This window comes from Blautia sp. HCP3S3_B11 (genome assembly GCF_052064435.1).
Classification (GTDB): domain Bacteria; phylum Bacillota; class Clostridia; order Lachnospirales; family Lachnospiraceae; genus Blautia_A.
This window is the reverse complement of sequence record NZ_JBQHVP010000010.1, coordinates 1-57671: the sequence shown is the minus strand read 5'-3', so window position 1 is coordinate 57671 and position 57671 is coordinate 1. Positions and strand designations below refer to the sequence as shown.

Here is a 57671-nt window from a genome sequence, read left to right as displayed (position 1 = left end):
CAGGTAACAAGTGCAAGCGCAAATCCCCACACGATACTGAAAGGTCTCCATACAAGACTGCTTCTGCTCATCCAGTATCCCATCGTGATCCGGCAGAAAACTGTTTCGATAATATCAACCAAAATTGCACTGATGATAAAAAGCAGCATCAGTTTATAAAATCCACAGCCTTGCGCAAAAATGTTCTCAGATGTAACAGATTCCGCTGCCTGCATCTTTTTTACCTTTGGATAAGCCTTCTGAATTCTGCGTTCGATCAGTCCGGTGATCCACATGCTAAGCTGGCCACTTACTTTATCAAACTGCTCATTCGCAGCCGCCCACTGTTCCAGATAAGGACCTTTCTTTATCAGCAAAAGGTACGAAGCTGTGATATCCACAAGAAGCACGATAACCAGAACTAATAATATAATATGTAACAGTACAGATGGAAAAACAGATAACAACTTCCATGTCAGATTATTTCCCCATCTGACCATGACATATCCCAGGACACCCCACAGAGCAGAGGCCGGAAGACAGATATATCCATCCAGATTCCATTTCACCTCAGAATAATCCCACCAGCGTTCTTTGAAAGCCATCTCGATAAGATGACCTCTGATCCACTCGATTACTGTGGCATAGATCATAGAATACCAGAACAACCAGAATCCTGTCAGTTCCTGCAATCCAACGGAAATCAACACTGCTGTGATTCCGTACATAACGCAGAACGGTCCGTTCACAAGGCCTCGGTTAGAAAACTTTCTCTGTCTCAAGGTAGCTGTCACAGTTTCCAGAACCCATCCCAGAAACGAATATGCAAAAAACAGCCACAATAGTTCATAACCTGAAAAAATATTTATTTGTGTCTTCTCATAATTTTCTCCATTTCTTTACGATCTTTATTATATTACTATTTTCCCTCTCATCAATCAACAATTATTTATAACATTGTAAGCGATGAATAGCTTACCTTCTTTCTTAAAGAAACTTTTAAATTTTTCCAGTAAAAGAGCATCCCAGACCTTTCGTTCCAGGATGCTTCTGATTATTTCTAACATTTGTTTCTTTATTGGATGTAAAAATAATGTTCATTAATATTCCTTTCTCCTTAAAATTTTACTCTTCTCAGCAGCACGTTATCCTGCCTTGTATCTCCCCTGTACATAATCTCCGTCAAAACAGTTTTGTAACCAACCCCAATGCTTTATTAGCCAAATTGACATCAATTCCTGCAGTTTCTCATTTTCATTGGAATAATTATAAGATAGAATTCATTACTTTAGAGTTTTATTGATACAATTATAACTCTGTTTATCCCAAATTCACATAAACGATATAATACAAAACATGCACAAAATGTTATATCTTTTACAAGGAACAGCAAATTTTCTATTTTCTGCAGTTTTATCTTTTTATATCACCCAACCAGCATTGCAATCTGTCCGATATGCTTAATCTTACGCTTACACAATGAAAAAGGGTGCTGCGGTGTAAAAAATATCTGCGAAGCCTGAAGCATCTTTTTTGCTGCGTAACTATAAAATTTTTTTGCGGAAAGGTTCGTAGCCACACCTGTTAAGTGCCTGAAATTGGCAGCTTTATAAAGCACCTCAATATATCTGCCTTCAAATACATATAGAAATCTTTTACCTACTAGATGCTTCCTGTACAGATCGGCAGCTATTTTAATCTCCTGTACGATTTTCTCTCTATCCTGTTGTTTTCCCATCTATCTTTTCCCAATCATCACTATAATATAAAAACAGCACCGGACAACTTTTTTGTTATCCGGTGCCCATAATCTTAAAAAGCGGTTTTATGCTGGCTGTCAGCCGCGACATCCTTCCGAACGCCTAAAATGTCGCCGGTATCATTAAGTCCCCGGCGCGGACTCACCGTATCTCCCTGGTGTGGGCGTAATACCCTTCCGAGTATCAGATAGTCCCGGTCATTACCCTGCCCAGGCACAGTACAGCTTTTACGTGCCGCTACACGAAACCTTTTTGGTTTAACTATATTATATGCGATACCCTAAGAAATATCAATAGTTTCCGTTAAAAATCACGTCCTCTGTCCCATCAGGTTTTAAAAATACTGTTTTTGAAACCCCATTACATTCCAGCGTTAATTTCTGCTCATGGGGAGAAGAAAGACGAACCCTGTGTATCCTGCAATCTCTCCATTCGAAATCAACTGTGATGTCACCCTGCGCCTTCATTCCCCGGACTTTTCCGTCCTTCCATTCATCCGGAAGTGCCGGAAGTAACAGGATATGCCCTTTCCTGCTCTGGACGAGCATCTCTGCAACCGCAGCTGCAAAGCCAAAATTCCCATCGATCTGGAACGGCGGATGTGCACACAGCATGTTGGGATATAGTCTTTTCCTTTGTAAATAACCATATATACCCTTCTGAACGTTTGGCGACCCTGTGCCAGACAGATTCATCACTGAATTTGATACCATTTAATCTCATTTGGTTCCATATGAAGTTCAAAACTGCTTCCATCTCCGATGTATACCGTTGTATCCTGCGGTTCATAAGTATTATTCACAACACAGTATTTCTTATTTTTTACATATGCATGAACCTCAACATTATAATTTGAAGAATACCAGCGATAAAGTTCCTTCTCAGCAGATGCTGACCAGAGAACTGCCCTGTAAAGTACACGGCTATTCTCGAAGCTATATGGAAGACCACTGATATAAACACCTCTTCCTTTTCCAAAGGTCTTTACAGCCATCTGTACTTCCTGATTTTTATGAATCAGAATTTCTGTTTCAGGCAATGCAAAAATATTTTTCTTGCCTTCACCAAAATCAACATCGCCCTCTGTATCCTGAAGGATAAAGTGATCTCTATGCTCATCCCAGTTATATTTGTCAGTATTTAAGTTGAATCCTCGTTCTTCTTCTACACCAAGGATATCATCCAACTGGAAGAATTTACCCTGCCACTGATGAGCAGCTGGTTCCCCTACTCCTATAAATCCTCCACCATTATAGACAAATTCTCTGATGGCAGTACTAATTGTTTCATCAATCCAGTTTTCGCCACCTGTCTGTGCAGTATCTGCATCTCCTACGTTAATGATCACATCGAAGTTTTTCAACAGTTCCCTGTTTTCACGGATATCATCAAAGCTAATAAAGGATACATCAAACGGTGCACCACTTAATGCCTCTATAATTCCAAAATAAGAATAATTCTGCTTGTAATAAATCGCATGATGTACCATGTGATTTCCCCGGGAACGCATTTTACCCCAGCAGTTCAGAACTGCTACACGTTTCACACAATACAGGGTAGTTCTCTGTATATTATCATATAAAGTACGGAATTCATCGCAAACCTCCTGGATATACTGCACAAAATCCGGAAATTCCAGGGCGAGCTTTAGATATCCGCCATATCCGATTCTCTGAATCGGGCTTCTCAGAATGGCTCTCCTTGCTGTTACCCAGTTCACTTTTGCTTCCTTTACCGGGTCCCCACCTTCATGGAATGTATCTGGAAAAAAATATGGAAGAAATCTTCCCTCTGTATATTTAACATTCTTGATATCGCTGAACAAACGAAGGGTTGCTCCATTCCCCACACTTCCTACAACTGCATCCAGTCCAATTGATGCAAATTCATCCATAAATGGTTCCATGCCGATCCAGTGATCACCCATAAACATCATAGCTTCTTTTCCATACTCATGAACAATATCAACCATCTCTTTTGTCTCACCGGTAGTACGATCAATTACTTCCTACCATCTCTGAATGTTATCTCTTGTGTTCACAACAAGCATGTCCGGATAGAGATGATCCATGAGATGTATCTCAAGTGTACCTGAAACAGCTGTATGGAATGATGTCATAATATACATCTGCTGTATTTCATCTGGATTTTCTTTTGCCCATCTATTATCTTTTCGGGTTGTATAAGAGGTTCGCATATTCCCAGCTGACCTTTATGGATGTTTTCTTTGACAGCAACATTTCCTCTCCTCCATCGTATCAGTACGCTTTGCTCTGATGTTCGATATACCTGCGGATATTTTCTTCCGATACAGATCCGACCGTTTCCACATAATAGGAATGGTTCCACAGCTCCCCTTTCCAAAGCTGGTTTCTTATTTCCGGAAAACGTTCGAAAAGTTTTCTGCCGGAGATCCCCTTTAGGTATTTTACGATTGCAGTTATGGATAACTTCGGAGGGGCTGACACAAAACAGTGTACATGGTCTCCTTCCCCACATTCAAACAGATAAACCGTAAAGCCCTTATCTTCTGCGATTTCCTGCACCAGTTCCTGCAGATATGCCTCGACCTCCACATTTAATATCTTCCGCCGGTATTTTACCGTCCATACCATATGGTAATTAATATTGCACACACAAGTGCGGTAATGTATAAGATTTTCTTTCATGCATATAGTATACCATGATATCAAAAATTCCGCCACAAAAATCGAACATATTTTCTTTTTATAATTCTGGATACAGCTTTTTATAGAAAGCTTTTATAGAAAAAAATTGAACGAAAACCGTTTTGTTATTTCTATTTATTATGAGTGCAGATATGCACAGTTTACGCTTTCATCTCCGTAATTGACATTGCCGAGGATTCCCGCTTTTTATCCTAAACGATTTGACGATTTCAGTGATGCCTGAAGATAATTTAGACTTTTTAGAAAAAAATAGAGAAAAAAGCCCTGAAAATCTTATAATCACTTCTAAAACGTAGTGTTTATAAGACTCTCAGGGCCTATAAATACTTAAATTTAAATAGAAAATTAATCTTTACAGATTATTTACCCATCTGTTTTGCAACTTCTTCTGCGAAGTTCTCTTCTTTCTTTTCGATACCATCACCAGTCTCGTAACGTACGAAACCTTTGATTGCAATTTTAGCGCCGTTTTCTTTAGCAACCTGCTCTACATATTTAGCTACAGACTGTTTTCCATCTTCAGCTTTAACGTATGTCTGGTCAAGAAGGCAGATTTCTTTAAGTTCTTTTTTGATACGACCTGTAATCATTCCTTCGATAACCTTAGCCGGTTTCTGGGATTCTTTCGGATCGTTCTGAATCTGAGCCATAAGGATTTCTTTCTCATGCTCAATGTATTCTGCGCTTACTTCGCTATCGCTTGTGTACTGTGGTTTCAGAGCTGCAATCTGCATTGCTACGTTCTTAGCCATTTCTTTAACAGCATCGTTAACTACGTCTGTTTCAACGTCTACAAGAACACCGATCTTACCGCCCATATGTGTGTAGGAAGCAACGAAACCGTTCTCTTCTGTAACCTGAGCAAATCTTCTGATGTTCATGTTCTCGCCGATAACTGCGATCTGAGCTGCAAGAGCTTCTTTAACAGTCTTAGTTGTATCAAGTGCCCATGCTTCTGCAAGGAAAGCATCGATATCTGCTGCTGTTGTGTTCATAGCCTGAGCTGCAACATCTGCTACGTAATTCTGGAATTTCTCATTCTTAGCTACGAAGTCTGTCTCAGCGTTAACTTCTACAACAACTGCTTTCTTTCCGTCTTCGGAAACTAAAGTTTTGCAAAGACCTTCTGCTGCTACACGGCTTGCTTTCTTCTGTGCTGTAGCAAGACCTTTCTCGCGAAGGAATTCTACTGCTTTATCCATATCACCTTCTGTAGCTGTAAGAGCTTTCTTACAATCCATCATTCCGGCGCCGGTCATTTCTCTTAATTCTTTTACCTGTGCTGCTGTGATAGCCATTTCATTTTCCTCCTGAATAATATTCGTAAATCGCCCGGAGGGGCTTTTCCTTTTCAATGACAGGAAAGCCTGTCGGCTTTCCTGTACTGGTTCAAAAAATTATTCTTCTGTAGCTGCGAACTCTTCAGATTCAGCTTCGATTTCACCGTCTACATCTGTAGTACCCTGTTTTGCTTCGATAACAGCGTCTGCCATTTTGGAAACGATTAATTTTACTGCACGGATAGCGTCATCGTTACCTGGGATTACATAATCCAGTTCTTCTGGATCGCAGTTAGTATCACAGATACCGATAAGCGGGATTCCTAATGTATGAGCTTCCTGTACGCAGATTCTTTCTTTCTTAGGATCTACGATGAAGATTGCATCCGGAAGTCTCTTCATTTCTTTGATACCACCTAAGTTTTTCTGTAACTTAACAAGTTCTTTTTTCAGTTCGATAACTTCTTTTTTAGGAAGAACGTCAAATGTTCCATCAGCTTCCATAGCTTCGATCTGTTTCAGTCTTGCAATACGGCTCTGGATAGTTTTGAAGTTTGTAAGCATACCACCTAACCATCTCTCGTTTACATAGAACTGTCCGCAACGCTCTGCTTCTGTTTTGATAGCATCCTGAGCCTGTTTCTTTGTTCCTACGAATAAGATGCTTCCGCCGTCTGCTACGATATCAGCGATTGCATTGTAAGCATCGTCAACCATACCTACAGACTGCTGTAAGTCGATGATGTAGATACCGTTTCTCTCTGTGTAGATGTATGGAGCCATTTTAGGGTTCCATCTTCTTGTCTGATGTCCGAAATGTACGCCTGCTTCTAAAAGCTGTTTCATTGAAATAACGCTCATGTTTGTTCTCCTTTTTGGTTAATTTCTTCCGCCCGGTTCTTTTTCCTGGGGACCCAGCCTCACACCGCAGGGCACCATCCGCGGGAATCTCCGAACGTGTATATTTTGCACACGCAATAGATGCGCATGACTCGCAACTTCTGTAGTATAGCATACAAAAACCCTCCATGTAAAGAGGGTTTTTTGCAAATTTTCTATTATTTTGCCGCAACACTGTCTTTTAGTTTTTTCTCTTCTTCGGCTGTTAACTGGCGGCATTCGCCTATGTCCAAGTCATCCGGCAGGCTCAAAACACCCATGGAAATTCTTTTCAGATAAGTAACTTTCTTTCCCACTGCCTCAGTCATTCGTTTAACCTGATGGAACTTACCCTCTTTGATAGTAAGCTGGATTTCCGAAATCCAGCCGGACGGATATTGTTCCAATTCTGTATCTTCAGTTTTTCTTGTGCTGAGGATTTCAAGTTTTGCGGGCATAGTTGGATTTTTTTCTCCAATTTCAAGTCCCTGTGCAAATTGCTGTACATCCTCATCTGTCATGCATCCGTCTGTGACAGCATAATAAGTTTTGTCCACGTGTTTCTTCGGAGAAAGAAGTTCATGTGCCAGTGCTCCGTCATCTGTGATCAGAAGCAGACCTTCTGTGTCTTTATCCAGTCTTCCTACCGGGAACAGACCTTTTCTGTCTGACGGGACCAGCTCCATTACTGTTCTGTCACACTTGTCTTCTGTTGCACTGACATAACCTGCGGGTTTATGCAGAAGATAGTAAACAAACTCCGGCGCTTTGGAGACTACCGTTCCATCCAGAATTACTTCGTCTGTTTCACTGACCTTTAGCTCTGGCTTCTTTGCTGTTATACCGTTGACCTGAACTTTTCCCTTTTGAATATATTTTTTTACTTCACTTCTTGTGCCGCTTCCTGCATCTGCAAGGAATTTGTCGAGACGTATCGCTTTCCCCATTCTTTTCTCCTGTCAATCCACATACTATTATTGTTCTATTTTCACTCTGTCGGCTGTAAAATCTATTTTTAAAGTGAAATCTCTCTCACGTCCGGTTAATACTCATATCATTCTCTTCTTTTCCCGTATGCTGCTCATTTTCTCAAAATGAATAAAGCAATATACTACGCTAAATAGCAGAATCAGATAAATCAGTATCAAAATCTGCATGCCATACTTTGTCGAAAACAAATCCAGTGCATACTCTGTAATCAGCAGCGACCAGATATTAGCTCCCATATGAAGCAGCATACTACTGTAGATATTCCCGCTCATTTCCAGAATATATGCAAATGCAATTCCCAGAATACTTGCATAAATTCCCTGCACAATGTTTCCATGATAAATGCCAAATATCAGTCCCGATATCACTGCTGCCACCGGCATTTTAAGCCAGTCACGCAACCGCAGATAGATCAGCCACCTGAAAATCATTTCCTCTGCTGCCGGTGCAACAATTCCCATCCAGAAAATCATCATAAGAAGGGATTTTCCCTCTGTAATCCTGGTCATGCTATCCTGATAAGTTGTGCTGCTGATAAATGACTGCAGCATTGCCATAAGAAAGTTTCCATACTGTGCCAATCCTGCTCCTGCCAGAAGCAAAAGAAATATCTGTGGCAAAGAAAGCCTGACTTTTTTCTGTACAGGTATCAATCCGCCCGCAATTCTTCTTACCTTATCTCTGCGATAAAAAAACAATGCAGGTATCATCGCCAGGATGCCTGTCAGTCCTGTAAGGAAAATTGTATAATTATAATAAGTTTCCGCGGCATTCGCAGATATCCTTGCAAAAACAGCCAGCGCAGTTCCTGCAACGATCTGCGAAATCAGAAAATGAATTCCTACGGGATATCCTGCCCTCCAGATTTTAGAAACAATACTTTGTTTTCGCAGAGGGCTCAGGCGAAAAAATTTACAATTTCTTCCGCAGAATCAACGATTTTCAGAGGTTCTGCATTGGTAAGTTCTTCTTTTGTTCCATATCCGAAAGAAACAGCGATACATTCCAGCCCTGCCTTGCGCGCTCCATATACGTCATGTTCTTTATCACCGATCATGATTACCTGTTCTCTGTGTTTGTCCATATTAAGGCGGCGAAGAACATCCTCAATGACTTCTGTTTTATTAGTTCTGCGACCATCCATCTCACTTCCGCCAATTTCTGTGAAATACTGGGTAAGCCCGAAATGATCCAGAATCTGTCTTACATATACTTCCGGCTTAGAAGAGGCAACTGCAAGAATATATCCCTTTTTCTTTAACTGTGCCAGCATATCTTCGATTCCAGGATATACGGCATTCTCGAAGATTCCTGTTACGGAGTAGCGTTCCCTGTAAATTTCTACTGCTTTCTTTGCAGTCTCCTCATCAACCTGCGCATATTTCATAAACATCTCCGTAAGCGGTGGCCCTACAAAAGCTTTCAACTTCTCAAGATCAGCTTCCGGTTTTCCGATTCTCTCCAGCGCATACTGTACAGATTTGGTAATACCCTCTCCGGATTCTGTCAATGTTCCATCTAAATCAAACAAAATAACTTTGTACATGTTTTCCTCCTGTTTCAGTAAATATCGATATAATATGGTAGATTATATCATTGTTTTTCTGACACGTCTATGAGGAAAAAATTCAGGAATTCATTTTTATCAGTCTCCCTCCCTGAGAAATAACAAGTAATTCTATTTTGTTTATCTTAGCATCTTTCTTTATATCCAGGATGATTTTATCCTCTTCCCAGTACCAGGGACACTCCATTCCATCAAATCGAACGGAAAGAATCTGAACAGAACCTTGAGATACTATCTTGATTTGCGGAGTATGGAAATCGTCTGAGGTTTGTATACATTGAAATTCTACAGGTTCATTTTTTGTATGTGCATATTTACCTGTATACACCTGAACATCTTCATTTTTAGAATCTTTAAAGTCACCTGCGTTCTTGTTTTCCTTCTTTGTGCTATTTTGTGTTCTCTTATTTTTCTTTACTGATTTAGGTGTCGGTATACGGGTTGGTTTTGGCGTTTTTGTTGGCCTCTGGTGTTTGGCAGGCTTGGGCGTCGGTATCGGTGTTGATGTTGACGTTGGCGAAATTTCTTCTAGTCTTTTAACAGTAAGTTCGTTATCTGTCTGAGATATGTTTTGCGTATTGTTATCTATTTGATATTGACTATTCCACTGTGAATTATCGCCTTGGATACTATTGTTACCTTGAAAATTATTATTTTGCTGAGAGTTGTTATCCCATTGAGTATTGCCATTCCCTCCAATATTATTCTGCTGCGGGTTGTTGTCCCATGGCTGTGTACTGTCCTGCATATTATCCTGTGTTCCGTTTCCTGTACCATTATTATACTGATATCCATTATCCTGTGCATGGCTATTCTGAGTTGTATTTTCTATTGTGCTGCTATCCGTCTGCCAGCTGTTTTCCCACGTATTCTCCCAGTTGCTCTGATTCCACCACTGTTCTTCCTGCCATTGCCAGCTACTGTTTTCTCCATTTCCCACATCAATGTCAAAGCCTCCCATCTGCATGGCAGAGATTGTTGCGGTCAGGCACAAACACAAAAATACTGATACAATCATTAAAAAATATTTATGATTTTTCTTCAATTCTGATCATCTCCGTTTTCCATAATTCCAGGTTTCTGCTGTCTGTATTATCCAATATTACTTCTTTTGACTCATATTCTCTCCATAGTGTCTGACTGGCTTTCTGTTGTCCGGTACGCAGCAGAAACATTCCGTATTCACCATATCCGGCTCTATAAGCCTCATCATAATGAAGCATCTGTTCATAATATAGCCTGACATTCTCATAACTCTCCTGATATTCACTGTTTGTCGCAAGAAGCTGTAATATTTTTCGGGTTTCTTCTTTCTTAGTATATTTTCCCTGTAATTTTCTTAACCTTATGTCTGCCTGTTCACATATTTTCTTTTTGACCTTGCTGCTGCCATTTTGAAAATCTTCCTGATAATACAGATCAGTAATTGCCGTCAGTTTTTCATAAAAATCATCTGATTTTGAACCAGACACCAGCCTCGAGCCAAATAAAAGAAATATCATGATCATGGCAAATGCAATACTGCTTCCTGACAAGGCCAGAATATTTTTTATCTTGCTCTGACTTTGTCTCTTTTGAATTCTGCTTAATTTCTTCTGTACATTCTCCATATTCTGAAAACGCATTTCCGTTTTTTTCTGACAACATCGAAAAATAAGACAGAACAGTGACATATTTTGTATAAACAACAAAAAATCAGGTTTTTGACACAGGGCAGATAGTGTTTTTCCAAATGTATAGATATCCGTTGCCGCATTGATCCTGCCTTCATACTGTTCCGGCGCTGCAAATCCATTTGTGCCTGTACATACTTTATGCTGATATTTATAGCCATTCACCGCGCCACCCAGATCGATCAGATACAATCTGCCGTTTTCACCAAGCATCAGATTATCAGGTTTCAGATCACCATAGTATACCGGTGGTTTTTGGTTATGAAAATATACAAATATTTCTGTAATCTCTATTCCATATTTGATAATCTCTTTTATGGAAAATCGTTCCCCGCTTCGTATATATTCACCCAGAGATTTTCCTTTTACATATTCCATAACAAGATAACATTTCTGATCATCTTCTATATAATCTACCATCTTTGGAAGAGATGGATGAGACAACTTCAAAAGCATTCTGGCTTCATTTCTGCCGGAAACAGGGATTTCTTTTACCGCCCACAATACTCCCAGTTCCAGGTCTCTGGCAAGATAGACTTTCCCACCACCGCCTTTTCCAAGAGGCTCCAGAATACAATAACGCCCTTTTAATACAGTTCCAGATAAATTCACCGGCGCACCTCCTTATTCAGTTATCAAACAGATAAAATCATCCACTTTCGTTGCATGATTCTACAGTCAATCGGATATTTGCAATTGAAGCAGGGAACTTACTTGATTCGGTTAAATTTAAAAATTGGAAAAATACGATGAAAGAACTTCACCGCTAACAGATAAATATAGAATAGCACATCTCGTTCTTTTTGAAAAGCCCTGTTTTTATATTCAGAACATTTAAACAAAATACTGTTTACTGTTCACTGTTCTCTCTATTCTCAGTAATGCAATTTGCAGGATGGAAACATATATATAGCAGCAAAGTAGATGCCAGGCAAAAGGGAACATTAATATAAACAGAGGACAGTACAATATTTGTACACTGTCCTCTAATGTTTCGGTTTTTAAAGCAGATTCGAATATCTGCTTAATTTTAATCGGCTGATATCTCTTTACATTCTGTCCGGTGCAGAGAATCCAAGAAGATCGATGCATGTTTCCAGAACTTTCTTTGTGAGTTTCAGCAGCTGAATGAAAGAAGCTTTCTGTGCTTCGTTTTCTTCACTGAGAATCTTTGTCTCATGGTAGAAGCTGTTAAATGCATTGGATACTTCGTAAATATATGCGCAGATCTTATGTGGTGCTTTTTCTTCGAAAGCATTCTCTACAATTGCGCCGAAACCTGTCAACTGAAGCATCAAATTCTTCTGGCTGTCGTTTACAGGGTCAAGGATTACACCTGCATCAAGGTCACCGCCTTCTTCTGTAAAACGGTTCAGGATAGATTTGATACGAACGATCGTATAAAGAATATACGGACCTGTATTTCCTTCAAATGAAGTAAATCTGTCAATATCAAAAATGTAATCCTTGGTAGCCTGGTTGGAAAGATCACCATATTTAATTGCAGAAAGTCCTACGATCTCAGCAGTCTCTCTTGCATCTTTATCCTTTACGCTGCGGTTTTCAACGATCTTGGTAAACATCTCTTCATTGATGTCTTTGATAAGAGTTTCCAGACGCATAACGCCGCCCTCTCTTGTCTTAAACGGTTTGCCGTCTTTGCCATTCATTGTTCCAAATCCAAGGAAAGAAAGCTTCGTATCATCATTTACAAGACCTGTCTTTCTTGCGCAACGGAATACCTGAATGAAATGAAGTTCCTGACGTTTATCAACTACATATAAAATCTCATCCGGGTTGAACAGTTTCATACGCTCAACAATCGTTGCAAGGTCTGTAGTTGTATAAAGAGAAGCACCGTCTGATTTTAAAAGCATACATGGCGGAATCTCTTTTGTATCGTTTTCTTCTTTTACATCTACTACAAGAGCACCCTGATCTACATAGGCAAATCCTTTTTCTTTCATCTCTTCAACCATTCCAGGAATATATGGCTGGGCATCAGATTCTTTTTTCCAGAGGTCGAAAGAAACATTTAACTTGTCATAATTGCGTTTCAGGTCTGTAACAGATACATTCATGATATGATTCCAGAGAGCCATATATCCCGGTTTACCCTGCTGAAGAAGATGAGTTGCCTCCAGTGCCTCATTTCTGTATGCCTCGTCCTCTTTGGACTTGCCACTTGCGCAAGGATAAATCTCTTCCAGCTCGCTGATTGTAAATGGTGCTTCTTCCGGATATTCTCCTGTATAAGAATCATCAAAATAGACAAGCTCTGGTTTTCTGTGTCTCAGTTCTGTGATGATAAGTCCCATCTGCAGACCCCAGTCTCCAAGATGTACATCACCGATCACTTTATGACCTACAAAACGGCCGATTCTTTTAATACTTTCTCCGATAATTGCAGAGCGGAGATGACCTACATGGAGAGGTTTTGCAACGTTTGGTCCGCCGTAATCAATGATAATTGTCTTTGGCTCTTTTGCTACAGATACGGAAAGTTTCTCATCTGCTGCCATTTCTTTTAAATAGTCTGCAAGAAATTCACCTTTTACTTTCAGGTTGATGAATCCTGGTTTTACAACTTCTGCCATAGAGAAAACCTGGCTGTCTTTTAAATAAGCTACTACATCATCTGCAATCATAAATGGTGCTTTTTTATATGCTTTTGCACCCGCCATGGCACCATTGCACTGAAATTCGCAAAGGTCCGGTCTGTTGGATACGGTTACCTTTCCGTAGGACGGATCGTATCCTGCTTCTTCAAATGCTGCGGAAAGTTCTTCCGCCATCTGTTCCATCAGTTTCTTCATTCTCTAACTCCTCAAATTGTTTTACTTTGTAACTATTCAGCAGTCTGCTATTCTGCAAAAGTGCCAAACAGTTCCTATATTTTTATAATCAGACAGACAAAAGTCCCTGCCTGTATCCGGCATATTCTGATTAATCCACTACCACTTTTCTTGAACATGCAACAGCGATAGCACCATGTCCGATATGGCATGCAACACTTAATGATAACGGATTCTGTACAATCTCAATTCCAGGGAAAGCTTCTGCAATCTCTTTCTTAAATTCCAGAGCTTCTTCTTCGTTTCCTGTATAAGCAGACTGCAGACACATCTCGCCACGTTTCACATATTCAGCGAAGCGGTTCTCCCAGTCATTCTGCATAGCCTTAAGCATGACACGCTTTGCCTGCTTCTTGCCTCTTGTCTTGGAATATGCATCCAGTTTCTCTCCCTGAATCTGGAGTACAGGTTTTAAGTTCAGAACTGTTCCGATTGCTGCTGCCGCCGGAGTAATTCTTCCACCTTTTTTAAGATACTTCAATGTTTCCATAGTAATATAGATACTGGAATCAAATTTCTGCTCTTCAAGAACCTGTTTGATCTGTGCTGCATTTCTGCCTGCATCTCTTAAGGTAAGTGCATCCAATACAGACTGTCTCTGTGTAACAGAAATTCTCTGATTGTCTACCACATGCACTCTTCCGTCATATTCCTGAGCAAGTCCCATAGCTGTATCACAGGATGCACTCAGACCGCTTGACATAGGAATATGCACTACTTCATCATACTCTTCAAGAAGTGTATTCCAAAGCCCGCACACATCTGCCGGTCCCGGCTGGGAAGTGGAAATAGTCTCATCATTCTTAAGTCTCTCATAAAAATCTTCCTGTGAAAGAGTGATTCCTTCAAGATAAAGCTTCTCATTAATATAAAAAGGCATCGGAATCACGCTGACACCAAGTTCTCTCGCCTGATACTGTGTTATGCCGCTGTTACTGTCTGTGACAATGGCAATTTTTCCCATATTCATATCTCCTTTATTATAATTTCATGATATCAGAGGCAAAAGACCTGAAAGTCTTTCTTACTTGCCCGATAAGACCTTTTGACTCTGATATCATTTCATCGTAATCATTCAGTCTTTAGTGTAGCATATTTTTCTTTGTATCTCAATCCAGAATATAAATTTTTCCATTTCTATCTTAAAATCCAGTGTACTGGTCACTTAATATCTGACAAAACTCCATAGAATAATTTTATATCGTCAAGAAGTTCACCTAAAAGAATCCATCAGGAATACCTGTAAATTCACACTGATCCTGCTCTAACAGCTGATTTAACTTCTCAAAGCTATCTCTCATAAATCCCTTTACCATTTTCCCACATAAAGATACTCCCTTCCAGAAAACAGGCTTTTTCACAATCCCGTTTTCTGTGAAGAGAGTATCTTTTGCTCTTATAGCCACACAGATCTTCTCAATCTGGTTAAACTTATTCCATTTCTCTTACAATCTTACGAACCGGAAGAACAAATGTTGGAGATACGGACAGTTCATCAATGCCCATCTGTACGAAACGCTCTGTCATACTTGTATCTGCTCCAAGCTCACCGCAGATACCTGCCCAGATACCTTCTTTATGTGCATTGTCGATTACCATCTGGATCATACGGATTACTGCTTCATGATGAGAGTCATAAATATTATCCAGTTTTGCATTCTGACGGTCAATTGCCAGTGTATACTGAGTCAGGTCATTTGTACCAATACTAAAGAAGTCAACTTCTTTTGCAAGAAGATCACTAATCATAACGGCTGCCGGTGTCTCAATCATCACACCCTGCTCTACGTCATCCTTAAACGGTACACCCTGCTCTGTCAACTCTTTCTTTACTTCTGCAACAATAGCTTTGATCTGTTTTACTTCTGTCACAGAGATAATCATCGGGTACATAATGGAAATGTTTCCATACATACTTGCTCTGAAGAGCGCACGAAGCTGTGTTTTAAACACTTCCGGTCTGTCGAGACAGATACGAATCGCACGATAGCCCATTGCCGGGTTCTCTTCATGTGCCATATCAAAATAATCAATCTGCTTATCTGCACCGATATCCAGAGTACGGATGATTACTTTCTTGCCGGCCATGTTCTGTGCTACTGCTTTATAAATCTGGAACTGTTCTTCCTCTGTCGGATAGTTGTCCTTCTCCAGATAAATAAATTCACTTCTGAAAAGACCAATACCTTCTGCATCATTAGCCAGAACACTTGCAACATCTCCTGTGCTTCCGATGTTCGCATAAAGATGAATCTTATGTCCGCTCTTTGTCTCGGTTGTTTTACCTTTTAATTCTTTGAGCATTGCTCTCTGACGCAGTTCTTCATCTTTCTGATCCTGATATTTCTTAAGTGTATCTGCATCCGGCTCTACAATAAGAGAACCCGACTTACCATCCACGATTGCCACCTTTCCGTCCATACTGTCATCATATTCAATGTTGATCAGTGCCGGAATATTCATTGTTCTTGCAAGAATCGCTGTATGGGAATTAGAAGAACCTTTTCTTGTAACAAATGCAAGTACTCTGCTCTTATCCATCTGTACTGTCTCACTTGGAGCCAGATCCTCTGCCACGATAATAGATGGTTCTGCTGCATCCATATTCCCATCGTCATGTCCGGATAATACACGTACCAGACGATCTGAGATATCTTTTACGTCAGCAGCTCTTGCCTTCATATAGTCATCATCCATCTGTGCAAACATATCTGCAAAGTTATCACCTGTTGTTGCCACTGCATACTCTGCATTTACATTCTCTGTGCGGATAATATTGTCAATAGAATCAAGATAGTCCTCATCGTCCAGCATCATCTGATGTACTTCAAAAATAGCTGCACCTGACTCTCCAACTTCCTGAAGTGCCTTATCGTACAGTTTCTGAAGCTGGGCAACTGCTTTCTCCTTTGCTTCCTGCACGCGGGCGATCTCAGCTTCCGGATCTCCTACCCTTGTACGCTTCACGCTTGTATCTGCCTTCTGCAAAATAGAAATCTTTCCAATTGCGATTCCGGAAAATACGGACTTACCTTCTAATACTCTCATTACTCCAACTCTCCTTATTACAGATTATCTTCCAAAAAATTCCTCATCACTTCGGCATCTGCCACTTCATTGTCGCCTTCCACCTGCACCATGATCTGGTCGCCTTGCTTTGCCGCAAGATTCATAACACAGAACATGCGCTTCGCATCACCACTCTTTGTGCCTTTAAAAATGGTAATGTCGCTTGTGAGCTTGCCAGCTTCCTGCACAAGAAGCAGACCAGGCCTTGCATGTATTCCAAGTTTATCTTTGATAACATGCGTAAATGATACCATCCACAAACCTCCTCCTGTATACATACTTCTTTTTGAGATAACCCATTATAGCACAATCCGTCTCCATACTTCCATCCTTTTTTTACTTTTTGTACAAAATCCAAGTACTTTTTTTGACATTTTCACCGTCTTAAGTTCTATCTTATGTCAAAATCTACTAAAACACAATCTTTTATTATCAGATTTTATACACATGTAAATGAGCACCGAATCTAATCTCTCGTCAGATTCAGTGCTCACTTTTTGTTTTCTTCTTATTTTTCTATTTCTGTTTATTTCTTATTCGCTTCTAAGCGCATCAATCGGATTCAGATTAGCCGCTTTCACAGATGGAAGCAAGCCAAATACCACACCGATTACTGTCGAAAACAGTACTGCAATCACAATTGACGGTACACTGATCGCAGTAGGAGATCCGGTTACTTTTCCCACAACTTTCGATAAACCGATACCGGTTACTACACCGATAATACCTCCAATGCTGGTAAGCACTGAAGCTTCCGTCAGAAACTGTCCAAGAATCGTCTTCTTACGGGCTCCGATTGCCTTTTTCAGACCGATCTCCTTGGTACGCTCTGTAACGGAAACCAGCATGATGTTCATAACACCGATACCACCTACAAGCAGGGAGATACTTGCAATCCAGATCAGCTGATTATTTGTACTCTCACTGAGTTTCTGCATGTTCTTAACCTGCTCCATGATATCTTCTGCTTTATATTTCATAGTGGTACTGCCGTTTGTACTCAACGATGTGATGGAATTATTCAACGCATCTGCCGTAGAATTTCCCACAGAACTCATCGTATCTGTACTGTCCGCTTTTACGATCACATTCTGCGGCACATCAAATCTAAAGGATATCGGCCAGCAGCTGTCCGGAATCATCACGCTTCCCACAATTGACTGGTAATAAGTATAATACTCATCAATACTGTTAATCGTTGGCTGATAATTCTCATCCTGACGGATCACACCAACTATCGTATATGGTTCCTGATTAATCTCTACTGTCTGTCCCACCGGATTCTGTGACGGAAACAGATTCTGTGCTGCATTGTCATCGATCAGGGCAACTTTGTTATAGTTTTTGTAATCATCATTTACAAAGCCTCTGCCTGACTGAATCACATACCCACAGGTAGCCAGATAATTTACATCAATCCCATAAACGCTTCCGCCTTCAAGGCTGTTGTTATTGTTATAAATGGAAGCACTTGTGCTGTTATAATAAAAAGTTGCATTCTCCACATGATCAAGGTCACGTACTTCTTCTTTGACATCATCAGTCAGAACCGGTGCCTTTGAAGAATTTCCGTATTCTGAATCATACTGATTATCTCCGTCATACAGATAAATATTTACTGTATTGGATCCGGCACCGATCAGATCCTCTTTAATCTGCTCACTGGTTCCCTTGATCGTAGAAACAATCGCAATGATAGATGCAATACCAATGATGATACCAAGCATTGTCAGGAAGGATCGCATCATATGTGACCATATTCCCTGAAATGCCAGGCGTATATTCTCAAGCATAAAATGTCTCCTTTCTTATCAAGATCCATACATCTGGTCTAAGGTAACTTCTCTTGTTTTCGCTCCCTCTTTGACATCTTTTCCATAAGGGAAAGCAATCAAATCATCTTCACTAAGTCCGCCCTTAACAATTACACTATAACCGCTGTCTACCGTTGCTCCCACAGAAATTTCCTGTTTCTTCAGAATTCCATTGTCATCTTTATAAACATAATTCGTGCTGCTGTCACTTCTGACAAATGCTTTCTGAATGACCATACTGCCCTCGGAAGAAGAAGCTTCGTAGTTAATCGTAACCCAGTCCTGATCCTCAAGCTGAAGCGTCTTATCCGTCACTACCGCGGTAAATGCATAGTAAGAAACGTTAGGATTACTGCTTCCGTAGTAGCTGTTACCACTTACAGGATATTCAGAAACATCCATAACTTCTGCTTCAAATGAACCACTTGTATAGCTTGTACAGTTAAGAATTGTTCCCTCCTTGATATCATCCAGCATCAGTTCGCTGACAGAACCTACTACATAAAAACCATCACTGCTCTTTACCTTAAGCAAGGCTTTGCCATCGGTTGTCTCACCGCTGCCGCCATCTCCAACGTATGTAACCGTACCTGACAATTTTGCGCTGATAAGTTTTTTATTCGCCTTCTTTTCAAGCTGGGATATTTTAATATCACTTTCCTGAATATCCAGTTTCAGACTTGAGATCTTGCTCTTCTGATACTTAATCGCATCCTCCCTGGAAACCGGTGTTCCTGTCGGCTCTGCATCATCTCCTCCGTCTGTGTCACCTCCATCATCATCTGGAAGTATATCATATTTATCTGCATCTGCCAGAGTAAATTCCATCTCCACAAATTCATATACCGGTTTCTCCAGAAGGCTTCCATTTATCAGATAATATCCTGTACAAGAGCTTTTTCGATCCTCATAATCTGATATGGTATCATTCTGGTGAAATTCAAGCTGATACCAGTATCCACCCTGATGCACAACTTTTGTTCCATCAGCGCTGTATCCGGCAAGTTTATTAAAGAATGAACCCATAACTGTTACCTTTTCTTTTGCACTGCTGCACAAATATACATATGGATCATCCTTTGTACCACTTCCTGTAAATGGAATCGAATTCTCATCCAGCTTCTGATAAAATGGCTCGTCACCGTCTGTAATATTCGGATCACCTTTCTGATAATAAGGATCAAAATATGTGGTATTGTCATCCAGTGATGGAGTTGGTGTCGGCGATAACTCCGGGGTATCATCTTTTCCCGGATTAAAAGAATCATCACTGCCGTCACCAAAATCGTTTGCAGAAGGATCTGTATACACCGGAGCATTGGCAGTATTGTCGGTTTCAGTTGTATCAGAAGTGTTATCTGCACTCTGATTCTTTTTGTCAGTTGTATTTCCAGTATTTGTTGAAGCAGCATCTGAACTATTGTCTGCTGCTCCACCATCCGTAAATGCAGACAACAGAAGCGGATATATTGCCGCAGCCAGATAACTGCCTGACATATCTGCGGCTGATGACATGGTATCATCCGGAATCATATCATCATCGCCTGTACTGGTATCGCCGCTTCCCATCGTAGTACTCAGGTCATCGGCATCTGTACTGGCATCCGACTCTTCTATCGGACCACCGTTTTGGAGGCTGGTAAGTCGGTTTACAGCCTTATTCAAATCCTGTTCCTGTTTCTGCTTTTTCAGTTTTGCTATATTTAATTCCATCTCCACCAAAGTGGTGTCAAATGAAATCAACGGATCACCTTTATTTACGGTATCCCCTTTTGTTACATAAATCTGATCTATGATCAGATCTTTATCTCCATTTACTGTCTGCGTCGCACTGGATGTCACCGTTCCGTCAAGTGTGGTGGTCGGAGTATAGAATTCCTGTAATAGTCCACTGACAGGTGTGACATCTACCGTCTTCTGGCTGCTTTTTCGCAGCTGCATCAGACCGGCGGAGATTCCACATCCGGCAACTGCCACCACCAACACTCCGGCGAGGATTTTCTTTACTTTACCCATGAAGATCACCTCTTTTCCTGAAGGATTCCATCTTTGATCGTAACCACTCTCTTTGCATGTGCTGCGATATCTGCATCATGAGTGATCATTAATACGGATACACCTTCATCGTTCAGTTTCTGGAAAAGTTCCATAACCTGTGCCCCGGACTTACTGTCAAGAGCACCTGTTGGCTCATCTGCCAGAAGAAGCTTTGGGTTATTGACGATAGCTCTCGCAATAGCAACTCGCTGCATCTGACCACCAGATAACTGATTGGGTTTAAAATCAACTCGGTCTGACAATCCCACTCTGTCAAGAGCTCTCAGAGCTCTTTCTCTTCTTTCTTTCTTTGGCACCTTCGCATAATTTAACGGCATTTCCACATTTGCCAGTGCACTCTGTTTCGGAAGCAGATGAAAACTCTGAAATACAAATCCTATTTTATTGAGCCGGATATCTGACATTGCGTTCTCCGAACAGGCTTTAATATCCTGACCATCCAGAAAGAAAGTCCCCTCTGTCTGTTTATCCAGGCATCCGATAATATTCATCAATGTGGTTTTTCCGGAACCGGAAGGACCCATGATTGCTACATATTCTCCTTCTTCCATAGAAAAATTTACGTCTTTTAATACCGGGACTTTCATTTTACCCTGCAGATATTCTTTATAAATACCTTTTAATTCCAGTATCATTCAATCCCCTCCACATCTCCGTCTGCGCTCATACCCGGTGCCTCATCGATTGGTACAAGTTCTTCATTCGGATCAATTACATCATCTGTATCAGAACTATTGTCTGTTGTGTCTGTTGAGCTTTCATCCATATCCGGCTCTGTAAAATCATCCGCAGATGATTCCATATCTGTCATATCACTGACGGATCCATCCGCTCCATAGGAATCATCATCCATATCTGTAATTCCGTCAGCACCACCGCTCATTGTCTGTGCCAGATCTCCAACTTCTGTTTTCTCCCCTTCTTCCAAAGCTTCTGTCGGGAACGCAATCGCGTCTTTCTTTGTCAGACCATCAACAATTTCATATTCGCCCAGATCATCATCATGCTTTCCTAAAGTTACATAACGCTTCTCCAGTCTGTTCTTGTCATTGGCAGCCCATACATACGGCTCATTGGTGTCTGTGTCCAGAATATAATAGTCACTGAGCCACAGTCCATCTTTCTGATCATCCTGCCCGATATCACGCTCTATGTATACATGCTGTCCAAGCATCAGATTCTCTGAAGAATCCAGTTCAACATAAAAAGGATATGAAGTAGATGTCGTCTGATCATCAGAACTTGTGCTCGACATTCCAAAATACATATCATTGCTGCTATCATCTGATGTTCCATTATTAACATCAATAGATCCCATTGTTCCCTTCCACGTCTTACTGCTGTCTACTCTGGATCTGATAATTACAGCTTCACCAGGCATAATCGAATCTCTGTTCTGTTCATTAACTTTTCCCTTTACCCGATAAGCCCCGGTACTGAGAATTGTAATAAATGCAGAGCTGTCTGAACTGCTGTCACTTGATGACATGCTATCCATTGCGCTGCTGTCATCCACAGAGTCTCCGTCATCACTTGTCATCTTGGAGGTGTCAATTTTCTGAATCACACCATCAATCTCACTTCTGACTTCTGTATTTTGTGTGGCACTCTGAAGCTTATCAATTTCAGACTGTTTACTCTTCTGGCTAAATTCATTTTTCTTGAGATTCATTTTATTTGTTTCAATCTCAATCGTGTATGAAAGCTGATCTTCCGCTTTTGCCTTTTTCTTCTCAGCCTCCAAAGTGGAAATCTGTTCTGTCAGGCTGATCTGCTCATTCTTTAATCTGTCCAGATCAAGCTGTGCCTGCTTTAAGTCATCCTCGATACTGCTAAGATCATATTCAAAAAGAAGCTGACCTTTTTTTACCTCTTCACCGGTCTTTACCTGAACCTCTTTTACTTTACGTCCACTTTCTATCTTAACGTTTACAGTTTCCTGCGGTTCCACTACACCTGCAAAACGGTTGGTCGCAGCTGTTTCAGCTCCTGTGATCACACTCACTTTAGATACATAAACTACTGTATCCCCGGAGCCACTCTGACCACTTCCATTAAAATGATACCATACGCCACTTCCAATACCACCCGCAGCAATCAGGATTCCCAAAACGATGATAATACGTTTTTTCATAGTTGCCTCCTTGATGTTATCGCATTTTTGATGTCGACATCTATTATACACTACTATTTTTTTACTTCGTATTTATATAGTTACGTTTTCCTGTAACTTTCACTTCCCTATCATATCAGATTCTATCTTAAAAAAAAAGCTTTGCATCTAAATGATGTCATTTTTCACAATTTTTTCACGTTTTTTTTATGAAATTCGTTCATGTTTTTCGTTTTTTTGACAGTCACCGCAAAATCTGGTAAAATACTCAGAAAGTATTGTGAAAGGAAAGAATACGCATGAACACAAAGAAACGTCTGGCTCCTTTGCTTTATATTTTATTTGTTTTTTTCGCTGTATTTATGAACAGCGGCTGTTCACATAAAAGCGGGTCAAATGTAAAAAATGTTGTCAGAAATGAGTTGGATCAGTTAAAGAATCTTAATTCAGAAACAACTCAAAAATATATACCGTATAAAGAGCTGTTCCCCGATGCTACAGAAAACACTACATTATCCGATGAAATCAATGAAGTATTTTCTCTCTTTTTCCAGAAATTTGATTACAAAATTCTGGATATCAGCGTCGACACGGCAAATAATTCAGCCACTGCTTCTGTGAAACTTACTACAATCGATGCCAAGCCTCTTGCCAGAGATTTCGCAGCAGAACTGCTTCGGACCGAAATCACAGAAGCTGCACAGGCCCAGACTGGAAATATCAAAGATTCTTCCAAATCACTTGAGGCACATTATCTGATTCTGAATCATCTTTTGAATACGAACAAATATGATTCAACTGAAACAGACTGTTCCATTCAGCTTATTAATACCGGCAGTGATAAAAAAGAAAAATGGGAGATTCAGCGTACAAGTTCCCTTGAAGATGAGCTCGTCGGCGGTCTCATAGCCAATCTGGCTGATCCGGATATTCTTTCACCGGAAGATACCCTGACTGTCTATCTTGACACTCTACAGAAACTGGATTTGAAAGAAATGACATCTTATCTGGGTGTAGTAAATATCATGAATACATCCGATACTGCAAAAAATTCCATTGCCTCAGCACTTGCCGAACAGATTCATAAAAATTTTAATTATGTCATTAAATCCAGCAGTGAAAATGGATACAATGCCACTGTTACAACTGAAATTACAACCTTTGACAGTGATTCGATCCTGGCTGATTATCAGGAAAAGCTTGATAAATATCTGGCTTCTGCTGACGCAGTTATCGATGGCTCCCAGAAACGATACGAGAAATCTTTCGAAATTCTTCTGAACAGCATCAATGATAATATCGTTACTACCGTCAATGATGTAGATTTTGTTCTAATCAATGATGGGGTATCCTGGAAACTTCAGGATGAGGGAAATACTTTGGGAAATGCTATTTTCGGTACTTTGACCGATTCTCCTCTCGAGACTTCTGATTCTGAGGATGAAAATATTTCTGCCGATACAGATAAGCAGACAGATGATAATGCTTCTACTGAAAGCAGTACCAATTAACGATTATTAAACAACTAAAAAGGCCATCATATCACAGAAATATTCCTTTTCCGAATCATTCTATGATATGGTGGTCTTTTTAATCTTTGTCTTATTCTTTTTACATACCCGTTATAATTTTGATAAACAGTAAAACCAGAACGATCAGAATAATCGGTTTTACGATTTTATTTCCATTTTTCATTACCATTCCAGATCCTACATAATGCCCTGCAATGGAAAAAACAGAAGCTGCAAGTCCAAGATATATGACAATCTTTCCACTAAATAAAAAAACAACTAATGCCATTATATTAGAAGAAAGATTTGCAAGTTTCATAGTTCCGGAAGCTTTCGCTACGGGAAGTTTTGCTACTCCTGTATATAAAATAAGCAGAAACGTACCAGTTCCCGGCCCATAAAAGCCATCGTAGCAGCCAACAGCCAGAGAACACACCGCACACAAAATCCACTGTTTCTTTCTGGAAATCTCTACATTACTGTTATCATCCAGATTTTTCTTCTTCATTACATAAAATGCAACAATAGGAAGTACTGGAATCAGCATCCATTTTAATATCTTATCACTGGCAAGAAGCGCAATATGAGCGCCTGCAAAAGAACCGACAAGAGCCATGGAAATACATGGCAGTGCAACTCCCCAGTCTACAAATTTATTCTTACATAAACGTGCTGTTGAAATCGCTGTCCCAGTTGCCGAGGATAATTTATTCGTTGCTATCGCATTGTGCATCGGAACCCCTGCAAGCAGATACGCAGGCAGGGAGATCAAACCACCCCCGCCTGCGATAGAATCAACTAATCCTGCAAGGAATACCAACGGGCATACAATCAAAAACGTCTGAATTGTAAGCTCCATCCTTATTCAGTTACTTCCTCCGGTCTTACTTCCAGTTCCAGTTCTTTTAACTGCTCCTCGCTTACGCGGCTCGGAGACTGGGTCATCAGACAGGAAGCATCTTTAACCTTCGGGAATGCGATTACGTCACGGATGCTGTCAACTTTCGCCATAAGCATTACCAGACGGTCAAGTCCGTATGCCAGTCCGGCATGAGGCGGAACTCCATATTTGAATGCGTCCAGAAGGAATCCGAACTGCTCGTGAGCAGCTTCTTTTGTGAATCCAAGTGCTTCAAACATTCTCTCCTGAATATCATCCTGATGGATTCTGACACTTCCTCCACCAATTTCATTACCGTTTAATACGATATCATATGCTTTTGCACGAACTTTTCCAGGATCTGTATCCAGAAGTGGAAGGTCCTCTTCCATAAGCATGGTAAATGGATGATGCATTGCTGTGAAACGATTCTCTTCTTCACTCCATTCAAGAAGCGGGAACTCTGTTACCCATACGAAACGATACTCATTCTTATCAAGAAGATCCATCTGCTTTGCAAGTTCCAGACGAAGTGCGCCAAGTACATCATAAACCAGTTTCTTCTTATCTGCTGCAAACAGAAGTAAGTCTCCTGCTTTACCATCCATAGCTGCTACCAGAGCATCCATCTCTTCATCTGTCATGAATTTAGCAAAAGAAGATTTTTTTGTGCCATCTTCAGCAATTGCAATGTATGCAAGACCTTTTGCACCGTAACCTTTGGCAAACTCAACCAGTTTGTCAATTTTCTTACGTGGCATAGCGCCCTGTCCTTCTGCATTGATACCACGAACACTGCCGCCATTTTCCAACGCAGAAGTAAACACGCTGAATCCACAGTTTTTAACTACATCACTTACATCATGAAGTTCCATTCCGAAACGCATATCCGGTTTATCAGAACCAAATCTGTCCATAGCTTCCTGCCATGTGATACGCTGGATTGGAAGTTTTACATCAATATCAAGTACTTCCTTGAACAGATAAGCAAGGAATCTCTCATTTACATCGATTACGTCATCAACATCTACAAAAGAGAGTTCCATATCGATCTGAGTAAATTCCGGCTGTCTGTCCGCACGAAGGTCTTCATCACGGAAACATCTTGCAATCTGGATATAACGGTCATAACCGGAGCACATCAGAAGCTGTTTGTACAGCTGCGGAGACTGTGGCAGACCATAGAAATATCCCGGATGAACACGAGACGGTACCAGATAATCTCTTGCGCCTTCCGGTGTACTCTTACCAAGCATCGGAGTTTCAATTTCAAGGAATCCTTCTTTTGCGAAGAACTGTCTTGTAAGCATCATGACTTTGCTCTTAAGCATAATGTTTTTCTGAAGGTCAGGTCTTCTTAAGTCAAGATAACGATATTTCAGACGGATTTCATCTTTTGTCTTGCTGTTCTCTTCAATTGGGAACGGAGGTACTTCTGCCTCAGACAGAACACGAAGGGATTTTACGCGAAGCTCAATTTCACCTGTTGCAAGATTCTTATTAACAGCGCCGCCTCTTTCTTCTACCACACCGGTAACAGCGATTACGAATTCACTTCTCAGTTTACCTGCTTTTGCAAAACCTTCTTCATCAATGCTGCCATTCTCAAAAATCAGCTGCATGATACCGGAACGGTCTCTTAAATCTACGAAAATAATTCCGCCTTTATCGCGGGCTTTCTGGACCCATCCCATAAGGATAACTTCTTTGCCGATCATTTCCTTTGTTACTTCTGCACATCGGCATGTTCTGTGCAGTCCCTGCATACTTTCAGCCATGTTTCTTTCCTCTTTTCATGCTTTCTATATTATAAGAATTGTTGTAACTATCCAACAGTCTGCCATCCCGCAATGTTGCTGAACAGTTACGAATTATTACATTCTGTCTTTAAAGAATTCTACAAACTCTGTATAGCCTTCTGCTGTCATCTGATCTTTCTGGAATTTCTTATTCTTCTTCATAATAGAAATATTGATCTGTGTTCCGGCATTACGCTCTTCCTGAGCCTGTTTCAGAATCGTCAGCATCTTGTCTGCCGGCATATTCTTCTCGATAAGATATGCTTTCTTACCATTCTTTGTCGGGATTTCATAATTTCTCTCAAGAAGAAGCATTACGATTCTCTCGAATCCAATTGAAAATCCGCAGGCAGATGTATTGTTTCCTGTAAATTTACCGATCATCTCATCATAGCGTCCACCTCCGCCTACGCTGCCGCCAAACTCATCCATAGAGATTTCAAAAATCGGTCCTGTATAATAAGACATTCCACGTACCAAAGTCGGATCGAAAGACATCTTAAAATCTGCTGTCTTAACAGAATCTACAGTAGAAATGATTGTTTCAAGGTCCTCAGCTACCTTTGAATCCAGAACATCTTTTAATTTCTCTTTACAGTAGCGAACACCTTCGATATCAGAAGTGATTTCTTTGAAAAGTCCAAGATAAGTGTCAATACTTTCTTTAGCAAATCCTTCTTTCTCCAGTTCTTCTGCAACACCTTCAATACCAATCTTATCCATCTTGTCCAGAATGATAAATACTGTGTCAAAGCTCTCCTGCGGGAATCCACTGTACTGAGCCATTGCCTTTAAAATCTTTCTGTCATTGATACGGATGGTAAAGTTGTGGAAATCCAGCTTTCCAAGCAAAGTTGTAGTAGCCAGAACCAGTTCAATCTCAGCCAGGTAAGTAGGCTCCCCCAGAATATCGATATCACACTGCATAAACTGACGGAAACGTCCTCTCTGCGGTCTGTCTGCTCTCCATACATTTCCCATCTGAAGTGCCTTAAACGGAGCCGGAAGCTCATTCGCATTGTTTGAATAGTATCTGGAAAGCGGTACAGTCAGGTCATAGCGAAGTCCGGAATCAACCAGATCACTCTCCGTCTCAGCTTCTGCAAGTTTTAGTTTCTCTCCACGTTTCATAATCTTGAAAATCAGTTTTTCATTCTCTCCGCCCTGTTTACTGGAAAGATTCTCAATGTGTTCTACACATGGTGTCTCTATAGATGAAAATCCAAAAGTTCCATATGTCTCACGAATCATGTTCATCACATAGTTACGAATCTCCATCTCTTTTGGTAAAATGTCTTTCATACCGGTTACCGGTTTCTTCTTTAATGCCATGTTGTCCTCCTCTTTTATGGTATTCAACATTACTGATTCCTTCTTTATCTCCTCAGTAATATATCAGCCCTGTTTCATTTTCGGAAACTCTGTCCGTCTCCATTATGAACCACTCTCTGAAATGCAAGAAAAACCTGCATATCAAAATTCTTGACCTCATCGATCATCAGTTCCATAACCGCAGAAATGTCAAAGGCTTTTCTGTACGGTCTGTCTGAAATCAATGCCGCATATACATCGCAGACTCTGAGAATCCGGGCACCTATCGGAATGTCCTCCCCTGCCTTATTGGACGGATATCCGCTGCCATCATAATTCTCATGATGGTACAGGATACTCTCCAATACAAAGGCCGAATATCCCTGTCCTTTCAATTCCTCATATCCCAATGTTGAATGCATACGGACATACTTCAGTTCCTCAATCACAAGAGGATCCTGTTCCTGTCCGTTGATATAACTTGTCAGCTTCAGCTTTCCTATATCATGGAGCATTCCCGCAATCGCAAGTTCATAGCACTGTTCATGCGGCAATCCCATCTCTTCCGCAACTGCATAGGCAAGATTACTTACCATCATCCCATGATGCAGTTCAGAAGCAAGGTCAAACTCCAGAATCCTCTCCTGTGAACCCACTGCTGTCTTTTGTACTGTATTCAAAGTGTTACCTCCACATCCTACAGCCAGGTAGCTATTGCTGTCCGTTTTCTCTCAAGCATCTCATCAATGCGTGAAATATAATTGGAAACATCCTTTACATTCTCCACACGTTCGATCCTTTTGCCATGGTCAAAGACCAACTTGGAAGAACCACCTGCACCCAGTGCAATGATCGGCTGTTTTTCCTCCATAATCAGTATATTGTAAATTCCGGCTTTGTCAACCTTTGCATAGCCAACATTTTCAAAATTTCCCTTCATATTCTTCTGTCTGTACAGATAATAAGGGCCCATTTCCATCTCATATGCTGTTTTCATCGTGAGATCCATGATCTCCTGATTGTTCTCAAAAGACATTTCCTGATATTTTTCTTTGAAAATATTTAACCGTGCCGCACGCTTAACTGCCAGAGAATGTACCGTCATGCTGTCCGGAGCCAGTTCACGGATCTGTTCAAGAGTACGTTCTACCATATGAATGTCCTCTCCAGGAAGACCTACGATCAGATCCATATTAATGTTATCAAATCCCAGTTCTCTTGCCAGATGAAAGGCTTCCTTTGTCTGGTCTACTGTATGTTTACGCCCGATAATTTCCAAAGTCTCCTGATTCATTGTCTGCGGATTTACAGAAATTCTGGTCACCGGATATTCCCGAATTGCCATCAGTTTCTCTCGTGTGATACTATCCGGTCTGCCGGCTTCTACAGTAAATTCAGCCAGCCCCTCGTAACCAAAAGCTTCTCCAACAGTATCCAGAAGTTTCCGGATCTGATGCGGAAGTAATGTGGTCGGAGTACCACCTCCTATATAAATGGTATCCAGTTTTCTGCCCTTCATCATAAGAGCCGTTTCTCTTACTTCCTTGCAAAGGGCTTCTACGTACTCATCTGATCTTTTCTCCCACACTTTCAGCGGATACGAACTGAAAGAACAATACAGACAGATACTCGGACAGAACGGGATTCCGATATAAAGGCTGTAGCCATTCTCATAATCAATATCTTTGAGAATTTCTCTTTCCCTGTTGGCAATCGTAATGGCAAGGGCTGTTTTCTGCGGACTTACCAGATATTTTTCTCTCATCTCCTGTGCAGCCTCTGTGTTCTTCATACCGGATTCGATCATTCCCATTGCCAGTTTAGCCGGACGAATTCCTGTCAGATTCCCCCATGGAAGTGTTCTGCCCGTTAATTTCACCAGAAGCTGGTACAATGCATACTTAATAGAATCCTTATTCTCTTTTCTCAGTGCATGAGGATCTTTCACTGCACTATCCGTGATCACTTCCGCAGAAGCTACACCTTTTATTTCCGTTTCTTTAATTTCCGGATTTTCTTTTCTATCATATTTTATGAAATAATTTTCATTATCCCGTTCCACGCAGAAGCGGAGGTCATACTCTGCTTCATCATCTTCATAAAGAGTATGTATCTCCGCCTCGGGATAAAATGCTTTAATCAATTCATAAACATCATGTTCAAATTCTCTGTTCTCAAACAGAATGCCTATCTTATACAAATGGATTATACCTCTTTTCATAACCAATGCTTGTAGATGCATCATGTCCTGGAAAAACTTCTGTTTCTTCCGGAAGAGAATCTACCAGTTTATGCAGACTCTGCACGATCTGTGCTGTACTTCCTCCCGGAAAATCTGTTCTTCCCACCGAACCATAAAAAACAGTATCGCCACTAAACAATACCGCCTCATCTTTCAGATAATAACAGCAGCTTCCCTTGGTATGTCCCGGTGTATGAATCATCTGAACAGAAAAACCAGCAATCTTAACCACGTCCAGATCTTCAAGAAAAACATCCGGCGCAATGGAACAATCTCTTCCACAATGTGCTGTCATATTAATCTCCGGTTCCCGAAGCATCTCTTCTTCCTGACGACAGGCATAAATCGGAATATTGTATTTCTCTTTCACTGCCTGAGCTGCCATGATATGGTCAAAATGTCCATGTGTAAGCAGAATTGCCACCGGTTTTCCATTCATCTGAGAAACTTTCAGCTCAATCTTCTCCGGACAGTCTGCCGGATCCATAATGATCAGCTCTCCGGTTTCTTTATTCTTAAGGAAATAGCAGTTTGTATATACAGGTCCTAATATACATTTCTGTAACTCTAAGTTCTTCATGTTATCCCTTTCTATCCATCGGTTTTCTGTGATCAGCCGGTCGTTCTCTCAACATCAATGACACTTTCTACCTGACGGATTTTCTCTATCAGAGAACGCAGTTCCTCCTTGCTTCCGATTTCAAAGCTCATGGAAATGGTTGCTTTCTCCTGCTTGCTTGTACGGCTGTTAATACTTCTAAGGTCAATCTTACGTTCTGTAAATATCTTAGAAAGATCAACAAGAAGTCCTGTACGGTTATTCGCATATACCTGAATCTCAGCCATGTACTTCTCTTTTTCCTTATTGTCAGGCTGCTGCCATTCTGCCTCGATCAACCGGCTTCGGTCAAGTTCTGACATATTCAGCACATTGATACAGTCTGTACGGTGAATTGTAATTCCACGTCCTCTTGTGACAAAACCTACGATCTCATCACCCGGAATCGGGTTACAACATTTTGAAAAACGAACCGCCACATCATGAATACCTTTTACCACAATACCGCTCTTGCTCTTCGCAATATGAAGCTTCTCCTGTGTTTCCGATGCAGCTTCCAGAACCTGCTCATCTGTCAGAGCCTTCTTATTCTCCTTGTCATAGGCTTCTACCAGCTTATTAAATACCTGACCTTCTTTTAGTCCGCCATGACCGATCGCAGCAAGTACGGAATCCCAGTCGCGGAATCCATATTTATGCATAACAGCCTCCAGATACTGAGGCTTATTATAATTTACAATCTTAAATCCCTTTGCACGGGCATACTGCGCAAGCATTTCCTTACCCTTAAGAATATTATCTTCTTTTAATTCTTTCTTAAACCACTGGTTAATCTTGTTTTTCGCCTGTGTACTCTTAACCAGTTTCAGCCAGTCACGGCTCGGTCCCTGAGAATTCTGTGAAGTAATGATCTCAATACGATCACCATTCTTGATCTCGTATTCAATAGGAACAAGCTTTCCGTTTACACGCGCACCTACCATCTTATTTCCAACTGCGCTGTGGACACTGTAAGCAAAGTCAACCGGTGTCGAACCACTTGGAAGCGTCTTGACATCTCCCTGTGGAGTAAAGCAGTAAACACTGTCTGCAAAAAGGTCAAGATCATTTTTCAGAAGGCTCATAAACTCTTTGTTGTCAGACATATCTCTCTGCCATTCCAAGATCTGACGCAGCCAGTTAAGCTTCTCTTCTTCGCTCTTTCCTACAGGTGCTTTGCCGTCAGAAGATTCCTTATATTTCCAGTGTGCCGCGATACCATACTCAGCAGTTCTGTGCATCTCATAAGTACGAATCTGTATCTCAAACGGCTGTCCATTTGGACCAATCAGAGTCGTATGCAGTGACTGATACATATTGGGTTTTGGCATGGCAATATAATCCTTAAATCTTCCCGGAATCGGTTTGTACATCTCATGAATCACGCCAAGGGCAGCATAACAGTCTTTTACTGTATCTACCAGAATACGGACTGCAAACAGATCATAAATCTGGTCAATCGTCTTATCCTGATTTACCATCTTCTTGTAGATGCTGAAGAAATGTTTCACACGTCCGTCTACCTGTGATTTAATACCGGCATCTTCCATGTGTTTCTTGACTTCTTTTACGATTGCACCTACAAACTGTTCCCTCTCACTCTTGCGCAGAGCAATCTTCTCTACCAGATCATAATAAACATCTGGTTTCAGATATTTCAGTGACAAATCGTCCAGTTCTACTTTTATCTTGGAAATACCGAGACGCATGGCAATAGGAGCATAAATATCCATCGTCTCTCTTGCTTTTTCCTGCTGTTTCTCAGGGCGCATATACTGCAGAGTACGCATATTATGAAGGCGGTCAGCAAGTTTGATCAGAATGACTCGGATATCCTTTGCCATAGCAAGGAACATCTTTCTTAGATTCTCTGCCTGAACTTCCACTTTGTCCGCCGAATAAGACAGCTGTCCCAGCTTGGTAACACCATCTACAAGAAGTGCAACTTCTGAACCAAATTCCTTCTCAACTTCTTCATAAGTCATCCAGGTATCCTCGACCGCGTCATGAAGAAGACCTGCCACGATTGTCTCTTTATCCAGTTCCAGATCTGCCAGAATGATTGCCACACACAAAGGATGGATGATATATGGTTCACCGGACTTCCTCTTCTGTCCCTCATGTGCCTCACTCGCAACCTTATATGCTTTCTCTATCATAGAAATGTCTGTGGACGGATGATACTTTAAGACACTGTTTATCAGTTCTTTGTAAAGCACCTCCGGACTTGTAAAATCATGCATGGTTTTTACCGCTGCATCTGCTCTTTTTACAGATTCCAGTTTTTCTTTTTCAACCTGCATCTCATCTTTTTTTGCTTCTGTACCTTTCGTCATCTCTGCCATATACTCCCACCTGCCTGTCCTGCACGATCAGTCGTGCTTATTTACCGTCATAACAAATCACGGATGCTACATCATATCCTCTCAGTCTTTCACGACCTTTTAATCCTGCAAGTTCCATCAGGAATACAACTTTGACCACTTCTCCGCCAAGCTGTTCTACAAGTTTAATGGCTGCTTCGATAGTACCGCCGGTTGCGATCAGGTCATCAATGATTACTACTTTCTGACCAGGTTTGATGGAATCTTTGTGCATCTCGATCTCTGCGCTGCCATACTCCAGTTCATAGCTTGCAGATACTGTTTCGCATGGAAGTTTCCCTTTCTTACGAATCGGTATAAATGGTTTATGAAGATTATACGCAATTGGCACGCCAAAGATAAATCCTCTGGATTCTGTACCCGCGATCACATCTACGTCTAAATCTTTCAGACAATCCTGCATAGAATTGATTGCCAGCTGCAGACCATCTGCGTCCTGCAGAACACTTGTAATATCTCTGAAAATAATCCCCGGTTCTGGAAAATCCGGTATACTTCTTACGTATTCTTCAATTTTCTTCATTTTATCTCTCCTCCGGCATATTTAATACAAATCTTCAATAATTTCCCCAATTTTGCTGAAAAAACAGAGGCTTGTTCTATTTAGTCAAGTAATAGATTAACTCATAAATATTTTATAGTATATCACCTTTTTATTTTAGAATCAATCGTTACTCTTATACTTAACAATAATTCTGAATAATGATCTGGAGACTTTCCCGGCCTCTGAACCTGTTAATTTCCGGATAATAAGTAACAGAAATACTGTCCTTTTCTCGTATAAAATTCATAAAATCATCTGCTTCTCCAAAATAAATTCCTTCTATTATGGCGCCCTGAGGGTCAAGAAGTTTTAATTTCACCACATTCTTATTTTTTCCAATAATGTTGCTGTCAAGCACTCTTAATCCTTTTTGCGCAAAAATTGGCTTTACATTTCCCTTTCCAAAAGGTTCTAACAGAGAAATCTGTTCTAACAGTTCTTTTGTAATATAGGAAATCGGCATTGCCACATCAATTACGATCTTAGGCCTTAGATCTTCTTCGGTCAATGTACAATTTTGGTTCAGCTGTTCTCTGAATTTCTCTATATTCTCTTCCTCTATCGAAAGTCCTGCCGCCATCGGATGCCCACCAAACTGAACCATCAGATCTGCACATTTTACCAGTTCATCATACATGGAATAGCTTTCTATGGATCTTCCACTGCCTTTTGCACATTTTTCTCCTTTTGTCAGCACAAATGCGGGTTTGTGATATTTCTCCCTGAGTCTTCCTGCAATAATTCCCGCAAGGCTCTCATGGCATTCCGGAAGATACACCACCAGCACCCTGTCATTTTTCAGTTCTGTTGTTTCTATAAGCTGGATTGCTTCTTCCTTTCCTTTTTCAGTAAGTGCTTTTCTACTCTGATTAAGCGCTGTTAAATCCCCCGCAAGTTTTGCTGCTTCTTCTTTTGTCGGCGCATTCAAAAGTGCAAGCGAACGTGCTGCTGTGTCCAGTCTTCCACTGGCATTGATGCAAGGTCCTAACACAAATCCAATGTGATAGGCTGTAATCTTTGAGTCCTCCAGATTATTGGCGCGAATCAGTTCCTGCAAACCTTTATTTTTTGTATTTGGGAGGCGTCTGAGGCCTTCTTTTACCAGAATACGGTTTTCTCCCTGAAGATCCATGACATCACCCACTGTTGCAATTGCAACCAGCTCATAGTAATCTTCTAGTTCTTTCTTTTGGATATCAAATCGTTCATAAAGAGCTGTGATGTATTTAAAAGCTACCACTGCACCACATAGATTTTTATTCGGATACAAACAGTCATATTGTTTCGGATTCAGAATCGCATCCGCAGGCGGCAATATTACCCGGCGTTCTCCGTTTTCCTCTCTGTAAGGAATTTCATGATGATCTGTTACGATCACTGTCATGCCTTTTTCTTTTGCCATCTGAATTTCTGCAGAAGCAGCAATTCCATTATCACAAGTTACGATAGTGTCAATTTTATCCGACTCAGCTCTGTCTATCAGATGCTCATGGATCCCATATCCGTCTGCGACTCTGTCAGGAATATAAGTATCTACATTTGCTCCGATTCTTGTCAAGCCTTTCAATAAAATATATGTAGAAGTTACACCATCAATATCATAGTCTCCGATAATCCGGATTTTCGCCTGCTGCTGTATTTTTTTCTCCAGTATGTCTACTGCTTTTTTCATATCTTTCATTAACCAGGGAGATGGAATCGTATCTATTGTCCCTAACAGATATTCTTTTATTTTCTCTTCCCCGACCACATCTCTGTTTCTGATCAGCCTTGCGATCACCGGATCAATATGAAACTGTCTGCCTATCAGGTTAAAGTCCGCCTTCTTTGCAGCTACTACCCATTTTTCCATGTTTTTTATCCTCATTTATCTATAATAGTTAAACAAAACTAATTCCCTTTGCTTTCTCGTGAATGTCCACGGATTATTACATAATAATACAGTTTTCATCGGCTATGCAATACGTTTATAAAAAATGTCCCGGGGATTATCCCCCGGGACGGTATGTATCTGAACATTTAAATCAGATGAATATTCTATTTCTGTTCAGCATCATCATTTTGCTGATTTTTTGCAGCTTCTTCAGCCTCCAGACGCTCAGCTACTCTTTTTCTGTTTTTCTTCTTAGGCTGAGTCGGATCTTTCTGCGATACGTCACGTGCTTTTTTAGGTTTAGAAGAAGATTTTCCGGATGTGGAAACTGTAGCAATCGCCGACTGTCCTTTTCCTGCAAATTTCTTTTTCATTACATACCATAATGCACCTGTAATGCATACAGAAGAATATGCACCGACAAGAACACCAACCATCAGAGGTGCTGCGAACTCACGGATAGAAGAAACACCCATGATATAAAGAACAGCTACCATAACGAAAGTTGTAAAGGAAGTATAAATACTTCTTGTAAGTGTCTGAGTGATACTTGCATTTACAATCTCTGCCAGTTTCTCTCTGGAACCGCTGTGCAGATTCTCACGGATACGGTCGAAGATAACGATCGTAGCGTTAATGGAATAACCTACAATCGTAAGCATGCAGGCAATAAATGTATTACCTACGGATACTCTCGCGATTGCATAGAAAGCAAGTACAACTAAAACATCATGCAGAAGTGCAAGTACCGCACTGCTTGCAAAACGGATGTCTTTAAATCTGAACCAGATATAAAGAAGCATACAGATTGTAGCTACGATAACCGCTACAATTGCATCCTGACGCATTTCCTTACTTACTGTAGAAGAAATGCTCTCTGTGGAAATTGTGCTCTCATCTACACCAAATTTCTCAACCAGTGCATCTTTAAGCGCCTCACGCTCGCTCTGTTCCAGAGAACGTGTCTTAATTACAACCTGATTTGTTCCTACTACTTTTGTAGGCTGAACGTTCTTATCGCCTGTTACATCTTCAACAACTGGTGTCACCTCAGAGTCAATTGTCTTAATGTCCATGTCCTCATTAAATGTAACAGTTGTAGAAGTACCACCTGAGAACTCAAGGCTGTAATTCAAAGCTTTATTTCCGGCATTTGAATGAATAAACATTGCTAACGGACCGCTAAGAATAAGGATAATGGAAATAATGAAGAATACTTTCTTCTTTCCAAGGAAATCTACTACCTTACGTTCTTTAGCAGCTCCGTAGAATTTCGCGTCGCGAACTCCAACTGCATAAAGCGCGTTCACAATCAGTCGGGATACAACCAAGGCTGTAAACATAGAGATTACGATACCAAGAGCCAAAGTATAAGCAAATCCCTTAACTGTACCGGATCCAAGCCACATCAGCACACATGCAGCGATCAGAGTTGTGATATTTCCATCGAAGATCGCGGAGAAAGCTTTGCTAAAACCGGATTTAATGGAATTTCTTACGGATACACCTGCACCGATCTCCTCACGAATACGCGCATAAATAATAACGTTGGCATCCACCGCCATACCGATACCCAGGATAATACCCGCAATACCCGGAAGAGTAAGTGTGATGTCAAAGGCATTCAGTATAATCAGCATCAATGATGTATAAAGGATCAGTGCAGCACCTGCAACAACACCAGGTACGCGGTATACAATGATCATGAAAATGATAACAATGATAAGGCCGATAGCACCTGCAAGAACACTTGTAGAAATTGCTTCCTCACCAAGCTGTGCAGCTACAACACTGGAACGAAGTTCTTCCAGTTCCAGTCCCAGGGAACCGATACGGATATAAGAAGCAAGGTTCTGTGCTTCTTCCAGATCGGACATACCACTAATCTGTGCTTTTCCACCGGAAATCTCCTCATTTACGTTCGGAGCACTGATGATCTGATTATCGTAAACAATCGCGATCTGCTTGCCTACATTCTCTTTCGTAGCTTCTGCAAACCTTGCCTTACCACTGTTGTCTCCGTCAGAAGTAAGTGTAAGACTTACTACATACTCTTTTGCGCTTGTGTTCTGGTTCTGAATGGCACCACCCTGTGCATCTGCCACATCAGAGCCCTCCAGAACAACACTTCCGGATTCTTTAATCTCATCCATTGTTCTGGAAAGAACATAGCCGTTCTGTCCTGTTGTAAAGTTCTGGTTTCCGTCAGCATCCTGCTGAGTGATAAAATACAGAGAACCCGGTTTACCCAGATCGTTCAGAATGGTATCTGCATCTGTAACACCAGGAATCTCAACTGTGATACGGTCTGATCCTTCCTGATATACCTGAGCTTCTGTACTGTACTGTTCTACACGCTTCTGGAGCTTGTAGATAGTATCTGACATTTCCTCGCTTGTCGGATTACTTTCCTTGGCCTGGTAGGTAATGCTGACACCACCGGCAAGATCAAGACCTGTGTTGATATGTTTTGCTGCACCGGTTCCGGTAGGACCGATACCTACGGCTGCAGTAAAGCAAAAGAACACAGTCAGGATCAGTGTCAGAAGCAGCACTACGATTCCTTTACTTTTCTTCATAGTTCTTTTCCCTTCTTGATTATTTGTCCGCGGTCATGTGTCCATCTGCATGTACATCCATCAAGCAGATATTCTTTACCTGCTTTCACTACCTGCACATAACCGAAGAAGTGATTCGGTTATGAACAAATATTGATGTACCGGGCCATTTTCTATTATGATAACAGCCGGCAGATCACGCTATCAACCAGCATCCCTGCTGATTAATCACATGCCAGTGCGGCTTTTATCATGATAGCGCACTCCACACGTTTTCTCTGGAGTTCGCATCCGATTTCATAATTACCTTTGATATCTCCCTGGAAATGGAATGCATTTGCCGCACATCCGCCACTGCAGTAGAAACGTGCAAAACAGTTCTTGCAATCCTTCTTTGTATAAACGTTGCATCCTCCAAATTCTTTCTGAATCTCTGGTTTTACGATACCCTCGTCTACATTTCCCATCAGATATTTTTCTTCACCAACGAACTGATGACATGGGTAAAGGTCACCCCATGGTGTTACAGCCAGGTATTCTGTTCCTGAACCACAGCCAGACAGTCTCTTGTAAACGCATGGACCACCTGTCAGATCGATCATAAAGTGGAAGAAATTAAATCCTCTTCCCTCTTTTTCTCTCTTGATCATTTCTTTTGCAAGAGCATCATACTCTTCTATGATCTGCGGAATATCCTCCTCACGAATTGCATATTCCTCTGCATCTGCTGCGACTACCGGCTCTACGGAAATCTGTTTAAATCCCAGATCTGCCAGATGAAGCACATCTTTTGAGAAATCAAGATTATGATGTGTAAATGTACCTCTTACATAATACTTGTCCTGATTTCTGGATTCTGCAAACTTCTGGAATTTCGGCATGATCAGGTCATAGCTTCCGGCACCTTTTCTGAACGGACGCATATAATCATGTACTTCCTTACGTCCATCCACACTCAGTACAACATTTGCCATTTCTTTATTGCAGAATTCCATTACTTCATCATTAAGCAGAACGCCGTTTGTAGTAAGTGTAAAACGGAAGTTCTTATTATGAATCTTCTCCTGCTCTCTGCCGTATTTTACCAGATCTTTTACAACCTGCCAGTTCATCAATGGCTCTCCGCCAAAGAAATCCACTTCCAGGTTTCTTCTGGATCCTGAATTTGCGATCAGGAAATCAAGTGCTTTCTTGCCGACTTCATAAGACATCAGGGCTCTTCTGCCATGATACTCTCCCTCTTCGGCAAAACAATAACGGCAGGCCAGATTGCAGTCATGCGCAATGTGCAGGCACAATGCTTTTACAACGGTCTGCCGGTTATTTGAAAATTCTTCAATTGCATTCTCGTAAACATCTTTTGTAAAAAGCATTCCATCTTCTTTCAGCTTATTACATTCCTTTACAGATGTTTCGATATCTTCTTTCTTATATTTGTTTCCCAGTTTCTCTGCAATAGCTTCTGCGTCCAGACCTTCTTCCAGGTAAGGAAGCGCTTCATATGTAACCTCATCTACCAGATGAATACATCCACTGTTGATGTCCAGCACAATATTAAAGCCATTGCTTTTATAACGGTGAATCAGACTCATTTTAACTAAAATCCTTTCTAAGCGTAAGATAAGCAGCGGAATTTCCACTCCGCTGCTTATCTCATTTCTCCATAGCTGATCTTATTTCTGCTCACAGCTCTGGTTTCCTACTGTACAGGAAGTTTTACATGCGGACTGGCAGGAAGTCTGGCACTCGCCACATCCACCTTTCTTTACTGTGTTCTGTAAATTCTTTGTATTCAGGGTTTTGATATGTTCCATAACTCTATCCTCCTTATGTAATTATATTCTTGGCATAGTATATCATATATTTTTTAATTTTGAAAGCTTTTTTTTACGACAGCATTCCACCAAGTGTTCCACCGCCCGCACACATGAAAAATGTAGTAACCGCATGTGCCAGACTCATGTCCCAATGCCCCTTTACTGTAAAGGAAACTGCCAGCAATAACACATAGTAGGCCAGACCTGTTACAACTCCCCACAGATATTTATCTCTATGTGTAATTTTACCGGCCATAAAACCTCCCATGAAGCAGGCAAACACATAGACAACGATAATTCCTATGTCTACTGCCGTCTCTCCAAGATCAAAAGTAAACAGCAGAAATGCCAGGAGCAGTAATGCTACCCCGGTTAGTGCATACGCAAATAATAATGATTTTAAAATCGTTCTGACTCTCATATACTTCCCTCCTGTTAAACTATATGGGAGAGAAATATATGTTATTCAAAATTTTATTTTCTGTTTTCTTCTACACTTTTATCTTATTTCTTTTTCTTCTTTATAAACACAACCACTCCGATGATTACTGCCGCAGCCACCACCAGTATTACAAATGGCAGAATTGTTGTTGTATCACCGGTATTTACCGCATTATTATTCTTAGCAGTTTCATTTCCCGAAGAACTGTCTGTCTGTGCGGATAATGAAGAAGTATTATTATTGTCAGAATTAGTATTAATTGACACTGTATTATTGTTACCTGTATCAGAAGACTGTTCCTGCGTATCAGATGAAGCCGGAGTAGGTGTCACTGTCCCGGCACTGTTTGAATCATCTCCGGTATCCGGACCTACCAGCTGTCTGCTTCCGGCAATTCCAAACGGACTGAAAGAATGCGTGCTAAACACCATGATTCCATCTTCCACGCTAGGAATGATTGTCTCAGTTGCACCATTATCCAGAAGATGCTCAATTGTATACTCATATCCAGATTTCACCGGTACAGTTACGCTGACATACTCTCCGCTTGGAATTTCATATTCTGTGTCATTCTGAAGATCCCAGAGTTCAAATTCATAAGACTGGAAAATCATCGCATCGGATTCATTTGTGAACTGATAGCTGTCCCCGCTTGATACTCTGAACTGCACATACCAAGGAAGATTAACGCCACTTACTGTGATACCGTCACAGGTATGGTTAATCTCTGACCGCTTTTCTTTTTCTTCATCTGACAGGTTATCTTCCACATCTGTCGGACGGTTATCTTTTTCGTCTGGTAATACAGGATTGTCGAAAATGTTATCATCCTTGCTATCTGTGTTGTCTGAATCATTTTTTTTCTCATCAGCAGTATCCTGTGTCGTGTCATCTGCAATTTCTAATTTGCCGGTAACATCTGTGCTGTCTGAACTCTTGTCTGTACTATTTTCTTTGCTGTTTTTATCCTTATCATTCTGTGTGTCGTTTTCTTTTTTACTGTTTTCGTCTTTATTTTCCTTATCCGTGTTATCTTTATTTGCTTCAGCCGAATTCACTTCATCAGATTTACCATCTTTGTTATCGGAAGTATTTTTTTCTTCTTCAGCCGGAGTCTCTGATGGCGTTTCCTGATCCTTAGTATCCTCTGAATCCCCTGTCACATCTGTGGAACTGCTGTCATCAATGCCATTTACCACTACATTAATATATCCAACAACTGCTCCCGCCTCTGAATCCCATCCTTCTGCATGACTCAGATCCTGTCCCTCTGCTGGTATAAGAAGCACCTCGCAAGCCTGTACTCTCTGTGTCGGGACAAAACTTCCATCTGCCCATTCAAGAGTTCCATTTTCAGTTATCGGAAGTGCTATATTCGCAAGTTCTGTAGGCTGATCAATTGTAATATTATCCGGTATCTGTGCATCAGACACCTTTTCCTGTGATTCAGCCGCACTGACTGGTTCGGTCACAACAGGTACACTTCCTGTGATCAAAGCTGCTGTTAAAGCTGCTGCCGCAAGAATTCCCATTTTTTTCCCTGTTAATTTATTTCTTTTCATTCTATTTATGTTATTAGACATTTCGCACCTCTGTTTTTCATTTATCTTTCTTGTTTATATGTTATATATTAAGCAGATATCTTTAAGCCGTATCATCTGCTATCTATAACTGAACCTAAATATGCCGTTCAAATTCAGTTTATTTTCCAATATCTGGCACTACCAGTTCAAAAGCTTTATCGTGCAGGCACGAACAGTTTTTGAACTTTTAACCTTGGTATCATTTATATTTTTTTATACGGCATTATAATTATATAATAATATCGTATATATGTATATACTATCAAATTTTTATTATTTTGTAAATATTTTGTAATATTTTTTTTGATTTTAGCCGAATGAATTATAACACAAATCTTACTTTTTCAACACCCCTCATTTAAATTTTTTTTGCATTATTTTTTATAAGTAAGCTTTTTCTTGATTTTTTATAGGAAATCATGTATATTTTGCTTAAATATTTTTTGAGAGAATCTAATCAATTAAGAAAAGAAGTCCTTGTCTTTTTGATCCAGCCATACTCTCAACTATCATAATCAAAAGGAGTGAAAAAACTTTGGACTCAGGTATTGTTTTTCAGGCAGTGGCAATCATCATACTGATTGCTCTTTCTTCATTTTTTTCTTCTGCCGAAACTGCTATGACAACTGTAAATAAAATCCGAATACAGTCTCTTTCTGAGCAGGGAGATAAGCGGGCTGTTATTCTGGAAAAAGTAATCTCTGACTCGCCTAAAATGCTCAGTGCTATATTAATAGGAAACAACATTGTAAATATGTCTGTTTCCTCTCTTATGACCACACTCACCATCAAAGTTCTCGGTAATGCATATGTCGGCATCGCAACCGGAATCCTTACTTTACTGATCTTGATTTTCGGTGAGATCACACCTAAGAACATGGCTACCATCCATGCAGAAAAACTTGCACTTGCATATGCCAGAATTATTTATGGATTTATGTTCATTCTTACCCCGGTTGTGTTTATCGTAACTAAAATAACCTCCGGTGTACTTTTACTGTTCCATATCGATCCGAATGCAAAAGCAAACGCCATGACAGAACATGAGCTGCGTACCCTCGTTAATGTCGGTCAGGAAGAGGGCGTTATTGAAAACGAAGAAAAACAAATGATCTATAATGTATTCGATTTCGGTGACTCTACCGCCAGAGACGTAATGATTCCACGAATTGACATGACCTTTGTGAATGTCGATTCCACTTATGATGAACTTATGGAGATCTTCAGTGAAGATATGCATACCCGTTTTCCGGTTTATGAAGATAACACAGATAACGTAATCGGCATAATCAATATGAAAGATCTTCTTATTTATCCAAAAGATAAACCCTTTTCTATCCGCAATATCCTGCGTGAGCCTTACTTTACTTACGAATATAAGGCTACCGCAGATCTCATGATTGAAATGCGTAAGGCATCTGTCAATCTTGCAATCGTTCTTGATGAATACGGCGCAACTGCCGGGCTCGTCACATTAGAAGACCTGCTTGAAGAAATCGTAGGTGAGATCCGGGATGAATATGACGAGGACGAAGTCGAAGATATTAAGGAAATACAGCCTGACAGAGAATATGTAGTCCAAGGCTCTGCTAAACTTGACGATATCAACGAAACTCTGCATATCAATCTGGAATCTGAAGATTACGACTCTATTGGCGGATATATTATAGAACAGCTTGACTGTCTGCCAAAGGAAGGCCAGTCAGTTACACTTGAAAGCGGTATCCGCCTGGTTGTTGACCATCTGGACAAAAATAGAATCGAACTTGTCCACATCTGGCTTCCTGAACAAAAAACCGAAACAGAAGAACAGAAATAATATCATCTCTCCAGCATCAGTGAAAATTGTTTCACGATTCTGGAGAGTTCTCCTGTAACAACATCAATTCCTTCTTCACTCTCCCGCCAGTTCTCTCTGGCGATTCCATCTGCAACCACCGGTACTACATAAAATTGTGTTTCCGGGTATAAAATCTGATAATACATCAGGCATCTTCTGGAATGATACGATTTGCAGCACAAAATTGCATTTTTTATTTCCAGTCCCATCTGGTCAGTTATCTGTCTGGAATAAATTGCATTTTCATACGTAAAAGTTGCCTGATCTTCCCTCAGGATTTTTTCCTCCGGAACACCATTTTTTATAAGAACCTCTTTAAGAAATTCCCATTCTGTCTTATATTCTTTATTATAAATATCTGACTTCTCAAGAACTCCCGAAAATTTCCCATTCACTACACTGTATCTTCCACTTGGCAAAATCCATTCAGCCATACCTTCTCTAAAAAGTCGCGCTGCACATTCAGCCATTTGAGGATAACCATTTCCCGGTACAAAAATAATATCTGATTTTTCTGGTGTATTCTCTGCAAAAATGAATTCCTCTGCATTTTTCAAAAATTCCGCATATGCATCCTTCATCGTTTATCAACTCTCCCTCTTTTGTTTTCACTATTCGCTCTGTTCTCATTAATAGTTACTGCTCATCCCGTTCTCAGTAACGCGCTTCGCGGGATAGTGATATATGAACAGTAACCATTAATATATCTTTTATCAATTATTTTCTATAAATTATAGCATATTTCTTCCTTCTGGTATATTGGCAAGTTGGTATACTATACATTTATTTTGTCACAATAATAGTACTATATCCATCATCTCTAAGTCTCTGTTCCATATTTACCGCATTACCAATCTGCTGATATGCCCCTGTCTGAACCTTATAAAATCCATCTTCATGCAAGATATATGACGGATATCCCTTTTCCAACAACTGATACAACATTCTGTCTGCATTTTCTCTTTTTCTAAATACTCCCGTCTGTACTCTGTAATAGAGCGGTTCCTGCACTGTCTCTTCATCCAAAGTTCCTAAGATCGCATCTGCGATTCCCTGCGCGATCTCATTGAATTTCTCATCAAACAACTTATTATCTTCATCTGAATTAATAAATCCAGTCTCTATCAAAAGAGCCGGCATCCTGGTCCGACGGAGCACCACCAGTCCTGGCCTTTCTTTTACTCCAATTTCCCGAAAACCTGCTTCCCCTAAAGCTCCCAGAATATTTTCTGCCATCTGATATTTTATCCCACTTTTATCATATATCAGCACTTCTGCCCCATTATACTGATTATCTTTGGAACTACTGTTCCTATGAAATGAAATAAAATAATCTACACCCGCCTGGTTTGCAAGCTGTGCTTTTTCAAAAGGTGTCTGATAAATATCTCCTGTGCGGGTATAAGAAACGTCAATTCCATTATTTTTTAAAATATTCCCCACAGCAAGTGCCAGTTTAAGATTATCATCCTTTTCCTGTCTTCCCTTATATACAGCTCCCGGATCCTGGCCGCCATGCCCCGCATCCAGCATAATCAAATACGCCATAATGACACACTGCCTTTTAATTTTCTTTCTATATAATATATGAAATAAAAATCTTACTGTTCACACGCCGCAATCTCATGAGGTGTTTTGACATTCTCATGCAAAACACCTCGCGGGATAGTGGCGTGTGAACAGTAACGATAAAAAAGCAATCATACAAACCAACTGGCAACAATCGCTTGACTTTTTAACATTAAAGCGTTATACTTTAAAACACCGAAGTGATTTTTCGACAAAGTAAGAGATCACTTTAAGTCAGGCGAATATTCACAATCCATTTTTCTATTTGCCTGATTTGGTTAAATCAAAAATCTTATTTTTAGGAGGATATATAATATGAAAAAAAAAGCATTATCAATTACTCTTGCGGCAGTCATGGCTATGGGAACCTGCGCAGTAACAGCAAGTGCCGCTGACGGAGACAAATATACAATCGGTATCTGCCAGCTTGTACAGCATGACGCTCTTGACGCTGCAACACAGGGATTTAAGGATGAAGTAACCAAAGAACTTGGCGAGGATGCCGTTACATTTGACGAACAGAATGCACAGGGCGATTCCAATACTTGTTCTACAATCGTTAACAGCTTTGTTTCCAACAATGTTGACCTGATCCTCGCAAACGCAACTCCAGCTCTTCAGGCTGCAGCAGCCGGAACAAGCGATATTCCGATTCTTGGTACTTCTGTTACAGAATATGGTGTTGCACTCGGACTTGATGATTTCGACGGAACTGTAGGTGGAAATATTTCCGGAACTGCTGACCTTGCACCACTTGATGAACAGGCTGCAATGCTTCAGGAACTTTTCCCTGATGCTAAAAATGTAGGTCTCCTCTACTGCTCTGCAGAAGCAAACTCACAGTATCAGGTAGATACAGTAAAAGCTGCTTTGGAAGAACTGGGATATACATGTGAATATTATGCATTCTCTGATTCCAATGACCTTTCTTCTGTTGCTACAACTGCTGCTGATGCCAGTGATGTAATCTATGTACCGACAGATAACACAGTTGCATCTAACACTGAAATCATCAACAACATCTGCCTTCCGGCAAAGGTTCCGGTAATCACAGGTGAAGAAGGTATCTGCGAGGGATGTGGTGTTGCAACACTTTCCATCAGCTACTATGATCTTGGTGTTACAACCGGTAAAATGGCAGTTAAAATCTTAAAAGACGGGGAAGATATTTCTACAATGCCAATCGAATATGCACCAAACTTCACAAAAGAATACAATAAAGATATCTGTGAAGAACTTGGCATCACAGTTCCTGATGATTATGTAGCAATCGGCGAAGCTGCTGAAGATACAGAAGAAGCATCTGACGATGCAGATGCAGCAGACGAAGCTACTGCTGAAACTGCTGAAGATGATGCAACTGAAGAGGCTGCTGAATAATTCTGAACGAAAATTTGTAACTGTTCAGTAACAACACAGTTACGAAAATTTAACTTATATGCGATCAGCGGGAAAGGTTTTATACCTCTCTCGCTTTTCGCGTCTCAACAGGAGGAAATTACAAATGCAAATTATGACGTTAATAGCTGCGCTTCCGGGCGCTGTGGCACAAGGTCTGATCTGGGGAATCATGGCAATCGGTGTTTATCTGACATTCCGCATTCTCGATATCGCAGACCTTACTGTAGATGGTACCATGTGTACCGGTGGTGCAGTATGTATAATGATGATGCTTTCCGGACATAATGTCTGGATTTCCATGCTCGCCGCTACTCTCGCAGGAATGCTTGCCGGTCTTGTTACTGGAATTTTCCATACATTTATGGGAATTCCTGCAATCCTTGCCGGAATTTTGACACAGTTATCTTTATACTCTGTCAACCTGAAAATTATGGGAAAAGCAAACCAGGCAATCAATGTTGATAAATACAATCTTCTGGTTTCTCTGCGTCATATTAAAAACACATCCCTTTCCAAAAACACCATCTTTATCGTAGCAATCATGTGTATTGTTCTGATTGCAATTTTATACTGGTTCTTCGGAACAGAACTTGGATGTTCTTTAAGAGCAACCGGATGTAACCCAAATATGTCACGTGCCCAGGGTATCAACACAAACATGAACAAAGTTCTTGGTCTTATGATCTCCAACGGTCTGGTAGGGCTTTCAAGCGCTCTCCTTGCACAGTATCAGGGTTTTGCAGATGTCAATATGGGACGTGGTTCCATCGTTATCGGTCTGGCTGCTGTTATTATCGGTGAGGCAATCTTCGGACGTGTTTTCCGTAACTTTGCACTTCGCCTGACCGCTGTTATTCTTGGCTCCATCCTGTACTATCTGGTACTTCAGGTCGTTATCTGGATGGGTATTGATACAGACCTGCTGAAGATGCTTTCCGCAATCGTTGTTGCCCTCTTCCTTGCGTTCCCATACTGGAAAGGCAAATATTTCAACAAACCGGTAAAAAGGGGAGGTAAATAAAAATGCTTGAATTAAAAAACATCTATAAAACATTTAACCCGGGAACCATCAATGAAAAGCGTGCTTTAAATGGCCTGAATCTTAAACTGAACGAAGGAGACTTTGTCACAGTCATCGGTGGAAACGGTGCCGGTAAATCTACTATGTTAAATGCTGTTGCAGGAACATGGCCGGTTGATGAAGGACAGATCCTTATCGACAATATTGATGTTACCAAACTTTCCGAACACAAGCGTGCCACATATCTTGGACGTGTATTCCAGGATCCGATGACCGGAACTGCTGCCACCATGGGTATTGAAGAAAACCTTGCACTTGCAAAACGTCGTGGAAAATCCCGTCTTCTCCGCTCTGGAATTACAAAAGCAGAACGAGAAGAATACAGAGAACTTCTCAAAATTCTCGGTCTTGGTCTGGAAGACAGACTTACCTCCAAAGTAGGACTCCTCTCCGGCGGACAGAGACAGGCGCTTACCCTTCTTATGGCGACACTCCAGAAACCGAAACTTCTGCTTCTGGATGAGCACACCGCTGCCCTTGATCCGAAAACAGCCGCAAAGGTTCTTGAAATCACAGATATGATCGTAAATCGTGATCACCTTACAACTCTGATGATCACCCACAATATGAAAGATGCCATTGCACATGGCAATCGTCTGATCATGATGATGGAAGGTAAAATCATTCTGGACATTCAGGGTGAAGAAAAGAAAAAACTGACTGTCAAAGACCTTCTGGATCAGTTTGAACGTGCAAGCGGCGAAGAATTCAGTAACGACTCCGCACTGCTTGGATAATTGCCGTTTTCAACTACACATAAGAATTTTACTATGAGAGTATTCTTTTAACGAATACTCTCATATTTTATCTCACACTATTTTATTGCTTCTTATATTATTAACAAGCAACGGCATTACACAATACCAACTAATATTTCAAATGGGCACCCCCTCCCCAACACGCTGCTTTATCTTCAACAAAGGTTATATTTCTAGTGTGCCAACAAGTTGATTCTTGAAACAATCTTGCAGGATAAATTTTCTTATTTCAAGGTGGAGGAAAGAGGTGTAGCGGTGGCTACGCCTCATTCCTTCGCCTTGCAGCTGAAGAAATCATCCTGCGTCAATATAGCAGAAACTTAATTTTCGCTGTACTAGCATTTATCATCAATACAACAAAAATCATATCCAATCATTCAAATACTATATTCACTCATCTAAAGAAGTTACACAAATAAATTTGTGTGTCTCTCTATTATACTGATAAATCCTGGATGTAAGATAATCTTCCTTAGGTGTGGCTTCTTTAATGGTATCTTCCAAAACATACTGCAAGTCTTCAGGCTCCACAAATTTGTCATTATGAATCATCACCTCGTGCACGCTTGTAAATACCATGTAGAAATCAGAATCCAGCATATATGCAAGCTGCTCTGCCACCCCGGGCAAAAACACTGCAACTGCTCCATTCGTCTTCTTGGTAGTGCTTAAACAATTTCCCATCGCATCTCTCTTTAATTCACATCTATCTCCCAGATTCATAAAACTCTCACCTTCATATTCCGGATTAAAGATCATCTGCTCCCATCTGTAAATTCTCGGTGGGCTCATAAAGTACGTATTGAGTAATGCTTCCTTAAATACCTCATCACTGTCTCTTCCCCATTGTTCCAGCATTCCCAGGCGGATTTTCGTACTAGTTACACATCCCTCATATTCAGTAACTTTCATATAAAGCACAAGCGCAATATCTCCAAGAGTTTTATAAACCGCATCCTGCAAATCTGCTGCATATTTATTGGCATTTAACAGTCTGATAAATAAACGCGGCTTTGTTTTTTCATAATCTTTGATTACTTTTGTTTTCTCATAAATATCAGCCTTTTTAATCCGCTTCAGATCATCTGTAATCTCAGCCATAATCTCCTCAAATGAACTTCCACTTTGATAAGATTTAAATAATTCCTGTGTATAAAGTCCGCAGACTTCCCATGCATCATCGTGCTCGGCAAACTTCACCAGCAGTCTGTCTCCTACAGGCGCAAATCTCCCGCCTTCTTTCTCAAAAGAAATATTTTCTCTTGGAATTCCTGTGGCCTCATAAATACCAATCTCCAGTTTCTCTACGAATGTTTCATAGTCTTTCTGCATATTCAGTTTCCTTTCTTACTTTGAAAATAATGCGGGCAGGATGCCCTGATTTGAACGTTGACTTCCCTTTCAGGAAAAAGAAATAAGGGAGCGAAAGCCCCCTTAAGAGTCGCTGTAGACATAGTATAAAATAGTCCCAGCCATTTGTAAAGTAAATTCCATCGACAAAAGGTTTTACAGTTTTTTTATATTTTGCAAGTACCTCAAAAAAGCTTCACAGCCCTCCACTACATCTGAATATGTGACGTCAAATCCACCTGTATACCATGGGTCTGCGATATCCCGCGGATTATCACTGTAATCCAGAAGAAGCTTGACCTTTCCCTCCGGATCCGCTTTCAGTATTCCCAACATATTCTTCAGATTCCAATGATCCATACCAAGAATATAGTCATACTTATCATAATCTGCTTTTGTCAACTGCACTGCTCTCTTACCTTTGCAACTGATTCCATGCCTAGCAAGCTCCTCCCTCGCCGGAGGATACACCGGATTCCCTATTCCATTCCAGATTTCCTCTGTACTGGTCGCGGCAGATGCAATATAGAACTGATCTGCAAGTCCTCGTTTTGATACCATATCTTTGAAAACAAATTCTGCCATTGGTGAACGGCAGATATTGCCGTGGCAAATAAATAACACGCGTATCATATATTTTTAACTCCTAACTTATCTCGGATTATCTCGGTTTTTCCTTATTTTTCAAGCATTCGCGCACTTTTTCAGTCTGCTGACCTTTTTTACATATCTCGGCTTATTTTGGCTTATCTCGGCATGTTTATTCCATCAAATGGTCTAAAAATTGGTCTAAAATGGTCTATGATTTCAAGTTTAGACCATTCGTTTTTTCTGGTCTAATCGTGGCACAAAATTTCCAAAAATTCTTAGACCACGCCTGATTTTTTAGACCATTACCATTTTCGGCAAATGTTAGAAAATATTTGCCAACCACAAATGGCTGATATCAGCAGATTCTTATGAAAATTTAGACCATTTCATAGACCACTCTTAACTACCATTTAGACCACAAATTCCTTCAAGGCCTTATAAATACGGACTTTTCTGAATAGTCTAAACTAAAAAGCTCACCGTTTTGATGGTCTAAACTGACTTTCTAAATCTGTCAGTGGCATCCACTTTCATACCAAGCTGCTTAAGCTCTGCATCAGCCTCTGCCTGCTTCTTGGCAAGCTTCTCAACCTCTTCTCTCGCATCATCCAGCTTAAGATGAGTATAAGTGTTGAGAGTGACGCTGATATCCGAATGTCCCATCAGATACTGAAGCACCTTAGGATTCATTCCGGACTTTGCCATATTAGAGCAGTACGTATGTCTGCAGACGTGAGGTGTAATCTTCGGAAGCTGAATGCGATAAATGCTGTTATACTTATCAACTGCATGCTGGAAGTACTTCTCCCAGTGCATTGCCACCATCGGCTTACCATCCTTATCAAAGCAAAGGAAGCCTGAGTAGCCATCAATCATCGGCTCCACCTTAAGCTTAGGTCTTGCCTTGATGATATTCTGAAAGCATTCATACACATCGTCCTGCATCGGAATCACTCTGGTACCGGCGTAGGTTTTCGTTGTATCGATATAAACCAACGTCCCGGTCTTCTGAAGCTGATGGTCAATATTGATGGTTCTGTTCTCCATGTCCAGATCCTTCAGCGTCAGTCCTGTAAACTCCGAAATACGCATCCCTGTCTTAAACAGAATGTACATACCGTCATAATACTTGCAGTAGTGCGCATCGTTCTTAATAAATTCGAGGAAAGTTCTTTCCTGTTTTCTTGTAATGGCCTCACGAGTAACTGCGTCATTTACCAGTACAGTAGCAAGCTGAAACTCAAAGGGATTCTTCCTTAATATATCGTCATCAACTGCCAGCTGAAATGCCGGTCTCACAACACCTCTGATAGAATGAATTGCTGAGAAACTCTTTTTATCCTCCTGCTGTAATTTGATGAGCCATTCCTTTGCATCGGATAATCTGACCTTGTCGATTCTCCTTGCTCCAAAGGGCTCCTTCTCCAGCAGATTAATTACAGTTCCGTAACCTGCTCTGGTTGTATGCTTAACTCCGGTCTTAGTTGCTATATATTTCTTCACAAGCTGAAGAACCGTTAAGCCGCCGCCATCAGGAACAATCATATCATCCAAATCCTTATTGATTGCCTTCTCCTGATCTCTTAAAGGCGCATTATCTTTTTTACCGGCTGGAATACTATCTGTAGCCACCAATCTCCAACTGTAAACTGTCTTGCGCTTACCATTGGCATCAATGTATCTATACTTATAGCGTCCATCCGCTTCCTGGCTCTCTCCTGTGCGAAGAATGCGATTCTTACTATCGCGTCTCTTTTCGCTCATTGAACATCGTCTCCTTTCGATTGAGGGAGCCATGCTTGAATATTTATCTAACATAGTTCATAGTATGTATCCGACTATGTATCAATATACTATCACATTCACGGCTCCTTTGCCACAAGAAAAATGAAAAATTTTTATGAACTCAGATCACATTCATCTGACTGTCCATATATTTTTCAAACTGCTCACGCTTGATCAGTGCTCTGTTTCCGTTCCAGAGGACAAAATCCTCATCGGAATGTTCCTGAACAAATATCTTCAGTTTCTTGTAACCTATTCCGAAATACTTCGATGCTTCATTCAGCGTTAATGTGTACTTCTGCCACCAAGGCAGCTCTCTTTTTTCGATACCGTTCATCTCAGGCACCTCCCTTCTATCTTCCTAAGCGCCTTTTGACGAGATAATTCCGGTAAAAGCCGAAAAAAGACAAAAAAATAGACCTGTAGGTATTTCTACCCACAGGTCCATTATGCTTTCAACTATTTCAACAAAAATAGTAACTGCTGAACCAGTCCCAAGCTATCGCTCCTTACCGCTTCAAGTTCACTCAACACTACTTTCTTATCAGATTTACATTGCTCGACACTGATGAATGTTCCACCATGTGAAGCATTATTTCTGTTATCAGCCGAAGAATCTACTGCTGATGCAAAAGCACAACAGTTTCTCATAAAGTCAGCATCATTAAACATAGCTTCTCTGCTATCAAAGCCTGTAATCCTTGCAAAATAATCACATAACTTTTCTAACCTTGTATTAGGAACAATGTTTTGTAATAAAATAGCAAAACTTTTATACATACATCTTGAGCTAACGCTTGTACATGAACGATTTCTATTCTGATAGTCTATATAATATCCTCTCTGATTAGGATCCGCATCAAGATATCCTCTTGCGTCACTTACGTCTATCCCTCGTCTTTTACAATCATAAAGAATATCCGTGAACTTTCTTCCATTAAATTCAAGCGCATTTAACTCATCTGAATATCCTTTCCAGATCAGCTTATTATAAGCCTCTTCAAAAGCCTGATAATAAAGTGCAGAGATACAGCTAAAGTCAAAGCCCTTATCAGCAAATTTCTCAGATGCATATCTGGCATAGAGCATTTCCGCTGTCGTAAGCGAATCAACCGTAGACTCCGGAAGAATAGCAGCCTTCTCACCAAGACTTAGCAGTATTCCTTCCTTTATCCTCTGATAATCGTCCTCCTGTTTACAGTTCAAAATTAAAGCATCACTTAATCTCTGACTTATTTCATCCAACCATTCTGTATAACGCTCTTTTTCATCACAATCCGGGAATCTAAGAATCTCCTCACGGATTCGGGTCTTAGTCTGTAATATTTCTTCATCTTTCTTGCCCTCGATTTTATCGATCAGGGAAAGAATTGAAGATTTAAGAACATCTGCAAAAATATCATTTCGATAATTCTCTTCCTCTACCTCCTGATCAGATAAAGATAATGCATTGATGCCTGCCTTTTCTCGATATTCCAGCATTCCTATCTCCTGGTCTCCAAGATGCGCATATACTTTATGAACAAGCCTATCATCAAGCAGCATTAGCTCACGTCTGTATTTCTCAATAGTATCTCGCCTCTTGACCTTAATATTAGCATGACAATTTACAAGAATTATTCTTAGCAACTCGCAGAACATATAAATAATATTAAGCGAAAATACAATTCGACTTGCAATAGTTTCCTGATCAATCAGGTCAGATTTTTCTTCCTCATGGCTTACCAATTCAGCAATCTTTTCCGCAGAAAGAGCTACACCTGTACCTGCAATTATTTTTTCAATTTCAAGCTCATACTCTGCGCTATTTTCAATCTCTTTCAATCTATCAGATAAATCCTTCATCTGAGCATCCGTTTCTGAAGAAATTCCAACAGCAACGATAGAACTGTCCTTCTGGAGTCTTTCAAAAGAAAGTCTATTTATTGCACCTTCATTCTCGTTCACAAAGCCAAACACTGTCTGATAAAAATCTTCGATTATATCATCAAGCGAAATATATTTAATGCTTTCCATCCCTAAGTTTTTCCTTAGTGCAGAGAGAGCTAACGATGCAAATTGTTTTGCCGTTTCTTTCCCAGGATTAAGTCTAAACTGATGAAATGACATAAACAAATAATTAAAGGTGCGCGGATCCATTGCCAACATAAAAACTGCCGGATGCAATCTAAAAGGTTTTTCCTCAGAAGTTTTTACAACACAATAAGCAGATGCCTTCTGCATTCTTTCATTTATCACTTCAAAAAGAGCCAGCAAATCTATTTCTCTATTATTAAGAGTATATTTCGCTCTTTCGATACCAGATATCACCAAATTATATTCGTTAATAATTCTAACTTTATCTTTCGGGGATCCGGCACAATTAATACGGCTTATAACGTTCCTTTCCTTTTGCGACAAATCATTTATTAAATCAATAAAAAGAGACCACTCCACCGACGTCTTATCTGCAATAGCTTTTTGGCTGTCATTGTCCGACTCGGCCTTCTCTCTTAACGCTACTTGTGCATTATGAATCTCTTGAAGCTTTTTCTTACCATAATCGGTCAATTTAGAAAAATATTTCTTATCAACCTTACTCCAATCGGCTTCAATAAGCTTAAGGATATTAGTCTTGGATGTGACCGACTTAACATTTATCGCCATACCATATTTGATTTCTTTGCTCTGCACAATTTTTAATAAATACATCCAGGCAAACATCATATCCTGATATTGGCTATAGTGTTCATTATTTGGCAAAGCATCATTACTGAAATAATAAGCCCATGCCCCATACCACAGAATCTTATCCACTGTCGTTACAGCCGGGCAAAGCTTTGACCCTTCTAAATATATTTTCCCGTTACCGCTATGTGTATCGACCGTATAACCTGTATTTATGAGAATATTTGCTTCCTGCTCAAATAATTCCGCTCTATTTAGTGACTCTATTTCTTTTACTCTATTGGCGAACGTTGTAAAAAGACCATAAGTGAGCATCGGATATTTTCTTAAAACCTTTACTCCTGGCTCTGAAAGAACAGCAAAATCCACCGAATCTGCCTTATATCCATCAACTATTTGCAAAACTTCTGACGGAAAGTTTCCTGCAATTAATCTCTTATTTACTTCATTATCCAAGATATCCATATCTGCACCGCCTTCCGTATTTTATAAAAAAAGCATATAACCACAGTCGATTACATGCTCCGATCATAACGGAGACTAGCAATCGCTGTTTCCAGCGATCGCATACTCCTTGCAAGCGTCAACTGCATGAGTTGATACGCGTTCAGCTGCAGCGCCGTCCATCTTCACAGCGAAGATTACGCCAACTGCTGCCGTGCCAAGGGCAACAACAAACTTCCAGTCAATGGTGACATTAAAGTTCATAGCACTACCTCCTTCCTGAGCAAAGCTCTAAGATTATATGTGGAGTACTATGTTGCCCTCATTCCACTTTAGTGGAATATTATAAAATACCAAATTGATTTTAGTTTGTCAATTACTTTTCCCGAAATAATCATAAAAAATTTGTAGGGTTACAATTGATGTGACACCCTAACGCTATACAAAAACGGTTAAGTACATTAGAATTTTAATCGCCAAACCAAAACCCTAACAAAAAGGAGTACTTAACCGTCATGAATACAATAACACATTCACAACGATATTTGCCACATGAAATTAACACAAAATTCTATGCAGTCAAACTATATCGCTCCGGAGTCGGTGTTTCTTTTGTCTGTCGAAGATATCATATCTCTAAATCTTCTCTTCTTCGATGGAACAAAAAGTTTGATGGGACAAAAGAGTCTTTGCTCGACAAATCCCATAGACCTCTCTCAAAACATCCAAACGCCCATACGGATGAAGAGTTGAAATGGATTCGAGATTACCATAGACGCAATCCAAAAATTTCTGTGTGCGAATTGTACGGAAAACTCCGCGCCAACAAAGGTTACTCTCGTCATCCGGGATCCTTATATCGTATCTACCGTAAACTTGGTTATTCCAGTTACGCACCTTCTACCAAAAAGAAAAGAAAACCTCAGCCTTACGACACTCCTACCGAGTTGGGAATCAAATGGCAAATGGATGTTAAATATGTCCCTACTGCCTGTTATTCCGGCACTGTCCCTCAAAAGTTTTATCAATACACAGTAATTGATGAAGCTTCCAGAGAACGTTTTATTTATCCATACATGGAGCAAAGCAGCTATTCCACGGTAGATTTCCTTAAGAGAGCAATCGCTTACTTCGGTTACAAGCCTTTCATTCTGCAAACCGATAATGGTGCCGAATTCACTCATCTAAAAAGATCTGATCGAACACACCCTTTAGATCTGCTGTGTTCTAAACTTAACATTGTACACAAGCGAATTCGTCCCAGAACACCTAGACACAATGGAAAAGTCGAACGAAGCCATCGTAATGATCAAGAACGATTTTATAATCATATGTCTTTCTACGACTATGATGATTTACAAACACAGATGAAACGATATTTAAATCGATCCAACAACATACCAATGCAGGTATTAGGCTGGAAATCACCTTTGCAAAAACGTCTCATACTTGAGACACAATAATTCTTATTCCGCTTGTTTAATATAAATCTGCTAGGGTGTGACCTGTCAAGGTCATGCCCTGATAAGGGTGCTTTGCAACCTTGACAGGCCACATCCCAGCAGATAAAAAGTAGTCAAGCGGAATAAGAAAAGTGTGTAGCATTACATGCTCACTGGTTAAAATCTATAATACCATACCGTTCCTTTTATTTTTCAAAAGTTGGTGTCACATCATTGACTAATGTACATTTTCCCGAAATAATCATAAAAAATTATTCGTGCCAAGTCAATAAAAAAAGCCTACAGATACCCGAAATAAATCAGATACCCATAGGCTCAATAACGTTTCGTTATTCAGTTAAACCTTCTCACAATAATCCAACTTATCGTAAATATAGAGTTATCGTAAAACCAAAGGCCAATGGTAGTTTTCAGCAGAGAATAACCGTCAAAATTTACGATAACTCTTTTTTT

At 40.4% G+C, this 57671-nt stretch carries 48 protein-coding genes and 1 pseudogene (1 of these 49 running past the window's edge); 6 read left to right on the top strand and 43 right to left on the bottom strand.

All coding sequences use genetic code 11. The annotated features are described in order from the left end of the window. The 21 genes and pseudogenes from ACTNC0_RS09510 to ACTNC0_RS09410 all read right to left on the bottom strand — a co-directional run. Positions 1-848, bottom strand: partial view of a putative ABC transporter permease gene (locus ACTNC0_RS09510; RefSeq protein ID WP_441087241.1) — the 5' portion only. Its footprint begins 457 nt before the window's first position; only the first 848 of its 1305 coding nucleotides appear in the window; it begins with the start codon at positions 846-848; its stop codon lies off the left edge, out of view. 557 nt (positions 849-1405) lie between these two features. Continuing rightward, positions 1406-1717, bottom strand: a complete 312-nt coding sequence (locus ACTNC0_RS09505; protein ID WP_441087181.1) for a PBECR4 domain-containing protein — start codon at positions 1715-1717, stop codon at positions 1406-1408. Between the two features lie 312 nt (positions 1718-2029). After that, positions 2030-2434 (bottom strand): glycoside hydrolase family 95-like protein, encoded by a 405-nt coding sequence (locus tag ACTNC0_RS09500; protein ID WP_441087240.1) that lies wholly within the window; start codon positions 2432-2434, stop codon positions 2030-2032. After that, positions 2434-3930, bottom strand: a pseudogene (locus ACTNC0_RS09495) (1,3-beta-galactosyl-N-acetylhexosamine phosphorylase N-terminal domain-containing protein); the annotation flags it as partial. The pseudogene ACTNC0_RS09495 and the gene ACTNC0_RS09500, both read right to left, overlap by 1 nt. A 67-nt stretch (positions 3931-3997) precedes the next feature. Beyond that, the gene (tnpA, locus tag ACTNC0_RS09490) at positions 3998-4408 is read right to left on the bottom strand and encodes an IS200/IS605 family transposase (protein WP_441087180.1); all 411 of its coding nucleotides are present in this window, start codon (positions 4406-4408) and stop codon (positions 3998-4000) included. A 380-nt stretch (positions 4409-4788) separates the two neighbouring features. Beyond that, positions 4789-5727, bottom strand: coding sequence for a translation elongation factor Ts (gene tsf / locus ACTNC0_RS09485; RefSeq protein WP_118137476.1), 939 nt, complete (start codon positions 5725-5727; stop codon positions 4789-4791). Positions 5728-5826: 99 nt separating this feature from the next. Beyond that, positions 5827-6570 carry a 30S ribosomal protein S2 gene (gene rpsB / locus ACTNC0_RS09480; RefSeq protein ID WP_117675401.1) on the bottom strand — a complete coding sequence of 248 codons (744 nt, stop codon included), beginning with the start codon at positions 6568-6570 and terminating at the stop codon, positions 5827-5829. A 197-nt stretch (positions 6571-6767) separates the two neighbouring features. Further along, a complete protein-coding gene (locus ACTNC0_RS09475; RefSeq protein WP_441087179.1) occupies positions 6768-7535 on the bottom strand; it encodes a pseudouridine synthase in 768 nt (255 codons plus the stop codon). 102 nt (positions 7536-7637) lie between these two features. After that, positions 7638-8288 (bottom strand): lysostaphin resistance A-like protein, encoded by a 651-nt coding sequence (locus ACTNC0_RS09470; RefSeq protein WP_441087178.1) that lies wholly within the window; start codon positions 8286-8288, stop codon positions 7638-7640. Positions 8289-8476: 188 nt separating this feature from the next. Next, on the bottom strand, positions 8477-9124 hold the full coding sequence (locus ACTNC0_RS09465) for an HAD family hydrolase (protein ID WP_441087177.1): 648 nt from the start codon (positions 9122-9124) through the stop codon (positions 8477-8479). Positions 9125-9206: 82 nt separating this feature from the next. Continuing rightward, on the bottom strand, positions 9207-10190 hold the full coding sequence (locus ACTNC0_RS09460) for a hypothetical protein (protein ID WP_441087176.1): 984 nt from the start codon (positions 10188-10190) through the stop codon (positions 9207-9209). Then, on the bottom strand, positions 10174-11430 hold the full coding sequence (locus tag ACTNC0_RS09455; RefSeq protein WP_441087175.1) for a serine/threonine protein kinase: 1257 nt from the start codon (positions 11428-11430) through the stop codon (positions 10174-10176). The genes ACTNC0_RS09460 and ACTNC0_RS09455 overlap by 17 nt, the downstream gene beginning before the upstream one ends. Positions 11431-11867: 437 nt before the next feature. Next, complete coding sequence (argS, locus tag ACTNC0_RS09450) at positions 11868-13634, bottom strand: arginine--tRNA ligase (RefSeq protein WP_441087174.1); 1767 nt, start codon at positions 13632-13634, stop codon at positions 11868-11870. Between the two features lie 130 nt (positions 13635-13764). After that, positions 13765-14637: a DegV family protein gene (locus tag ACTNC0_RS09445; protein WP_441087173.1), complete on the bottom strand. Its 873-nt coding sequence runs from the start codon at positions 14635-14637 to the stop codon at positions 13765-13767. Positions 14638-14890: 253 nt separating this feature from the next. Beyond that, entirely contained in the window at positions 14891-15079 is a 189-nt protein-coding gene (locus ACTNC0_RS09440) for a hypothetical protein (RefSeq protein WP_441087172.1), read from the bottom strand. Positions 15080-15104: 25 nt separating this feature from the next. After that, positions 15105-16721 carry a phosphoenolpyruvate--protein phosphotransferase gene (gene ptsP / locus ACTNC0_RS09435; RefSeq protein WP_441087171.1) on the bottom strand — a complete coding sequence of 539 codons (1617 nt, stop codon included), beginning with the start codon at positions 16719-16721 and terminating at the stop codon, positions 15105-15107. Positions 16722-16738: 17 nt separating this feature from the next. Next, positions 16739-16996, bottom strand: a complete 258-nt coding sequence (locus tag ACTNC0_RS09430; RefSeq protein ID WP_441087170.1) for an HPr family phosphocarrier protein — start codon at positions 16994-16996, stop codon at positions 16739-16741. A gap of 279 nt (positions 16997-17275) precedes the next feature. After that, on the bottom strand, positions 17276-18535 hold the full coding sequence (locus ACTNC0_RS09425) for an ABC transporter permease (RefSeq protein WP_441087169.1): 1260 nt from the start codon (positions 18533-18535) through the stop codon (positions 17276-17278). A gap of 18 nt (positions 18536-18553) precedes the next feature. Beyond that, positions 18554-20572: a hypothetical protein gene (locus ACTNC0_RS09420; protein ID WP_441087168.1), complete on the bottom strand. Its 2019-nt coding sequence runs from the start codon at positions 20570-20572 to the stop codon at positions 18554-18556. Between the two features lie 5 nt (positions 20573-20577). Then, complete coding sequence (locus ACTNC0_RS09415) at positions 20578-21249, bottom strand: ABC transporter ATP-binding protein (RefSeq protein WP_117675422.1); 672 nt, start codon at positions 21247-21249, stop codon at positions 20578-20580. Further along, positions 21246-22748 carry an efflux RND transporter periplasmic adaptor subunit gene (locus ACTNC0_RS09410; RefSeq protein ID WP_441087167.1) on the bottom strand — a complete coding sequence of 501 codons (1503 nt, stop codon included), beginning with the start codon at positions 22746-22748 and terminating at the stop codon, positions 21246-21248. Before ACTNC0_RS09410 ends, ACTNC0_RS09415 begins: the two co-directional genes overlap by 4 nt. Positions 22749-23026: 278 nt before the next feature. Here ACTNC0_RS09410 and ACTNC0_RS09405 point away from each other — a divergent pair, with 278 nt between their 5' ends. Continuing rightward, positions 23027-24238, top strand: coding sequence for a hypothetical protein (locus tag ACTNC0_RS09405; RefSeq protein ID WP_441087166.1), 1212 nt, complete (start codon positions 23027-23029; stop codon positions 24236-24238). A 100-nt stretch (positions 24239-24338) separates the two neighbouring features. On the opposite strand, the gene ACTNC0_RS09400 is transcribed toward ACTNC0_RS09405, so the two are convergent. The 14 genes from ACTNC0_RS09400 to ACTNC0_RS09335 all read right to left on the bottom strand — a co-directional run bounded on the left by ACTNC0_RS09400 (position 24339) and on the right by ACTNC0_RS09335 (position 42269). After that, entirely contained in the window at positions 24339-25097 is a 759-nt protein-coding gene (locus ACTNC0_RS09400) for a sulfite exporter TauE/SafE family protein (RefSeq protein WP_441087165.1), read from the bottom strand. A gap of 2 nt (positions 25098-25099) precedes the next feature. After that, positions 25100-26896, bottom strand: a complete 1797-nt coding sequence (gene aspS / locus ACTNC0_RS09395) for an aspartate--tRNA ligase (protein WP_441087164.1) — start codon at positions 26894-26896, stop codon at positions 25100-25102. Between the two features lie 96 nt (positions 26897-26992). Next, a complete protein-coding gene (gene hisS, locus ACTNC0_RS09390; protein WP_441087163.1) occupies positions 26993-28249 on the bottom strand; it encodes a histidine--tRNA ligase in 1257 nt (418 codons plus the stop codon). A gap of 74 nt (positions 28250-28323) precedes the next feature. After that, the gene (locus tag ACTNC0_RS09385) at positions 28324-28908 is read right to left on the bottom strand and encodes an HD-GYP domain-containing protein (protein WP_441087162.1); all 585 of its coding nucleotides are present in this window, start codon (positions 28906-28908) and stop codon (positions 28324-28326) included. A gap of 17 nt (positions 28909-28925) precedes the next feature. Beyond that, positions 28926-30449, bottom strand: coding sequence for a coproporphyrinogen dehydrogenase HemZ (hemZ, locus tag ACTNC0_RS09380; RefSeq protein WP_441087161.1), 1524 nt, complete (start codon positions 30447-30449; stop codon positions 28926-28928). Continuing rightward, positions 30421-31050: an MBL fold metallo-hydrolase gene (locus ACTNC0_RS09375; RefSeq protein ID WP_441087160.1), complete on the bottom strand. Its 630-nt coding sequence runs from the start codon at positions 31048-31050 to the stop codon at positions 30421-30423. Before ACTNC0_RS09375 ends, hemZ begins: the two co-directional genes overlap by 29 nt. 32 nt (positions 31051-31082) lie before the next feature. Next, complete coding sequence (locus tag ACTNC0_RS09370; protein ID WP_441087159.1) at positions 31083-33413, bottom strand: RelA/SpoT family protein; 2331 nt, start codon at positions 33411-33413, stop codon at positions 31083-31085. Positions 33414-33450: 37 nt separating this feature from the next. Beyond that, the gene (locus tag ACTNC0_RS09365) at positions 33451-33975 is read right to left on the bottom strand and encodes an adenine phosphoribosyltransferase (RefSeq protein ID WP_441087158.1); all 525 of its coding nucleotides are present in this window, start codon (positions 33973-33975) and stop codon (positions 33451-33453) included. Positions 33976-34135: 160 nt separating this feature from the next. Beyond that, positions 34136-35848: a single-stranded-DNA-specific exonuclease RecJ gene (recJ, locus tag ACTNC0_RS09360; RefSeq protein ID WP_441087157.1), complete on the bottom strand. Its 1713-nt coding sequence runs from the start codon at positions 35846-35848 to the stop codon at positions 34136-34138. A 185-nt stretch (positions 35849-36033) separates the two neighbouring features. Next, positions 36034-38448: a protein translocase subunit SecD gene (secD, locus tag ACTNC0_RS09355; protein ID WP_441087156.1), complete on the bottom strand. Its 2415-nt coding sequence runs from the start codon at positions 38446-38448 to the stop codon at positions 36034-36036. A 203-nt stretch (positions 38449-38651) separates the two neighbouring features. Next, complete coding sequence (gene scfB, locus ACTNC0_RS09350; RefSeq protein WP_441087155.1) at positions 38652-40019, bottom strand: thioether cross-link-forming SCIFF peptide maturase; 1368 nt, start codon at positions 40017-40019, stop codon at positions 38652-38654. Positions 40020-40100: 81 nt separating this feature from the next. Continuing rightward, positions 40101-40241 (bottom strand): six-cysteine ranthipeptide SCIFF, encoded by a 141-nt coding sequence (gene scfA, locus ACTNC0_RS09345; RefSeq protein WP_008703734.1) that lies wholly within the window; start codon positions 40239-40241, stop codon positions 40101-40103. 73 nt (positions 40242-40314) lie between these two features. Further along, on the bottom strand, positions 40315-40665 hold the full coding sequence (locus ACTNC0_RS09340; protein WP_117675443.1) for a TIGR04086 family membrane protein: 351 nt from the start codon (positions 40663-40665) through the stop codon (positions 40315-40317). A gap of 83 nt (positions 40666-40748) precedes the next feature. Then, the gene (locus ACTNC0_RS09335; protein WP_441087154.1) at positions 40749-42269 is read right to left on the bottom strand and encodes a hypothetical protein; all 1521 of its coding nucleotides are present in this window, start codon (positions 42267-42269) and stop codon (positions 40749-40751) included. 535 nt (positions 42270-42804) lie between these two features. Here ACTNC0_RS09335 and ACTNC0_RS09330 point away from each other — a divergent pair. Further along, positions 42805-44088 carry an HlyC/CorC family transporter gene (locus tag ACTNC0_RS09330; protein WP_441087153.1) on the top strand — a complete coding sequence of 428 codons (1284 nt, stop codon included), beginning with the start codon at positions 42805-42807 and terminating at the stop codon, positions 44086-44088. 2 nt (positions 44089-44090) lie between these two features. Here the strand turns inward: ACTNC0_RS09330 and ACTNC0_RS09325 are convergent, their stop codons facing one another. Then, on the bottom strand, positions 44091-44690 hold the full coding sequence (locus ACTNC0_RS09325; protein WP_441087152.1) for a YdcF family protein: 600 nt from the start codon (positions 44688-44690) through the stop codon (positions 44091-44093). 202 nt (positions 44691-44892) lie between these two features. Then, a complete protein-coding gene (locus tag ACTNC0_RS09320; protein WP_441087151.1) occupies positions 44893-45657 on the bottom strand; it encodes an N-acetylmuramoyl-L-alanine amidase in 765 nt (254 codons plus the stop codon). A gap of 336 nt (positions 45658-45993) precedes the next feature. Here ACTNC0_RS09320 and ACTNC0_RS09315 point away from each other — a divergent pair, with 336 nt between their 5' ends. The 3 genes from ACTNC0_RS09315 (at position 45994) to ACTNC0_RS09305 (ending at position 48897) form a co-directional block, all read left to right on the top strand. Then, positions 45994-47058 carry an ABC transporter substrate-binding protein gene (locus ACTNC0_RS09315; protein WP_441087150.1) on the top strand — a complete coding sequence of 355 codons (1065 nt, stop codon included), beginning with the start codon at positions 45994-45996 and terminating at the stop codon, positions 47056-47058. A 124-nt stretch (positions 47059-47182) separates the two neighbouring features. After that, entirely contained in the window at positions 47183-48100 is a 918-nt protein-coding gene (locus tag ACTNC0_RS09310) for an ABC transporter permease (protein ID WP_441087149.1), read from the top strand. A gap of 2 nt (positions 48101-48102) precedes the next feature. Next, positions 48103-48897: an ABC transporter ATP-binding protein gene (locus ACTNC0_RS09305; protein WP_117844276.1), complete on the top strand. Its 795-nt coding sequence runs from the start codon at positions 48103-48105 to the stop codon at positions 48895-48897. A 411-nt stretch (positions 48898-49308) separates the two neighbouring features. Here ACTNC0_RS09305 and ACTNC0_RS09300 read toward each other — a convergent pair whose 3' ends face one another. The 6 genes from ACTNC0_RS09300 to ACTNC0_RS09275 form a co-directional block, all read right to left on the bottom strand. Continuing rightward, positions 49309-50250 carry a DUF5688 family protein gene (locus tag ACTNC0_RS09300; protein ID WP_441087148.1) on the bottom strand — a complete coding sequence of 314 codons (942 nt, stop codon included), beginning with the start codon at positions 50248-50250 and terminating at the stop codon, positions 49309-49311. A gap of 174 nt (positions 50251-50424) precedes the next feature. Next, a complete protein-coding gene (locus ACTNC0_RS09295) occupies positions 50425-50901 on the bottom strand; it encodes a low molecular weight protein-tyrosine-phosphatase (RefSeq protein WP_441087147.1) in 477 nt (158 codons plus the stop codon). A 450-nt stretch (positions 50902-51351) separates the two neighbouring features. Beyond that, positions 51352-52623 carry a tyrosine-type recombinase/integrase gene (locus ACTNC0_RS09290; protein ID WP_441087146.1) on the bottom strand — a complete coding sequence of 424 codons (1272 nt, stop codon included), beginning with the start codon at positions 52621-52623 and terminating at the stop codon, positions 51352-51354. 142 nt (positions 52624-52765) lie between these two features. Then, positions 52766-52981, bottom strand: a complete 216-nt coding sequence (locus ACTNC0_RS09285) for an excisionase (RefSeq protein WP_441087145.1) — start codon at positions 52979-52981, stop codon at positions 52766-52768. Positions 52982-53103: 122 nt separating this feature from the next. Then, positions 53104-55776, bottom strand: coding sequence for a hypothetical protein (locus ACTNC0_RS09280; RefSeq protein ID WP_441087144.1), 2673 nt, complete (start codon positions 55774-55776; stop codon positions 53104-53106). 75 nt (positions 55777-55851) lie between these two features. Then, entirely contained in the window at positions 55852-56019 is a 168-nt protein-coding gene (locus ACTNC0_RS09275) for a hypothetical protein (RefSeq protein ID WP_441087143.1), read from the bottom strand. Between the two features lie 251 nt (positions 56020-56270). On the opposite strand from ACTNC0_RS09275, the gene ACTNC0_RS09270 reads away from it, so the two are divergent. Beyond that, a complete protein-coding gene (locus ACTNC0_RS09270; protein WP_441087142.1) occupies positions 56271-57218 on the top strand; it encodes a DDE-type integrase/transposase/recombinase in 948 nt (315 codons plus the stop codon). Positions 57219-57671 lie beyond the last annotated feature (453 nt).

What these genes read in the sequence shown, in the direction of transcription:
- ACTNC0_RS09270 (WP_441087142.1), top strand. Translation starts at nt 56,271, where the DNA reads ATGAATACAATAACACATTCACAACGATATTTGCCACATGAAATTAAC.
- ACTNC0_RS09335 (WP_441087154.1), bottom strand. Translation starts at nt 42,269, where the DNA reads ATGTCTAATAACATAAATAGAATGAAAAGAAATAAATTAACAGGGAAA.
- ACTNC0_RS09410 (WP_441087167.1), bottom strand. Translation starts at nt 22,748, where the DNA reads ATGAAAAAACGTATTATCATCGTTTTGGGAATCCTGATTGCTGCGGGT.
- ACTNC0_RS09400 (WP_441087165.1), bottom strand. Translation starts at nt 25,097, where the DNA reads ATGGAGCTTACAATTCAGACGTTTTTGATTGTATGCCCGTTGGTATTC.
- ACTNC0_RS09300 (WP_441087148.1), bottom strand. Translation starts at nt 50,250, where the DNA reads ATGCAGAAAGACTATGAAACATTCGTAGAGAAACTGGAGATTGGTATT.
- ACTNC0_RS09425 (WP_441087169.1), bottom strand. Translation starts at nt 18,535, where the DNA reads ATGCTTGAGAATATACGCCTGGCATTTCAGGGAATATGGTCACATATG.
- scfB (WP_441087155.1), bottom strand. Translation starts at nt 40,019, where the DNA reads ATGAGTCTGATTCACCGTTATAAAAGCAATGGCTTTAATATTGTGCTG.
- ptsP (WP_441087171.1), bottom strand. Translation starts at nt 16,721, where the DNA reads ATGAGAGTATTAGAAGGTAAGTCCGTATTTTCCGGAATCGCAATTGGA.
- ACTNC0_RS09365 (WP_441087158.1), bottom strand. Translation starts at nt 33,975, where the DNA reads ATGAAGAAAATTGAAGAATACGTAAGAAGTATACCGGATTTTCCAGAA.
- recJ (WP_441087157.1), bottom strand. Translation starts at nt 35,848, where the DNA reads ATGGAAAAATGGGTAGTAGCTGCAAAGAAGGCGGACTTTAACCTGATA.
- ACTNC0_RS09470 (WP_441087178.1), bottom strand. Translation starts at nt 8,288, where the DNA reads ATGATACCTGCATTGTTTTTTTATCGCAGAGATAAGGTAAGAAGAATT.
- ACTNC0_RS09275 (WP_441087143.1), bottom strand. Translation starts at nt 56,019, where the DNA reads ATGAACTTTAATGTCACCATTGACTGGAAGTTTGTTGTTGCCCTTGGC.
- scfA (WP_008703734.1), bottom strand. Translation starts at nt 40,241, where the DNA reads ATGGAACATATCAAAACCCTGAATACAAAGAATTTACAGAACACAGTA.
- ACTNC0_RS09290 (WP_441087146.1), bottom strand. Translation starts at nt 52,623, where the DNA reads ATGAGCGAAAAGAGACGCGATAGTAAGAATCGCATTCTTCGCACAGGA.
- ACTNC0_RS09430 (WP_441087170.1), bottom strand. Translation starts at nt 16,996, where the DNA reads ATGGTATCATTTACGCATGTTATCAAAGATAAACTTGGAATACATGCA.
- ACTNC0_RS09340 (WP_117675443.1), bottom strand. Translation starts at nt 40,665, where the DNA reads ATGAGAGTCAGAACGATTTTAAAATCATTATTATTTGCGTATGCACTA.
- ACTNC0_RS09320 (WP_441087151.1), bottom strand. Translation starts at nt 45,657, where the DNA reads ATGGCGTATTTGATTATGCTGGATGCGGGGCATGGCGGCCAGGATCCG.
- ACTNC0_RS09305 (WP_117844276.1), top strand. Translation starts at nt 48,103, where the DNA reads ATGCTTGAATTAAAAAACATCTATAAAACATTTAACCCGGGAACCATC.
- ACTNC0_RS09405 (WP_441087166.1), top strand. Translation starts at nt 23,027, where the DNA reads ATGAACACAAAGAAACGTCTGGCTCCTTTGCTTTATATTTTATTTGTT.
- ACTNC0_RS09465 (WP_441087177.1), bottom strand. Translation starts at nt 9,124, where the DNA reads ATGTACAAAGTTATTTTGTTTGATTTAGATGGAACATTGACAGAATCC.
- ACTNC0_RS09415 (WP_117675422.1), bottom strand. Translation starts at nt 21,249, where the DNA reads ATGATACTGGAATTAAAAGGTATTTATAAAGAATATCTGCAGGGTAAA.
- aspS (WP_441087164.1), bottom strand. Translation starts at nt 26,896, where the DNA reads ATGGCTGAAAGTATGCAGGGACTGCACAGAACATGCCGATGTGCAGAA.
- ACTNC0_RS09375 (WP_441087160.1), bottom strand. Translation starts at nt 31,050, where the DNA reads ATGAAGAACTTAGAGTTACAGAAATGTATATTAGGACCTGTATATACA.
- ACTNC0_RS09445 (WP_441087173.1), bottom strand. Translation starts at nt 14,637, where the DNA reads ATGGGAAAAATTGCCATTGTCACAGACAGTAACAGCGGCATAACACAG.
- ACTNC0_RS09280 (WP_441087144.1), bottom strand. Translation starts at nt 55,776, where the DNA reads ATGGATATCTTGGATAATGAAGTAAATAAGAGATTAATTGCAGGAAAC.
- ACTNC0_RS09295 (WP_441087147.1), bottom strand. Translation starts at nt 50,901, where the DNA reads ATGATACGCGTGTTATTTATTTGCCACGGCAATATCTGCCGTTCACCA.
- ACTNC0_RS09285 (WP_441087145.1), bottom strand. Translation starts at nt 52,981, where the DNA reads ATGAACGGTATCGAAAAAAGAGAGCTGCCTTGGTGGCAGAAGTACACA.
- ACTNC0_RS09310 (WP_441087149.1), top strand. Translation starts at nt 47,183, where the DNA reads ATGCAAATTATGACGTTAATAGCTGCGCTTCCGGGCGCTGTGGCACAA.
- ACTNC0_RS09475 (WP_441087179.1), bottom strand. Translation starts at nt 7,535, where the DNA reads ATGGGGAAAGCGATACGTCTCGACAAATTCCTTGCAGATGCAGGAAGC.
- argS (WP_441087174.1), bottom strand. Translation starts at nt 13,634, where the DNA reads ATGAAGAAACTGATGGAACAGATGGCGGAAGAACTTTCCGCAGCATTT.
- tnpA (WP_441087180.1), bottom strand. Translation starts at nt 4,408, where the DNA reads ATGAAAGAAAATCTTATACATTACCGCACTTGTGTGTGCAATATTAAT.
- ACTNC0_RS09505 (WP_441087181.1), bottom strand. Translation starts at nt 1,717, where the DNA reads ATGGGAAAACAACAGGATAGAGAGAAAATCGTACAGGAGATTAAAATA.
- tsf (WP_118137476.1), bottom strand. Translation starts at nt 5,727, where the DNA reads ATGGCTATCACAGCAGCACAGGTAAAAGAATTAAGAGAAATGACCGGC.
- rpsB (WP_117675401.1), bottom strand. Translation starts at nt 6,570, where the DNA reads ATGAGCGTTATTTCAATGAAACAGCTTTTAGAAGCAGGCGTACATTTC.
- ACTNC0_RS09370 (WP_441087159.1), bottom strand. Translation starts at nt 33,413, where the DNA reads ATGGCAGAGATGACGAAAGGTACAGAAGCAAAAAAAGATGAGATGCAG.
- ACTNC0_RS09500 (WP_441087240.1), bottom strand. Translation starts at nt 2,434, where the DNA reads ATGAATCTGTCTGGCACAGGGTCGCCAAACGTTCAGAAGGGTATATAT.
- hisS (WP_441087163.1), bottom strand. Translation starts at nt 28,249, where the DNA reads ATGGCATTAAAGAAGAAACCGGTAACCGGTATGAAAGACATTTTACCA.
- ACTNC0_RS09420 (WP_441087168.1), bottom strand. Translation starts at nt 20,572, where the DNA reads ATGGGTAAAGTAAAGAAAATCCTCGCCGGAGTGTTGGTGGTGGCAGTT.
- ACTNC0_RS09315 (WP_441087150.1), top strand. Translation starts at nt 45,994, where the DNA reads ATGAAAAAAAAAGCATTATCAATTACTCTTGCGGCAGTCATGGCTATG.
- hemZ (WP_441087161.1), bottom strand. Translation starts at nt 30,449, where the DNA reads ATGAAAAGAGGTATAATCCATTTGTATAAGATAGGCATTCTGTTTGAG.
- secD (WP_441087156.1), bottom strand. Translation starts at nt 38,448, where the DNA reads ATGAAGAAAAGTAAAGGAATCGTAGTGCTGCTTCTGACACTGATCCTG.
- ACTNC0_RS09325 (WP_441087152.1), bottom strand. Translation starts at nt 44,690, where the DNA reads ATGAAGGATGCATATGCGGAATTTTTGAAAAATGCAGAGGAATTCATT.